Below are 55,523 nucleotides of genomic sequence, written 5' to 3'. Positions count from 1 at the left end.
AACGCCGCGCTGATCCGGGTCATGCATTGACCGGACGCGCGAGAGTCAGCTCACGGGTTGAGTCGCGGGGCGGATGCCGGCACCGGTGCCGATGCAGGGTCGACGGCCACCGCCGCAGCCGGCACCAAGGCCGCGGGTGGACCCGCCTTCGCCGCATCGGCCTTTCTCGCCCACTGCGCCAGCTCCGCCGACAGGCTCTGCATCGACAGCGCCGGCCTCACCTGCTCGAAGAACACCGCCACCAGCAGCGACAACATCGCGATCGCGACGGCGCCCTTCACCGGCTGCGCTAGGTTGTTGGGCTCGAGCTTCTCCGCCGTCTTCGACAGGATGCCGAAACCCAGGTCGATCAGCATCAGCACCAGCAGCGCCGGCGCGGCGATCTTGACCATCAGCTCCAGGTAGTGCCCCGTCTGCACGCGGACGAAGTCCTCCAGGATCGTGGACCACGCCGGCGACAGGCTGCCGATCGGCCACCAGTGGAAGGAGTCGAACAGGATGCCCGTGAGCATCAGCATCCCGCCCAGCAGGTAGAAGCCGCTGATCGCCAGCTGCGACAGCAGGTTACCCACCGGCGTGCTCTGCTCGCCGCTGAGCGGGTTGGTCTGTTGCACGTTGTTGTAGCCGGCCTGGTTGTCGATCAGCACGCCGACCCCCTCCGCCACCCAGAACACCGTCGACGCGGCGAAGCCCAGCACCACGCCGATCAGCGCCTCCTTGGCGATCGTGGCCACCAGCTGGACCATGTCCATGCCGTGCACCAGCCCCGCCGGCTGGCCCCAGGCGATGAACAGCGCCAGGCAGATGCACACGCCGTTGCGGATCGGCCCCTGCAGCACCTGGTCCGTGGTCGCCGGCAGCACCAGGAACACCGCGTAGACGCGCAGCAGGCACACCGCCAGCAGCATCACGCCGTCCTGCAGCGTCGTGCCGAAACCGATCACGCCCGCGAAGGTGTTGAACATCTCGTTCATGCGCCGGCCTCCGCCCTCTGCGCGGCGGCCGCCGCTTCGGCCGCGCGCCGCTGTGCGACGCGGCGCGCGACCGCGGCCTCCTCGCTCTCTTCGTCCTGCGTGTCCTCGGCTTCCTGGTCGATCTCGACGAGCCGCTTGCGGCGCCGTTCCTCGAGCTGCTCGATCTGCTGCTCGGCCCGCTGCAGCGCCTGTCTGGCGGCCACCAGCCTGGCCTCGGCCTGGGTCACCTGCGCCACGGCCGCCTGCACGCCCGCCTCGGCCTGCCGGACCAGTTCCTGCAACCCTTCGCGGACGTAGGTCAGCGTGACCGCATCCTGGGGATTGAAGGACACCGACGTGGCCAGCCCGTCGATCTTGGCCGCGCAGGCCTCCTCGTCGGCCACGCAGCCCTGATGGCGCGCCTGCGCCGCCTGGTGGGCCGCCAGCGCGGCGTCGCGCTGCGCGGACTCGGCCTTGACCTGCTGCTCCAGGGGTTCGAGCCGGCGGCGCTTGGCCCACAGCAGCAGCTTGAGCGAACGCAGGTCCTTCATCAGCCGTTCACCAGCGCCTGCAGCTCAGCCACCGTCTGCTCGATCGGCCGCAGGTCCGAGGTGGCCTGGTTCAGGAACTCGCGGATCGCGGCGTGCTTGCGCACCGCCTCGTCGGCGAAGGGATCGTTGCCGGGCTTGTACTCGCCCATCTGGATCAGCAGCTCCATCTCGTCGTACTTGGCCATCAGCTTGCGCAGCCCGCCGTTGGCGGCCTGATGATCCTTGGGCACGATCTGCGACATCACCCGGCTCAGGCTGCCCAGCACGTCGATCGCCGGGTACTGGTTGCGCGCCGCGATCTTGCGCGACAGGATCAAGTGGCCGTCCAGGATGCCTCGCACCTCCTCGGCGATCGGGTCGCTGCCGCTGTCGTCCTCGGCCAGCACCGTGTAGAGCGCGGTGATCGAGCCCTTCGCGCCCATGCCGGTGCGCTCCAGCAGCCGCGGGATCTCCGCAAACACCGACGGCGGATAACCGCGCCGCGCCGGCGACTCGCCCGCCGCCAGGCCGATCTCGCGCTGCGCGCGGGCGAAGCGGGTCAGCGAGTCCATCATCAGCAGCACCCGCAGCCCGCGGTCGCGGAAGTACTCGGCGACCGCCGTCGCGACATGCGCCGCCTTGGCGCGCTCGATCGAGGAGCGGTCCGAGGTCGCGCACACCACCACCGAGCGGGCCATCCCCTCCTTGCCCATGATGATCTCGATGAACTCGCGCACCTCGCGGCCGCGTTCGCCGATGAGCGCGATGACGCTGATGTCGCACTGCGTGCCGCGCGCGAGCATGCCCATCAAGGTACTCTTGCCGACGCCCGCCGGCGCGAAGATGCCCATCCGCTGGCCCTCGCCCAGCGTGATCATCCCGTCGATGATCTTCACGCCGGTCGGCAGCGGATGCTCGATCATCTCCCGGTCCATCGGACTGGGCGGCATCGCGAAGACCGGTCGCCGTTCCTCGCAGACGATGGGCGGACCGCCGTCCACCGGCTGCCCGAGGCTGTCGATCACGCGCCCCAGCAGCTCGTCGCCGACGGCGATGCTCTGGATCTCGCCGAGCCCGACGACCTGCGTCTGGCCCGCCGCCACGCCCAGGATGGAGCCGAACGGCGACAGGATGGTCTGGCCGTTGGAGAACCCGATCACCTCCGCCACCTGCAGCAGTCCGCCGTTGGCGTCGAGCAGGTGGCACATCTCGCCGAGCTTGGCCGACAGGCCGCTCGCGCGCACCAGCGTGCCGATCACCTCCACGACCTTGCCGGTGCGGTTCATCGTCTCGGCGCCGGCGAGCTCGAGCTCCATCCAGCGACCCAGATCGTCCAGGTTCAGCGGTGCGAGGCGGTCAGGAGCGTTCATCGCGGGGGCGGTCTCTGCAGGAAGCACGGGGGATGAACTCGGAATGAGCCGGGGGAATGAGCAGGGGGAATGCGCCGGGGATGAGCGACGATCAACGCCCGGTCAGCTCTCGGCGACCGCGCGCTTCACGGCGCGCGACATCGCGGACCGCAGCGCGTCGAGCTGCGTCTTCAGGCTGGCGTCGACGACCCCCATGTCGGATTCGAAGAGGCAGCTGCCGGCGGGCAGCGCCGGATCGACGATGACCTCGACGGACAGTCCGGCCGATTGAAGTTCGGGCACGGCGGCGATGCCGTCGCGCGCGGCGTCGAAGTCGGCGCTGCTGACCTTCAGCGTCAGCGCCGTCGCCGAGCGCGACAGCGCCTGCACGCTGCGCAGCGCGCGCTGGTACAGGGCGGCGCGGCCTTCGGTCTGCACGATGCGCTCCACGGCGCTCGTCACGACCTCGGCCATGCGTTCATGCAGACCGCGCACGGCATCGGCCTGGTCGACCGCGCGGCCGGCCTGACGCTCGTGCCACGCGAGCGCAGCCTGGCGTTCGCCCTCCGCGTGGCCCGCCTCGCAGGCGGCGTCGATCTGGGCCTGCGCGTCCCGCAGCAGCGCCTCGGCCCGCGCCTGCGCGTCGGCCACGATGCGTTCCGCTTCCGCCTGCGCCTGCGCGAGCAGCGCCTCGGCACGGGCGGTCGCCGTCTGGCGGATCTCGTCCTCGTGCCGCAGCAGCGTCACCTCGCCGGCGCGCAGGATGCCGTGCGGCGCGCCCGCGGCAACGCCGTCGTCGGCGTGCGTCGATGTCTTCCACCAGATCAGCATGGCCACTCCACCTCGGCTTCCGCCAGGGCCGCGATCGACACGGCCACGTTCCGTTCCGCCGCGACCGGCGTGGCGGCCAGCACCTCATCCACCGCCGCGCGCGGCAGCGACCAGCGCACCATCTGCCGCACCGGGCCATCGTCCGGGGTCAGCGCCGCGGACCAGTCCGAGAAGCCGACGCAGGCCCATTGCACCGGTGTCCATGCGGCCTGCTCGGCCTCGACCGGCCGGCCGCGCGCGCTCATCGCCACCAGCGGCGCGAAGTTGTCGCCGAGAGCGCGTTGCAAGGGCGCGCGCACGGCGCGGTCGATGCAGCAGCGCAGCACGCCGGGACGGCGCGCCAGCGCCAGCGTGCACAGCCGCTGCAGCAGTTCGCCGCGCGGCAGCAGGCCGAGCCGCGGCAGCGGGTCGGCGAAGCGCCCCAGCGCGGGCAGGCCGCCTTCCGGCGCCATGCGGTCGCGCCACAGCCGAGGCCACAGCGCCGCGGCGTTCTCGGGCGGCAGCGCCTCCAGGAAGCGCCACGGGCCGAGCAACTCGTCCTGCCAGCTCGCGTCCAGGTCGTCGACCAGCCCGCGCAGCTTGCCGTCGAAGCTGACGGCCCAGGCGGCGAGCTGATCGGGCGCGGCCATCGTCATGCGCCGGCTTCGGCCACCGGCACCGCGGCCGCCCCCGGCGCGAGCCGTCGGGACAGCGCCTGCGGCAGCAAACCGGGCTTCTTCCAGGCGATCACGCCGATCGCGCCGCCGGCCAGCAGCAGCACCGCCAGCAGCCCGCCGGCGACCCAGGCCCAGGTCGCGTCGGCCACCGCGTGCCGCGGCGAGGTCGGCAGCATCGCGCCCGGCACCAGCGTCACGGTCACGTTCTCGTAGGTGAGGCCTTCCACGCTGCGCGCCACCATGCTCTTGATGGACGGCGCCAGCTGCGGCACGTCGATCTCCGGCCGGTACTTGACGAACACCGAGGCGCTGGACGGCTTCACCGTCGTCGCCATCGGGTCGTTGTTGGGCAGCACGATGTGCACCTTGGCCACGATCACGCCGTCGATCTTGGACAGCGTGCTGGAGAGCTCCTGCGACACGCCGTGGATGAAGCGCACCCGCTCCTCCGTCGGCGTGGAGATCAGCCCTTCCTTCTTGAACATGTCGCCCAGCGACACGTACTTGTCCGACGGCAGGCCGTTGGCGCGCAGGATGTCCAGCGCGTTCACCACCTCCTGCTCGTCGACGGCCACGTTCCAGGTCTTGCCCCCGTCGCCGCTTTTCTTCTCCGCCTCCACGCCGCGCTGCAGCAGCGCCGCGACCATGTCGTTGGCCTCCGCCTCGGTGCGCTTGGTGTAGAGGTCGGTCTTGCATCCGGCCAGCAGCGTGATCAGCAGCACCAGTGCCAGCATGTACAGCACGTGCCAGGAGGCCCGCGACCGGCCGCCCGCATGCGCGCGCGGATCTGCAAGAGGATGGGCGCTCATGTCACTGGTTCTTCATCAGCGTCTGCAGGCCGTTCTTGCTGCTCTGCGCGACCGAGGTGCAAGCCGAGAACTGCAGGCCCTGCGTGGCCACCTGCAGGTTCAGCTCCATCGAGCGCGCGGTCAGCTCCTGCAGGTTCATGTGGGGGCGTCGGCGACGTAGCGCTGCATGTCCGAGGTCACCTGGCGCGACGCGTCGTCCAGCGTGTGCAGCGTCTTGGTCATCGTCGAGTCCGTATGGCCGATCGCGTTCGCATGTGCCGCCGCCGGATCGGGCTGCGGCTCGCGCGCCATCAGCTGCTCGAATTTCTGCGTCTGCGCCTGGAGGTCGGGCGTCGGCGTCGCCGCCTGCCGGATCATCTCGTGAGCGGAAATGGCTTGGATGGGATCGGTCATGGCTGCTCCTCAGGCCCGCATGTAGGCCATCTGCGAGAGGTCGATCGTCAGCGCCGGCGGCGTGGTCGAGCCGGACTCGTCGTCGGCGCCCTCCGAAGCCGCGGCGTCCTCTTCCGGATGCAGCAGCGAGCGCACCATGTCCAGCGCCTCGGTGTTGGTGGAGGTGTGCAGCACGTCCTCGGCGGTCGCGCGCCATCCGGCGTCGCCCGTGGCGAACTGGCAGTAGGCGAGGAAAGCCTTCGCCGTCGACCATTCCGGTGCGGTGGCGTCGAGGTTGCGCAGCGTGCGCATCGCGTCGGCCCAGTGACCGCGTTTCATCGCGATCCAGGCCTCGAAGAAGTCCAGCTGGGACACCTTGGGGCGCAGCAGGCGCACGGCGCCCAGCAGCGTCTCGGCGTCGTCCAGCAGCTCGCGGTCCACCGCCAGGCTCACCAGGCCGACCAGGCCGGAGACGAAATCTTTGCGTTGCAACGAGGAATCGATCATGTCTGCTCCATGGCTGTGTCCAGCACGGCCGGTCTCAGGAAAGCATTGGGGCTCGGAGTTGAAGGATGCTCAGCAACCCATGGCTGACGGGGCCCCGACTGGGGATGCGGCGCTAGGCGCAGACCGGAGCCATAGCAGCGCTATGGCGAGGATCTGCAACGACGCGCCGCGCCCCAGTCGGGGCCCCGGCGGCCGTGGGTTAGCCGCGCTTGAGGGTCTTTTCCAGGTCAGCCATGCTGTACTTGTTGTCGCCCTGCTGGTCGAACTTGCCTTGAGAGGTCTGCAGCGCGACGTCCGTGCCCTTGTTGAGCGCGGTGTCGTTCACGAACTTCTGGGCGGCCTGTTGCAGCTCGAACGACGGCAGGATGCCGTTGGGCATCTGCTTGCCCTGGGCGACGTCCTTCATCGTGTCCAGGTCGAAGGTCTTGCCGTCCTTGGACAGCGCGTCGAAGTTGTTCTTCAACGTCGAGATCGTCGAGTGCTGGTCGGCGTTCAGACCCTGCTTCTGGATGGAAGCGGTCAGGTCGCCGATGCCGATCTTGTCGTCACCGCCCTTGTGCTTCAGGGCCAGACCCATCTTGCCGAGCGCGTTGTCACGGTCCGCCGTGTCCAGCTCGCCCATCTTCTTCTCGCCGGCTTCGCTGCGCAGGAACTTCGCGGCCTGCTGGAACTCAGGCGTGAAGTCCTGGGGACGCATGCCCTTGGGGCAGATGCCGTTGGCGGCGTCGTCCAGTTCCTTGCCGCTGATCATCTTCATGCCGGAGTCCGACATGGCCTTGAACAGCGCGCGTTCCGCACGATTGCCGTCCATCGGACCGGTCTCGCCCTGCGGGCTGATCGATCCGCCCAGCGGGGCTGCGCCGCCGCCGGCACCGGCGCCGACCAGCGAGCCGGCCGCGCCCAGCGCATTGCCCAGGCCGCCGATGGCCTGGCTCAGGCCGCCCAGCAGCTGCTGGGCGCCAGCGCCCTGCCCACCCAGACCGCCCAGACCGTTCGCGGCCTGGCCCAGACCGCCGAGGGCCTGGTTCAGTCCGTTGAGGCCCTGCGACAGGCCGCCGAGTGCGCCCAGCGCGCCGGCGAGCGGGCCGCCCTGGCCGCCCTGCAGCGCGTTCAGGCCTTGCGTCAGGCCGCCGAGCGCCTGACCCAGGCCGCCCAGGCTCTGGCCGATGCCGCCCAGGGCTTGGCCCAGGCCGCCCAGCGGCGAATTCTGTGCTTGACCCAGTTGACCGATGGCCTGGCCGATGGCCTGCCCGGCGCCGCTCATCGCGGCCTGGATCGGGTTCTGCATCAGCTGCTCCAGCGGCCGCAGCAGCTGGGTCAGGCCTTGCAGACCTTGTTGAAGTCCTTGCAGCGCCTGCTGGATGCCGGCCAGGGGCTCTGTGCCCCTTGCAGCATGTTCAGCGGCGATTGCAGCAGTTGTTGAATGCTCATGTATGTCGCTCCGACAGAGGTTGGATGCGGTGACGCGTCGTGCGCGCAGCGCGGGTCACACCAGTCCCTTGACGCTATCGCCGCCGGCCTTGAACTTCTTGCCCAGCGCTTCCGACATGGCGGCCTGCTGGCTCATGCGGCCCATCTCCAGGTTGTTGGCGATGGTCTGCTTGCTTTGAGCCTTGAGCTCGTCCATGAACATCCGCGACGACGCGGAGGCTTCGGCCGACTGGGACTGAACCAGGGGCGCTCCCGGGAAGGTTGCGGACATGGGGTTCTCCTTGCGGGGCACGGAGCGGCCGCGACGGACCGGGACAGGCCCGAAGCGGCCGCCGCGGCGTCAGACCAGGCCTTTGACGCTGTCGCCGGAAGCCTTGAACTTCTTGCCCAGCGCTTCCGACATGGAAGCCTGTTGGCTCATGCGGCCCATTTCCAGGTTGTTCTTCATCTGCTCGGCGTTCTGGGCGCGCATTTCGCCCATCATCTGGTTCATGTCAGCCGACGAACCAGCGCCTTGGGTGCTCACGTTGTTTGCCATGGTTTCTCTCCTGTTGAATCCGGAAGCTCGCTTCCGGAATGAAAGTGCACGAGGCACCGTTTGCCCGTGGGACGAACCCTTCGTCCCATCGGATCCTGGGATCGACCGCCTCGCGTCCTGCGAGCCGGTCGACGTCAATGGGGATGTGTCACTGCAGCGTGGCGGCGTACTCGAGCACGCCGTTCGCGGCCTGTCGCACGTTGTGGTCGGCGCTCGTCGCCAGCACCTCGTCGAGCACGCCCTTCCAGCGCGCATCGCGCGCCAGCAGGAAGGCCGTGGCCAGCGCCACCTTCGCGCCCTCGTCCTGCGGGTGGTCCTCGACGTGCTGCACGAGCGTGGCCGACGCGTACTCGGCGTCGCCGCCGATGCTGTGCGCGATGGCACGGCAGATGCGGAACGGCGACGGATCGGCCATCGTCAGCTCCACCGCCGCGCTCACCACCGCGGCGTCGTCGCGGGCGCGGTACACCGCGCCCAGCAGCCCCACCGCCATGAGGTTGCGGTAGACCAGCGGGTAGCTGGCGGTCGCGCCGGCGGCGTCGGACGTCGAGGCATCAATGGGCAACGCGGACATACGGGAGCTCCTTGTGCGGTCAGGCCGGCAGCGACGCGGTGTGGATGGTTTCCCACACGTGACGCACGATGCGCTGCGAGGCGCGGAAGCCCTCGATCAGCTGCGAGCTCAGCTGGCGCTCGGCATCGGGCAGCGGGGTCTGCATGTGCGCCTCGGTGCTCTGCGCGACCTGGTCGAAGTAGCTCAGCATCGCGCGGGTGCGCTCACCGCTGAGGTCGTCGGTCAGGGTCTTCTCGATGTGCGCGAGATCCGCGAACACGGTCTGTTCCAAGGGGTTGTCCATCACGGTTCTCCGGTGGGGGATGAGGAAGACGGATCCCCGGCGGCGGCGGTGCCGTCGTCCACGGGAGTCCGGAGCGAAAGGTGCTTGGTGCCGTCGGCCGTCTGCACGTACTGCAGGCCGTCGTCGCCGGCCAGCATCGAGCCGACGCGCACGCGCGCGGTGGGGAGCGTCTGCTCGACGGCGACGTCGATGCGGCGCACCAGCGGGCCGATGTCGGCGGCGATGCGGCGGACCTCGTCCTGCAGTTCGGCGGGATCGAGCGCCTGGCCTTCGACGGCGAAGACGCCCTGCCCGCGGTGGACGACGCGCACGCCGGGCCGGTTCAGCGCGTCGCCGATCTGGCGGACGATGTCGCCGGCCGAGGCGTAGCGGTGCAGGAGCTGGCCCTCGCCGAACGGCTGCAGCGCGGCGCGCGCGCGGGCCATCTCGGCGCTGCCGGGCAGCAGGCCCTCGACGACGAGGCGGCGGTCGACGCGGCGCACCGTGAGGCCCTCGACGCCGGCCTGGCGCAGCGCCACGAGGACCTGCTCCATCGGGCTGACCGGCGGCGCGGTCGAGGCCGCGGTCTGCGTGCTGAGGACCGACGCGAGCCCCGCGATCAGGGCCGCGGCGGCGACCAGCGCGCTCAGCTTCAGGCCGAGTGCTGCCTTCGTCCGGGGCGCGGCGTCGGTCACCGCGGCGGCGGTGGCCTTGATCTTCGCGACGGGCCGCATCAACGCGTCCATCAGCGCCATGTCGCTGGGCCAGGCCGCGGCATCGGGACCGGCGCACAGCACGATGTCGCCGAAGCGCCGGGGCAGGAAGTCCTCCAGCAGGCCCTGCGGATTCGCGGGCGTTCCGTCGTCGGCGATGAGGTGGAGCGCGGGAGACACGTCGGAGCCTTCTTCCTCGAACGTCAAAATCAGCGGAGCGTGGGCCCAGTCGCTGATCTGGAGGTCGGCGTCCTCATCGCTGGCGATGCGGTACTGCCGACGGGTCAACCGTAGCTGGACCCCGGCATGCAAGCCTGTGAGGATGCGAAGCTGCTTCATGGTTTGCGAATCCCGAACTTCTTTGTCGCTTCGTGGTGGATCGACAGGGGCGTCGCGGCTCAGCCGCCGCCGCTGCCCTGCAGGAAGGAATCGGTCGGCGGCGACGGTGCGCGGGATGGCCCGTTCAACGCCGGTTGCGATGGCGCCTGCGCCGGCAATGGCGAACCCGGCGACGAGCCCGATGCCGACGGGGCTTGCGGCCCGCGGCCGTCCGCCGTCATCGCCACCGCGCCCGACGTCGCGGCGCCATACGGCCCCGCCGGGAAGGTCGGCTCGCGGATGATCCGCGGCGAGATCAGGAACAGACGTTCGGTCTGCCCGGCGCTCTCGTTGGTATGTCGGAACAGCCCGCCGAGCAGCGGCACGCGGCCGAGCACCGGCACCTCGTCGCGCTGCGAGGACTGGCTGGTCGTGGTGATGCCGCCGATGAGCAGGCTCTCGCCTTCGCCCACATGGGCCTCGGTCATGATCTCGGTGCGCTTGACGATGGGCACCGTGTCGACGACGCGGTCCTCGAAGCTGCCGTCCTCGATGTAGAGCGACAGCTTGATGCGGCGCGACACGCCGCCGTTGTCGGGCACCGAGGTGATCTGCGGCGTGACCTGCAGCAGCGTGCCGGCCTCGACCTGGAAGAGGTTGGCCTCGAGGTTGCCGGCGACCTTGACGGTGACGACGCGCTTCTCGCGCATGACCGCGGGCCGGTTGGCCACGCCCAGCACCTTCGGCTTGGCGATCACGCGGGCCTTGCCGCGCGCGCTGAGCGCGTCGATGCGCGCCATCAGCTCGCGGCCGGCGTTGGACCACAGCGTGCTCAGCGTGAAGGTGCCGGGATTGCTGCCCGGCGGCTGCGTGACGCCGAAGCTGCCCTTGCTGCCGCGCACGCTCCAGTCGATGCCCAGCGAGTCGATGCTGTCGCTGCTGACGTCGATGATGGTGGCCTCGAGCTCGACCAGCACCGGCTGCACGTCCAGGCGGCGGATCAGCTCGACGTACTCGTCCATGCGCTGCGGGCGGCCGTGGATGATCACGGTGTTGGTGCCCTCGTCGGCCTGGAAGATCGGCGGCGCGTCGTCGTCGACGGGGCTCTGCAGGCCGCGGGCGCTGCCTTGCGGCGCGGCCCCCGACCCGGGCTTGGCCGACTGGCCGGCCGTGACCTGCGACGGCTTGCGCGCGACGATGTCGGCGAGCCGCGTGTCGCGGCCCATCACGCCTTGCAGCGCGGTGAGCTTGCCCGGATGGATCTCGGCCGCCGACGCCGGCGTGTCCTCGTCCCCCTGCGCGCCGCTGGTGGTGCCGCTGTAGAGCGAGGTGAGCACCGAGGCGACGCCGCGGATGCGGGTCTGTCCGAAGACGCGGTCGCCGGCGGAAGCGAAGCGCAGCGGCACCACGCGCACCGACTTGCGGTTGCGTTCCATCGCGCCGACGTCGAGCGACTCGACCGCCGCGGCGATCAGTTCGACGTGACGCGGCGGGCCGTAGACCAGCAGCGTGCTTTCGGCCGCGTTGAAGCGCAGCGGGAAACGCGCGTCACCGAGCTGCAGCGAATCCAGCAGGTCGGTGACCTGCTCGCGACGGAAGCCCTTGAGCCGGAAGAGCCGGCTCTGCACGGCACCCGCCGGGTAGAAGTACAGCGCGGTGCCGTCGTGGTACCAGATGACGCCGTAGGCCCGGTTCATCGAGTCGAGGAACTTGTCGGGCGTGGTGTCGAAGTTGGCCTGCACCATGCCGTCGATGCCTTCGGCGAGCACCGCGGGCAGGCCCTGGCTTGCGGCGAAGTCGAGCAGCACCTCGTTCACGCGCTTGCCTTCGGCCTTGTAGACGAAACGCGGGCTGCGCCACTGGCGCGAGACGTTCTTCGTCGGCACCCGGTCCGACCTGACGACCTTCGCCGCCGGCGCGGCGGCCGGTGGCGTCGACGACGTCGGCGATGTCGCCGATCCGGTCGGCGTCGACGTCGACGTCGGTGTCGTCTGCGTCAAGGTCCTGGCCGGCGGCGCGGCCAGGGGCGCGGCGATCGGACTCACGCTGGATCCGGCGGCGGCACTGGCGCCCGATGTCGACGACGGCGACGGGGCGGATTCACCGACACGCGCCGACCAGCTGAGCGGCGCCGCGGCGCACAGCATCAGCGCGACCGGCAGGCGGCCGACCCGCATCGCGCGGCCCGGGGAACGAAGACGACGGGACATGAAGTTCACAGTGCGGGATGTCGATCGGCTTACTCGTCGTCCTGCATGGACGCCTTGATCTGGTCCGACACCTTGGTCATGGACTTGCTCATCGCCTGCTGACCCTGCTGCATGTTCATCATCATTCGCTGCGCCATCATCGATTCCATCTGCTGCATGTCCGTCGGCCCGGTGGCGGCGGCAGGCGTGGACGGGGCGTTGGCGGCAATGGGAGTGGTCATGGCAGGGCTCCGTGGATGAGATGGAGCGGAACATAGGGACCGGACGCCGGGCAGCAACGGGACCATGCGAAGGCGATGCGCGCCATGCGAAGGCGGGCGGCCAATGCCGCCTGCAGAAGCCCGGGCGTTGGCCGCCAGGGCGCGGGGTCTTGGCGTCAAGCGCCAAGACCCCGCGCCCTGCCGCCCCCAATCACCGTCTCACTGCCTCGGTCTTGATGCCGAGCCCGGCGTTGGATCAGGACAACTACCTCTGAAGAGTGGGATTCGTTCGGTCGTCGCGCGCTTCGCGTCGCGAGGCACTTCCCTTTCCATCAAGACCTAGCGTCGCGCCCTCGCAGTCATCGATGGAGCGCCACATGAACGATCGTTCGTTCGTTTCCTTCCTCCGCACGTTCGCCGTGACGACCCTCGTCGTCCACGCGGCGGGCGCGATGGCGCAATCGATCGGCGCAACCAGCGTGGCCAGCGCCGCCAGTTTCAGCACCGCGAACGAACGGCCCGTGGAACAGGTGAGCCGTTATCGCTGCACGCTGATCGACGGCAGCACGCGCCTGCTCATCGAAGATCCCCGCGAACGCCATCCCGGCCTCGCGGAAGACTGCACCGTGGTGCGCGTCGCCGTCGCACCGCTGCGCCCCGGCGCGGTGGACGACACGCCACCCTGGGTCGGCTTCGCCGCCCGTCTCATCCAGGGCCCGGGCGGCGCGGCGCCGGACCTGACGTCCTTCCTCCGCGAGGCCACACGGCCGATGCCGCCCGAGATGGCCGCGATGGTGCGCACCGCCAGCAATCGCCATCGGCTGGATCCGGCACTGGTGTCGGCGCTGATCTTCGTCGAGTCGCGTTATCGCGCCGACGCCCGCTCGCCCAAGGGCGCGATGGGCCTGATGCAGCTGATGCCGGCGACCGCCGCGCGTTACGGGGTGTACACGCGCGCCGACCTGCTCGATCCGCGCGTGAACGTCGACATCGGCGTGCGCCATCTGCGCGCGCTGCATGACCGCTACGACGGCCGCGTGGACCTGATCCTGGCCGCCTACAACGCCGGCGAAGGCGCCGTCCAGCGCTTCGGCCAGCGCGTCCCTCCCTTCCCCGAAACCGAAGACTACGTTCGTCGGATCACGACTTTGGCTGGCGTGCCTGAAACCGCTTTCACCCCCTGAACGAGGGGGCATAAATGAAAATGAATGTTCCGTAAAGGACATGAAATGCCGGCGTTGGCGACAGTGCGTCCGTCCCCCGGTTTTCAAGGTCCACGTGAAAGTCGCCACCCTCTGCCCTTCCCGTTCGCTGGAACACTTCGCCGCAGCCGCGCTGCGCGATGCCGGCTACGACCCCACCCCCACACCCACCTGAGCTCGTTGATCTCGGCGTTGCGCACGCCAGGCGCGGACGCGGTGCTGCTGGAGGACCACGACACCCACATCGACGGCTGGCTGGCCGCGTTGCGCCTGCATGCGGGACGCGGCGTGCCGATCGTCGTGCTCGGACTGGGCGACTCGGTGGGCATCTCACGCGCGCTGCAGCGGGGCGCCGATGACTACGCGGTCATCTCGGACGGTGCCGGCCCGCTGATCCATCGGCTGCGCGCGCGCATCCAGACGCGCATCGACGGCGTGCGCGCCACGTCGCTGCGCGCGGGACCGTATGCGCTGCACGCGCCGACGCAGAGCCTGTCCACCGGCGTGCGCGAGGTCAGCCTGACGGCGCGTGAATTCGCGCTGGCATGGACGCTGTTCGAGAACCTCGGCCGCGTGGTCAGCACGCACACGCTGTCGACCGAGATCTGGGGCCGCTCCAGCGACATCGGCAAGCGGACGCTGGAGCAGCACGTGTACAAGCTGCGGCTCAAGCTGAACCCCGGCGGCCCGCGGTCGCGCTCGCGCACCATGGACGGCATGCCGGTGCCGCGGATCCAGACGGTGTACGGCGTGGGTTACCGCCTCGACGTGTGAACCAAGGGGCGCCGCCGCGGACTGCCGTGGCCGCCGGCCCTCACCCTTCCCTCTCCCGCAAGCGGGAGAGGGAGAAAGAGGCGGAGCGAAGGCGCCGGCGATCAGGGCTGCGCGCGTTGCGCCGCGGTCCGCTGCGCGGCATTGCGGCTGCGCACCGTGTCGTTGAGCTGATACGACGCGACCGTCAGCGCGAGCAGCGTGCCGCCCACCAGACCGGCGACCAGCGCGTGCACGCCGGCCTGTGCGGCCTGCCGCTGGTCGGCGCTGACGCCGGGCTGTGTCAGCGTCGACTGCAAGGCCTGCACGACGCCCAGCGCGATGAGGCCCGGTACCATCGTGTTGAAGACGCGCGCATCGGCGCGTTCCGCCTGACGGCCCAGTTCATTGCGGGTGAACGGGTTGCGCAAGTCGACATGCAGATGGCGCACGTGGGACGGATCGGTCTGCTGCATCCGGCGCGCCGAGGCGGTGTCGACCAGGTGGTCCTCCACGGACGACGTCAGCATGTTGGCCGCGCCGGCGATGGCGCCGGCGCGCACGGCCAGGCCGCGCGCGGCCTGCCAGGCGGGCTGGCCGCCCAGCTGGTGCTGGATCAGCAGTTGCGCACCCATGTCGATGGCCGCCGCGGCGGCACCGAAGGTCCCGCGCATCATCCCCGTGACATCGGCGGGACGCAGGTTGCGCCCCTCGGGCGGCTGCGCGACGTTGCGGTCGCCGTTGCCGACGTGCACCGTGTTGATCGCGGGACGGAGCGCCTCCCGGAACTGCGCCTGCAGATGCGAGATCACCTGGATCGCGGCGGCGGACTGCGCCACGCCCGCCAGCGCCGGGTGGCTGCGCGAGGCGATCGTCAGCGCGAGCGCGGCGAAGTCGCCGCCGGCGATGCCAGCCGACTGCACGCCTTGCCACAGACGGCGCGGCAGGTGGTTGTCCCGCTGCGCCACGTCGCCGCTGAACGCCTGGTTGGCGACCTGCGCGCTGCTTTCGCTGTGGATCTGCGAGACGACGCGGCGACCCAGCGAGTAGGCCGTCAACGCGGTCTGCGCCGCCAGCGCCACGTCCGGGTGCGAGACCACGGCGCGCGCGAGCTCGGGCGCGATGACGCCCTGCACCACCGTCCGCACGGCCGCCACCGGCACCGCGTGGCGCACGTTCTGCGCCAGGAAGAACGACAAGGCGCCGGCCTCGCGCGGCGCGTGGCCATGACTGGTCGCCGCGGCGGTTGCCGGCCCCGTCGTGGTGGGGGCCACGGCCGTGGGTGCCACTGTGGTCGGCGCTACGGTCGTCGGCGCCACAGTCGTCGGCACCGCTGTGATCGTCGGCACTGTAACGGTCGGCACTGTAACGGTCGGAACCGTGACGGTTGGGACAGCGGTGGTTGGGACAGCGGTGGTTGGGACAGCGGTGGTCGGAACGGTGACAGCCGGCACCGTGGGCGTCGGGATTGGGGACGCCGGGCGCGTCGACGGCGTCGTGGTCGGCGTGGCGTCTCCGCTGGACGCCGCCGGACGGCGCAGTTGCTCGAGCGGCCGCCGCGGCGCGAGCGCCGCATCGGTGCTCCGCGAGGGTCCGGGGTCGGAGTTGCGCCGTGCGTTCAGGCCGCCGAGTTCGGACGACATCCGGCGCGGCGGCGTCGCGCCGCCCTGCGAAGCGCCCGGAGAGACCGGCGACGTGGGCGTCGTCGGCGCGCGCCGCAGCCGGTCGAGTTCGATGGCGCCGGCGTTGGTCGACAAGGCCGGCAAGCCGGCGGGCGGCGTCGTGATCGTCATGGGAGCGGTCCTGCAATGAGCTGCCGCCACTCTCGACAGCCCGCATGACCCAACCGTGACGACGGGACCCGTGCAGGCATGGTCCTTCAAGACCGCTTCGCGCGGTCGCGAGCCGCTTCGCCCGCCTCGGTGGCGCCGACCCGTGCGCAGCGGCTCCAGCAGCCTCAGCGCTTCAGCAGCTTCAACGCTTCAGCGGCTTCAGTGCTTCAGCAGCCCCGGCCGCCGAACGACGCCGCGATCCCCGCCGTCCGCGCCAGCGCGGCGACCATCGCGCGCGGCTCGTCCCAGCGGTTGCCTTCGTCCTGCAGCCGCGCCATCGAGAAGCCGTCCAGCCGCGCGCGCATCCGCTGCACCAGGCTGCCCCACGGCGGCAGGGGATCCGCGCGGATCGGCGAGTACGCCTGCCCCGCATACCCGGTCAGGCGCGCCGCGTCCTGATCGCGCCCCTCCTCGAACGCCAGCCAGGCGAAGACCGGCAGCAGCCGGTCGAACGCGTCGCTCTGGCTCTCGCCCTGCGCGTCGGCCTGGCCCTCGCTCCGGCTGTCGTGCCGGCTGTCGCTCCGGCTATCGCGATAGACGCCGCGCGACGGCTTCGGCGTGACGATCCCGGTCAGCACGTCCCGTGCTTCCTCGGTGCGCCCTTCGGCCAGCAGCACCGCGGCCAGGCAGCCCAGCACGCGCTGCAGGAACTCGCCGTTGGCGGTGTTGATGCCGCTGGCGCGGCTGGCACCGTCTTCCCACTGGCGCACCAGCGCCGCGGATCGCAGCGGCTGGCCGTGCCCGACCTGAAGCTCCATCAGCCGATGCAGGTCGTCGAGCACCCACCGGGACGCGCCGACCTCCTGCGCCAATTGCAGCGAGGCGCACATCGCCTCGTCGGCCTCGGCCGCCTGACCCTCGACGCGCCACACATGCGCGCGCGCCGCGAGTCCCCACAGCTTCAGACGCGCCGCATGCGCGCCTTCGCAGCGGCCCGCCAGCGCGACGAGCTCGCCCATCGCGTAGCGCATCGCGGCCTGGCTCAGCTCGCGGTCCTCGACGACCTGACGGCACAGCGCCAGGTAACGCAGCGCCGGATCCTCCGCCGTCCGCGAGACCGTCACGCCGCGCCGGTACCAGATCGCGGCGCGCTTGGGATCGTGCGGCGCGAGCAGACCCGCGTGATCGATGCAGTAGCGCGCCAGCACCGCCGGGGGCAGCTCCGCCGGCAGCTCGGCCTCGTAGGCGGCGTGCCGCCACGCGGTCTCCTGGGCCAGCTGCAGCAACTCGAACAAGGCCCTCGAATGTGCGAGCAGACCCAGCCCGCGTACCGGCTCGTGCTCCAGGCACCAGTCCAGCGCGGCCCGCACGTTGCCGAGCTCGGGCGAGAACTCCGCGATCCAGCGCGCGTCGGGCATCATCTGCAGCGCCCGTTCCGCGCGGTCGAACAGCTGGCTCATCGCGCGGGCATGCTGGCACCGCGCGATCTCGATCTCGCCGGTTTCCTCGAGCAGCAGCAACCCGTAGGCGCGGATGCCGTCGAAGAGCCGGTAGCGCGGGCGATCCTCCGCGTCGACCTGGACCAGCGAATGGTCCACCAGTCCTTCGAGCGCTTCCGCCACGGTCCACGCATCAAGCTGCCGGTCGGACAGCGCGGCCGTCGCCATCTCCAGCGTGAAGCCGCCCTCGAACGGCTCGAGCCGCCGCAGCACCAGCTGCTCCACGTCGTCGAGCAACGCGAGGCTCGCATCCATGCAGGCCCGCAGCGACTGATGCCGGCGCGGCCCCGCCTGCGTGCCGCGGGTCAGCAGCCGATAGCGGTCGCTGAGGCGCTCGCAGAGCTGATCGATGCCGAACATCGCGAGCCGGCCCGCCGCCAGCTGCAGCGCCAGCGGAATGCCGTCCAGCCGGCGGCACAGCGCCGTCACCTGGGCCACGTTGTGCAGACCGAGCGCGAAGGGCTGACCCAACGCCCGCACCTGGTCGACGAACAGCGCCACGCTGCCGTGCATCAGCGACTCGTCCACGCCCGCGCCGGCCGGCGGCACCGACAGCGGCGGCGTGCGCAGCACGCGCTCGCCCGGCACGCGCAGCACCTTGCGGCTGGTCACCATCAGCGCCACGTCCTCGGTGTTCTCCAGCACCGCGTGACAGAAGGTCGCCGCGCGCGCGCCGGCGATCTCCGCGTTGTCCAGCACCAGCAGCAGCGACATCGGCCGCAGCAACGCCAGCAGGGTCTGCAGGTCCGTGCCCGGGTCCAGCCCGAGCGCGCTCGCGACCGCGGGCAACGGGTCCGACGGATCGTCCCCGCTCAACAGGTCCACCCACACCGCGCCGTCACGGGCCGCCTGGCGGCGTTCATGCGCGCAGGCCAGCGCGAGCGTCGACTTGCCGACGCCGGGCGCGCCGACGACGGTCACCAGCCGATGCCGCACCAGACGGCTCAGCAGCGCCTGCAGGTCGGCACCGCGGCCATGCATCGCGACCGGGGCCGACGGCAACGCCCGCGGACGGACGATGGGGGATATCGGCTCGACCGGCCGGTCGGTCGAGTCATGGGACGTGTCCTCGTCCTGCCGCAACGGCAGTGCGAACCGGTACCCCTGCCCGGCGACCGTGGCGATGGCTTCGCGACCCAGCGCGCGCCGCAACGCCGACACATGCACGGCGGCGTTGTTCTCTTCCACGGCCTGCCCGGGCCAGACCCGGTTCAACAGCTCGTTCTTGGACACCACCGCGCCGCGATGCGCGACCAGCACGCCGAGCAGATCCAGCTGCCGGCCGCTGAGCGGCACGGGCACGCCCTCCGACAGGAGGACGCGCGAGGCCATGTCAAGCACGAACCCTTCGAAGCGAAAACGACTCGTCACTTCAGCTTGCCCTTCATGGCTGTCACCGACGGCAGGACCCTGCACGCCGTACGCCATCGCACCCCTTGGAATCCTCGCCATCTGCGAGGAAGGGGTCACGAAAGTGGGCGCGAGTTTAAGGGTGCGTCATGACAACGTCCAGGGAACTCGGGACGTTCCCGAAGGGGGTCAGGCCTTGACAGCGCTGACTGTCGCGCACATGTCCGCGGCGTGACGATCGAAGCCGTGAAAGGCGTGCGGATTCCCGCACAGCTGTCAGGAGGATGTCAGAGCGCTGCCACGCAGAACGGCCAGGATCTGCGTGTTCATGGGGCATCCGGGCGATCGTATGCGCAGACATGGTGCGACTTTGGTCATGTCAGCGGCTGCCGCCCAGGTCGTAGTTCCAGCGCAACTCACGGCCTGCGGGAATGTCCTCCGACGCGCGGAACGCGTGGATGCGCGCGGTCCAGCCATGATGCAGCCGGACGGGGAAGGACTCGCCGCGCACGTTGTAGCCAGTGGCCGGATGACCGCCCGGCCGGCCTTGTGCATCGAAGAGAAACAAGGTGTTCATCAGCGACAGCAGGTTCTCGCCGTTGACGGCCACCTGGCCGATCGGATCGGAGGCCGACATCAGGTAGCGGTCGTCGTCCAGCAGGAACAGGTCGACCTCGTCCAGCAGCTGGCCGCCGTAGACGCCGAGACAGGTGCCCGCCGCGATGTCGTGACGCGCGAAGAGCCCGCGCTGGCCGATGAGCGCGGCCTCCTGCGGCGAACGCAGGTCCGCGGCCTCGATGCGACGGGGCTCCAGCAGCCGCAGCGCATGCGCGGCCCGGGTGCGTCGACCGACGCGGGCGTCGGTATAGGGTGCCACGTCCGCGAACGCCTCCGCGCGATCCAGCACGTCCACCACATGGACGGCGCCATGATCGGCATCGCGGAACGGCGGATCGCCGGCGGACTCGGCCGAGTACTCGCGACGCGCCACGCGCTCGCGATGGCGCAGCCGCACCTGTGCGAGCAGCGCCAGCCAGCGCTCGGTGCCGTAGGACATCAGCGCGAGCTGACGCTCGCGCTCATCGGTCGGCGTGGCCGCCTCGTCCGTGGGCATCAACGCCAGCACGCGCTCCTGGCAGTCGAGCACATGGGTCATGTGCGCGCGACGCCGCTGCGGCGAATCCGGCATCGTATCGATGCGACGGTAGCCGTCCCACAGCCAGCGGTCCACGTCCGCGCGGTCGTGCGGCCGTACCGTATCGATGAGCACCTGGTCCATGGGGCCTCCGGAGGATGGAGGACCGAGTCTGTTCCTCCCTCCGCCGAAGACCCCGTCGCAGGCGAAGCGAACACCTCGCCCGCGAAGCGCGCTTACTGCGTCTTCGCCGCCGAGACCAGCCGGTCCATCGCCTGCGCCGGCGTGATCGCGTCGCTGTTCCAGAACTGGCTGACCACGTCCTTCATCGCGCCTTCCGCCGACGCCCGGACCGCCATGCCATGGGCGATCGACGGCAGCAGGGTATTGGCCTTGCCGGCTTCCGCGAAGTCCGCGGCCGAGGCCTTGGCGCAGTCGTCGTACTTGGCGAGGCTGACGCCCTTGCGCACCGGGATCGAGCCCTTCTCGAGGTTGAAGGATTCCTGCACCGCCGGCGACAGGATGGCCGAGGCCATGTCGCGCTGGGCCTGCTGGTTCGCGTCGCCCTTGACCTTGAACATCGCGAACGAGTCGACGTTGAAGGTATAGGACTTGGCCGTGCCCGGCGCGGGCACGCACAGGAAGTCCTTGCCCGCGGTCTTGCCGGCGGCGAGGAACTCGCCCTTGGCCCAGTCGCCCATGATCTGCATGGCGGCCTCGCCCTTCATGACCATCGCGGTCGCGAGGTTCCAGTCGCGGCCCGGCGCGTTGCGGTCGGTGTAGGCCTTCAGGCGGCGGAAGGTCGTCAGCGACTTCTCCATCGTCGGGCTCTTCAGGCTGGCGGGGTCGAGCTGGATCAGCGCCTTGCGGTAGAACTCCGGCCCGCCGGTGCCCAGCACCACGGTCTCGAAGGTGGTGAAGTCCTGCCAAGACTGCCCGCCGTGCGCCAGCGGCGTGACGCCGGCCTTCTTCAGCGCGTCGGCCGCGACGAAGAACTCGTCCCAGGTGGTCGGCGGCTTGACGCCGGCCTTGCGCATCACCTCGGGGTTGATCCAGAGCCAGTTGACCCGGTGCACGTTGACCGGCACCGCGATGTAGTGGCCCTTGTACTTCACGATGTTGCTGATCACCGGCAGCAGCAGGTCGTCCCAGTGCTCGGCCTTGGCGACGTCGTCGATGTTGGCCAGCATGCCCTCGGCGGCCCAGTCCTGCAGCAGCGGACCCTTGATCTGCGCGGCGGTGGGCGCGTTGCCCGAGATCGCGCGCGACTTCAGCACCGTCATCGCCGCGTCGCCGGCGCCGCCGGCCACGGCGAAGTCCTTCCACTTGTGGCCCTTGGCCTGCAGCTGGTCCTTCAGGCCGGAGATGGCCTTGGCCTCGCCGCCGCTGGTCCACCAGTGCAGGACTTCCAGATCGCCCGCGCGGGCCGGTCCGGCCGCGACCGCCATCGTCGCCATCGCGGCGGCGGCCAGCAGGCCTCGGCGGGTCCACGGGGTGGTCGTTGTCTTCTTGATCGATGTCTTCATCGTTGTCTCCTCTTGTCTCCGGGGATGGAGTGGTTGTCGTTGATCGACGGGATGGAAGGTCAGGCAGCCCCTTCCGCTTGAAGCTGGTCGTACAGACGCGAGACGGTCGCCGCCTCCGGCGGCGTGGCGCCCCGCTGCAGGCAGGCGGCGGACCCGGCCGCCAGCGCCGCATGCAGATGCGCGCGCAGCGGACGGTCCGGGTGCCGGTGCAGGCTGTGCAGCAGGCCCGCGACCGCCGCGTCGCCCGCGCCGACGGTGTCGGCCACGGTGACCGCCGGCGCGCGTGCCATGCAGGCCGCGTCGTCGCGGGACAGGTAGGCCACGCCGCCGCCACGCGTCAGCAGATAGAGCGCGTCGGGATTGAAGGCGCGCAGCCGCGTCATCGCATCGTCGAGCCCGAGTCCGGGGAACAGGCCGCGCAGGTCGTCGTCAGACACCTTGATCACGTCGGCCAGCGCGCACATGCGGCGCAGCGTCGGCTCGTAGCCGTGCGCCATCAGGTTGCGGAAGTTGGGGTCGTAGCTGATGGCCACGCCCTGCCCCTTCAAGCGCTCGGCCAGCGCGACCAATCGCGAGGCCAGCGGCTCGCGCGCCAGGCTGATGCCGCCGAAGTGCGCGCGGCGCGCTTCACCGGCCCAGCCCTCGGGCAGCGCGTCCGGATCGAAGTGCAGGTCGGCGCTGTCGCCGCCGACGAAGAAGTAGCGCGGCGGTTCGCCCTGCTCGACGATCGCCAGCAGCGGTGCCCGGTCGACCTGCTGCAGCAGCCGTGTATCGAGGCCCACCGCTTCGCTGGCCCGCACCAGTTCATCGCCGAACAGGTCGCGGCTCACCGCGCCGGCGAAGGCCGTGCGCGCGCCCAGCGCCGCCAGCGCGCGCGCCACGTTCCAGGTCGAGCCGCCGACGCGGCTGATCCATTGGTCGGGCGCCTGCTGCAGCATATCGGTGAGGGCCTCGCCGACGCACAGCAGTTCGGGGGCGTCACGCATGGTCGGCCCCCGCATGCCGATGCCGTCCAGCACATCCACGATGTCGTAACACGCACCCATCGTGTGGTAGTCGACCTTGCCCGCCGGACTCTTCTCGTCGCTGTACTTCCGGTTCTCGCCGTCGAGGATCCGATACCACGCGCCATGCGCGTGATCGACGAAATGCGTCCAGCTGTAGCCCCACAGGCGCTGGTACCAGTCCCAGTAGACGCCGTCCCCGGTCCGCGCGGCCAGACGCGCCGCGGCGGCGGCGCTCTCGGCCTGCACCCAGAAGTACTTGTCCGGATCGCACACGCTCAAGTCCGGCGCCAGCGAGTAGCAGAGCCCGCCGTGCTCGGCATCCCAGCCGCGCCGCACGGCCACGAGGAACAGCTTGCTCGCGGTGGGCAGCACCCAGTCCAGGTCCTGGTCGAGGTACTCCGCACGCGCTTCCAGCTGGAGCAGCAGCTTGGTCCACTCGGTGAAGTGGCCCGGCTGGTAACCCCACGGGCGGAAGAGATTGGCCGGATCGTCGCGGTTGAACAGCCAGTCCGGCTGCCAGTGCGCGTCGTAGTGCTCCCAGACCAGGCCGCCGCAGCGCTCGGCCTGGCGGCGGGTGATGTTCTGCGCCAGCAGCGCGGCGCGGGTCAGGTAGCGCGACTCGCCGGTGGCGTCGAAGGCCGCCAGCAGCGCCTCGCACGCATGCATGTTGGCGTTCTGGCCGCGGTACGGCGACAGCACGTGCCACTGTGGGCTCGCTTCGTCGGCGTAGAGGCCGCCAGCCTCGTCCCAGAAGTGTTCCTCCAGCTGCGCGAAGGTCTCGGCAATCCACGGCCGCGCCTCCTCCACGCCGGCCATGACCGCATGCGCGTAGGCCAGCAGCACGAAGGCCAGACCGTAGGCGTGGCGCGTGGCGTCGAGCACCTGCGCCTGGCCGTCACGCCAGTCCAGCAGCCACGCGTAACCGCGCAGCGCGTCGTCGTAGTGCGCCTCGCGCAGGAAGCGCACGCCGTGCCTCACGCCGTCCAGGTAGGCCGGATCGCCGAAGCGACGGTAGGCCATCGCATAGGTGAACACGTAACGCGTGCTGCTCACCAGGTGGCGCTGATGCGTGTCGTAGACGGTGCCGTCGTCCTTGAAGAAGTGGAAGAAGCCGCCGCTCGGGTCGATGCAACGCGGGTGGTAGAAATCCATCGTGTGCCGCGCATGCGCGAGCAGCACGTCGCGGGAACGGAAATCGGGCAGGTCGCCGGTCACGGAGGAAGTTGTCTGTGTCATGCAATGAAGGGATGGGGTCAGTCGTTGCTGCTGGTGCTGTCGCGCACGACCAGTTCCACCGGCAGGGTCAGTTCTTGAGGCTCGTCCGCCGATGTGCCGAGCAGCAGCGCCACGCCCTTGGCGCCGAGCGACTCCTTGTCGACGCGCACCGTGCTCAGCGGCGGATGGGCGACGGAAGCGCCGCCGATGTCGTCGAAGCCGACCACGGCGATGTCCTCGGGAATGCGCAGCCCCTCGTTCAGGCACTGGCGCATGGCGACCAGCGCCGCGCTGTCGTTGAAGCAGACGACCGCGTCGGGGCGCTTGCGGCGCCCGAGCAGCTGGCGCATGGCCTCGATCACGCCGGCCTCGCCGTCGCCGAGCTGCGGCGCGATGACCTCGAGGTCGGGATCGGCCTGCACCTGGGCCTCGAACAACGCGCGGCGGTAGCCGCGGGCGCGCTGCTCCAGGCTGTAGTGCGCCGGCGATCCGGAGATCAGCCCGATCGTGCGCCGCCCGCTGCGCAGCAGGTGGCTGGTCGCGAGGAAGCTGCCGTGCTGATGGTCCGGATTCACCGAGGTCATCCCGCGCCGGTGCATGTCGACCAGCACCGTCGGCTTGCCGCTGCGCCTGAGGGCCTCGAGGACCTCGGGCTCGAAGTAGCCGACGCACAGGAAGGCGTCCAGCTGGTGCCCGCGGGTCTGCTCCACGATGGGCTGGCCCGGGCCCGCGACGATGAAGGACAGCGACAAGCCCTCGCGCCGGCAGACCTGTTCGGCGCCGTGCAGCACGGCGGAAAAGAACGGGCTGGACGCGAGCGTGTTGTGCTGGCTGTGCAGCAGGAAGCCGATGCGCCGGATCTTGTTCTTGCGCAGCTGCGTGAAGTCGTAACCCAGGCGCAAGGCGGTGTCGCGGACGACCTGGCGGGTCTCCTCCGACAGGCCGGACTGGTTGCGGAGACCGCGCGACACGGTGCCGATGGACAGGCCGGCGGCCTTGGCGATATCGCGGATGGTGGTGCTGCTCATGGGTGGGGACGATTCTTGAAGTGCCCTTTTCAGGGGTCAACAAAGTCCCGCGAGTTTCCCAAGTGTTTAGGCCGCCGCGCTAAACACCCCTTCCCGACCTCGACATCCGTGTTCAGCGCCCCTGCCCTGGCGCCTCCGGCAGATAGGGCCACGCCACCACGATGGCGATCATCATGGGCGCGGCGACCAGCGCGGCCGCCAGCGGCGGCTCAAAGCCGACCGCCAGCAGTCCCGTGGTCACGAGCGCGCCGCCCGCGCCCGCGAAGCCATAGACCGCCCGGAGCGCCGGCGTGCAGCCCTGGCGGATCGACACGGCGAGCGCCTCGGCCGACGCCTGCATCGCCACGTCCAGCGCGCCGGCGACGACACCGGCGGTGAACAGGCCGGCGGCCAGCAGCGCCGGAGATCCCGCGAACGCCAGCGTGGGCGGCAGCAGCGCCGACCCCAGGCCTGCGATGAGCACCTGCCGCCGCGCACCGATCCGGGACCATCCGGCGCCGAGGCTCCGGGTGCCGAGCCACGCGCCCGCCATCAGCGAGAGCACGGCTGTGACGAGTTCCGCCGCGTCGAGTGCCAGGTGATGCGCCAGGCAGGGCAGGAGCGCCAGGACACAGGCGATCCCGCAGCCGGCGACGATGAAGGCCAGGCGCACGGCCAGGCGCGCCTCCGGCCGGTCCGCGGCGGGATCGAGGGACCAGCCGTCGTCCAAGGCGCTCACTCCGCCGGGTCGACCGGGATGACCTCGGACCCGGTCTGGCGCAGTGCCTTCAGGACACTCGCGCCGACATCGCGTTCGATGACAACGGTGTGCAGCGCCTCGAGGCCGGCGACGCGGTGAGCCGCGGCGGCCTGCAGCTTGTCGCGGGTCACGAGTCCGACGACATGGCGGCTGCGCTCGATGAGGGTGCGCTTGAACGCGGCCTCGCGGAAATGCGTCGTGAGGATGCCATCGCTCATCGACAGCGCGCAGACGCCGACGAACCCGCGATCGATGCGCAGGCGCGAGAGGCTGTCCACCGCGGCCGCGTCGACGCAGCCGCCCAGGTGCGGATCGACCTCGCCGCCGATCATCAGCAGGCGCAGGTCCTGGCGCCGCAGCACCGCGGCGGCGACGTCGACGGCGTTGGTGGCCACCGTCAGGTCCGCGTCCTCGGGCAGGAACTCGACCAGCGCGAGGTTGGTGCTGCCGGTGTCCAGGAACAGCAGCTCGCCCGGCCGGACCGTGGCCGCGCCGGTGCGCGCCAGGGCGGACTTGCGATCGGGCGCCTCCTTCATCCGCGCCGCGAGCGGGCGGTCGTTGGCCGCGATCGGCACCGCACCGCCGTAGACGCGCCGGCACAGGCCGTCCGCGGCCAGCGCGCGGAGGTCACGCCGGATGGCGTCCTCGGACAGGTTGAACTCGGTGGCGAGGTCGGCCGCGACCACCGCCTGGCCGGCGGCGAGCCGGTCCGCAATGACGTGCCGGCGGGCGTGAGGAAGATCGGACTGCGACATGACACCTCAGGGAGCGAGTCGCGATTGTGCACGTTATTTCATGTTCATGCACGATCATGCGCAGTCCGACCGATGATCGACGGGCCGGTCGCCCTCACTCGATCTGCACGTTCGCCTCCTTCACGAGCTTGGCGAACTTGCCGGTCTCATTGCGGATCTGCGACGCCAGCTGCTCGCTGGTGCCGCCGGTCGTCTCGGCGCCGATTTCCTCCATGCGCTTGCGGAACTCCGGCGCCTGGAGGACCTTGACCATCTCCGTGTTCAGCCTCGCGACGATGTCCTTGGGCGTGGCCACCGGCGCCAGCACGCCGAACCAGGTGCCGATGTCGAAGCCCTTCAGGCCGGACTCCTCGAGCGTGGGCACGTCGGGCAACGCGCTGGAGCGCCGGGCCGTCGTCACCGCCAGGGCGCGCAGCTTGCCGGCCTTGATGTGTGGCAGCACCGGCGTGACGGTGTCGAAGGACATCTGGATCTGCCCGCCGAGCAGGTCCGTCGCCAGCGGCCCGCTGCCCTTGTAGGGCACGTGCAGCAGGGTCGTGCCGGTGAGGTTCTGGAACTGCGTGCCGATCAGGTGCTGCGCCGTGCCGTTGCCGTTGGAGCCGTAGGTCCACTGGCCGGGCTTGGCCTTGAGTTGCGCGACCAGTTCCTGCACCGTTTTCGCGGAGGTCTGGCTGGCGTTGACGACCAGCACGTTGGGGACCAGCGCGATGCTGGTGATGGGGACGAAGTCCTTCTGGAAGTCGTAGGGCAGCTTCTTGTAGACGCTGCTCGCGATGGTATGGTGGACCGCGCCGATCAGCAGCGTGTAGCCGTCGGGCTTGGCCTTGGAGACGTAGTCGGCGCCCAGCGTCGCGCCGGCGCCGGGCCGGCTCTCGACGATCACCGGCTGGCCCAGGCTCTGCTGAAGCTTCTCGGCCAGCGCGCGGGCCAGCACGTCAGTCGTGCCGCCGGCGGGGAACGGGACGATCAGGGTGATCGGCTTGGCGGGCCAGGGTTGGGCGAAGGCCGGTGTTGCGATGCCGAGGGCGGCGATGCCCACTGAGATCGCCGACACCGCGATCAATGACCGGCGGCCCGAAGAGGTCGGAACTTGGCTCATGGTTTGTCTCCTGGTCGATGGCTCTGACGGCCATTCGAAGGGTGGTACTGCGGGAGACCGCAGCCCTCACCCCCACCCTCTCCCGCTTGCGGGAGAGGGTCAGGGGTGAGGGCCAGCGGCGGTGGAAGCAAGGAGCGTCAGGCGGGCCGGCGCAATGCGGCGATGACAGCGGCGGTAACGTCGGTCGTCTTCGCCTTCCCGCCGAGGTCGCCGGTGTGCAGCGACGGATTCGCCGTCACGGCTTCGATCGCGCGCATCAGGCGCTGCGCGGCCTCGGGCTCGCCGAGATGTTCCAGCAGCATCACCGCGGACCAGAAGGTGCCGACGGGATTCGCCAGCCCCTGGCCCATGATGTCGAAGGCCGAGCCGTGGATCGGCTCGAACATCGACGGATAACGGCGCTCCGGATCGATGTTGCCGGTGGGCGCGATGCCCAGGCTGCCGGCGAGCGCGGCCGCCAGATCACTGAGGATGTCCGCGTGCAGGTTGGTCGCGACGATGGTGTCCAGCGTCGCCGGCTTGTTGACCATGCGGGCGGTCGCGGCGTCGACGAGTTCCTTGCCCCAGGTGACGTCGGGGAAGTCCTGGGCCACCTGCGCGGCGATCTCGTCCCACATCACCATCGCGTGGCGTTGCGCGTTGCTCTTGGTGATCACCGTCAGCAGCTTGCGGGGCCGCGACTGCGCCAGCTTGAACGCGTAGCGCATGATGCGTTCGACGCCGGTGCGCGTCATGATGGACACGTCGGTCGCGGCCTCGATCGGATGGCCCTGGTGGACGCGGCCGCCGACACCGGCGTATTCGCCTTCCGAGTTCTCGCGCACGATGACCCAGTCGAGGTCCTTCGGCCCGCAACGCTTGAGCGGCGCGTCGATGCCGGGCAGCACGCGGGTCGGGCGCACGTTGGCGTACTGGTCGAAGCCCTGGCAGATCTTCAGCCGCAAGCCCCACAGCGTGATGTGGTCGGGGATGTCGGGATCGCCGGCGGAGCCGAACAGGATCGCGTCCTTGTCGCGCAGCGCGGCCAGGCCGTCGGCCGGCATCATCTCGCCGTGCGTGCGATACCAGTCGCCGCCCCAGCCGAAGTCCTCGAACTCGAAGCGGAAGCGGTCGGTCGTCGCGGCCAGCGCCTCGAGGACCTCGCGGCCCGCGGGGATCACTTCCTTGCCGATGCCGTCACCGGGGATGGTGGCGATGCGATAGGTCTTCATGGGGGTCTGTCTCCAGGTGATGTCGGGAATGGCCTGATCCGACTCTAGGAGCGCTCTGCCCTGCGGATCGCGGCTAAAGTCAATCCGTCTTCAACTTGGATTCAACAATTGGCAGGGTTTCTCCATGGCTTCAAAGACCTCGCAGCGCGCTTCAGCCGCTGGCGCAATGGACAAGACCGTCACCGCGAAGGTGGCCAAGGCGTCGACCAGCACGGCGGCGATCGCACCGGCCGACCTGGGTTTCTTCTCGGCGCTGTGCAGTGCCGGCAGCCTGAGCGCCGCGGCGCGCGAGCTCGGCATCACGACGGCGGCGGTCAGCAAGCACCTGACGCAGATGGAGAGCCGGCTGGGCACGGCGCTGCTGAGCCGGACCACGCGCCGGATGAGCCTGACGCAGGAAGGCGAGCTCTACCTGGAGCACGCGCGGCGGATCCTTGCGGCTATCGATGACCTGCGGGAGGTGATGAGCGCCAGCGGCGGCACCGCGAGCGGCCTGCTGCGCGTGAACGCGACGCTGGGATTCGGGCGGACGCACATCGCGCCGCTGATCTCGGGTTTCGTGCGCCAGCACCCGAAGCTGCAGGTGCAGTTGCAGCTGTCGGTCAATCCGCCGCCGTTGAACGAGGACGCCTTCGACGTCTGCATCCGTTTCGGCCCGCCGCCGGACGCGCGGGTCATCGCGCGGCGCATCGCCGCGAACCGCCGATTGCTCTGCGCTTCACCCGCCTATCTGCGCTCGCACGGCATGCCGAAGACGCCGGCGGAGCTGGTGCGGCACGATTGCATCGGCATCCGTCAGGGCGAGGAAGCGTACGGTCTGTGGCGGCTCTCTTCGAAGCGAGGCCGCAAGACGGTCACCGAAGCGGTGAAGACGCGCGGCGCACTGACGACCAATGACGGCGAGATCGCGGTGAACTGGGCGCTCGACGGGCACGGGATCCTGATGCGCGCGGAATGGGACATCGCGCGCTATCTGGCGACGGGTCGACTGGTCCAGGTCTTGCCGGAGTGGGAGACGCCCGATGCGGACATCTATGCGGTGTACCCGCAGCGGGTCCAAGGCACCGCGCGGGTCAGGCAGTTCGTGGCGCATCTGGCCAAGGTGCTGGGGAAGACGAGTTGATCGGTCTCATGCCGATCCATCGAAGCCGCTGATTGGCCCCCACCGTCGTCAGTGCGACTTGATGAAGGGGGACACGGCGGCGAAGACCGTGGCCGCCAGTCCGATCAGACCGAACACGAAACCGACGGACCACTTGATCGCGCCGAAGATCACGCCCTGCGTCGCCAGATGATGATCGCTGGTCGTCTTGTGCATCTCCGCCCGTCCCGCGCCAAACCCTTCCTTCATTTCCGCGCGCAGCGCGCCGATCGTCACGTTCATGGCCGCAGTGCCATCCTTCATTTCCGCGCGCAGCGCACCGATCGTCACGTTCATGGCCGCAGTGCCATCCTTCATTTCCGCACGCAGCGCGCCGATCGTCTCGTTCACGGCCGCAGTGCCATCCTTCATTTCCGCACGCAGCGCGCCGATCGTCTCGTTCACGGCCGCAGTGCCATCCTTCATTTCCGCACGCAGCGCGCCGATCGTCTCGTTGACGGCGGCAAAGCCGTCCTTCATCTCGGCGCGCAGAGTTCCGGCCTCTTCCTTCAGCTCCACACGGACCGCACCGAGACCTTCCTTCATCTCTCCGCGGAGCTGCTCCAGTTGGGCGCGCGTGGCGAGCGTCGGCAGGACCGTCTCGATCGCTTGCACCCGGGCGATCAGCTCCGGATCGGACCGCGCGGCGCGCTCGGCCGTGCTGCTCTCATAGGGGTTCACTGGCATCGTCTGTTCCTCGATAACGGCGGGCCCCTGCCCGCCATGGAGAGCAACTCTGCCACCGCTGACACGGCCCAAAATCGAATTCGGCCACCGCTCCCCCATCGGTCGGTCTCAATCTCGGCGCTCATTGCGGCGCGTCAAAGAGAAGCGAGAAAACGCCGTCCCATAGGGGTGTGGATCGACCGCATATACAGCCCCATTGGGGGATGGACACAGAGCGTCAAGCGGCCATCCCTGATGCGTGCATCCTGTAGACCCCACGATGCAGTCTGTCGCCTGACTGGCGCATCGCCCCGCCACCCGCGCTAAGGTATCGATGTGCCGTGATCGATCGCGGCCTCACCAAGGAGTGCGTCATGGGCATCGTCGGCCTGCTGTTCTGGTTGGTCCTGTTCGTGCTGTGCTGGCCGCTGGCCCTGCTGGCCCTGGTCCTGTGGCCGATCGCCTGGCTGTTGACGCTGCCGTTCCGGTTGATCGGACTGAGCGTGGAAGCAGTCTTCGCGCTGCTCAAGGCCATCCTGTTCCTCCCGGCCCGGGTGCTGGGCTGGAAAGAGTCGCGCTGACCGGGCGCCTGGCGCTGGTCGCTCCGGGCCCGTCGTCGCTCGGTCTTGCCGGGCGCGAGAATGCGTCGATGGACCTGCTCAAGACCTTCCTGCTTTTCGCCTTGACCGCACTGGCCGAGATCGTCGGCTGCTACCTGCCCTACCTCTGGCTGAAGCAGGACAAGCCGGTCTGGCTGCTCGTGCCGGCGGCCGGCAGCCTGGCGCTCTTCGCCTGGCTGCTGTCGCTGCACCCCACCGCCGCCGGTCGCGTCTACGCCGCCTATGGCGGGGTGTACATCGGCGTGGCGATGGTCTGGCTGATGCTGGTGGACAAGGTGAAGCCGTCCACCACCGATTGGATCGGCGTCGCCGTCAGCCTGGTCGGCATGGCCATCATCATGCTGGGGCGGAAAACGCCGGGCTGAGCCGGGCCAGGCCCGGCCGAGCCGGCGCCTCCGCCAGCCGCCGCATCCCGCGGCGGCCTCCGGCTCAGTAGTGCACCACCGAGCGAATCGACTTGCCCTCGTGCATCAGGTCGAAGGCCTCGTTGATGCCAGTCAGCGGCATCGTGTGGGTCACGAACGGCGCGAGCTGGATGTCGCCGCGCATCGCCTCCTCGACCATGCCCGGCAGCTGCGAGCGGCCCTTGACGCCGCCGAAGGCCGTACCTTTCCAGGTCCGGCCCGTCACCAGCTGGAACGGCCGCGTCGAGATCTCCTGACCCGAGCCCGCGACGCCGATCACGATGGACTGGCCCCAGCCACGGTGCGCGCACTCGAGCGCCGCGCGCATCACATGGATGTTGCCGATGCACTCGAACGAATGGTCGACGCCCCAGCCGGTCATCTCGACGATCACCTGCTGGACGGGCTTGTCGAAGTCCTTCGGGTTCACGAAGTCGGTGGCGCCGAAGACCTTGGCCAGCTCGAACTTCGACGGGTTGGTGTCGATCGCGATGATGCGGCCGGCCTGCGCCAGCTTCGCGCCCTGGATCACCGCCAGGCCGATGCCGCCGAGACCGAACACCGCCACCGAGTCGCCCGGCTGCACCTTGGCCGTGTTCTTCACCGCGCCCAGGCCGGTGGTCACGCCGCAGCCCAGCAGGCAGACCTGCTCCGGGTTGGCGTCCGGACTGATCTTGGCCAGCGACACCTCGGCCACCACGGTGTACTCGCTGAAGGTCGAGCAGCCCATGTAGTGGTAGATGGGCTTGCCCTGGTAGGAGAAGCGCGTCGTGCCGTCGGGCATCACGCCCTTGCCCTGCGTCGCGCGCACGGCCACGCACAGGTTGGTCTTGCCGGACTTGCAGAACAGGCACTCGCCGCATTCGGCGGTGTAGAGCGGGATCACGTGGTCGCCGGGCTTGACGCTGGTGACGCCCTCGCCCACCTCGACCACGATGCCCGCGCCTTCATGGCCGAGCACGGCGGGGAACAGGCCTTCCGGATCGTCGCCGCTGAGCGTGAACGCGTCGGTGTGGCACACGCCGGTGTGGGTGATCTTCACCAGCACCTCGCCCTTGCGGGGCGGCTCGACGTCGATCTCGACGATCTGCAGCGGCTGGCCAGCTTCGAACGCGACGGCGGCACGGGATTTCATGGGAGGGCCTTTCGGAAGAATGGAAACGGGGAGCGCGGTCACGGGAACACAGGAACCCGGCGGCGGCGATGCGGGCGTGCGGACGCGCCCGGAGAGGCGCGTCGTTCCGGCCCAGTCTATCCCGGTAGGCCGGGCGCTTGCGCGCTCTTCAACCGGTGCGGTCGCCACGCCCGGCATCGCCGTGGCGGCTCGCGAGCAGTGCCGCCTCGACGCGGCTGCGGACCTGCAGCTTCTGCAGGATGTTGGTCACGTGGTGCTTGATCGTCTTCTCGGACAGGAACAAGGCGTCGCCGATCTCGCGGTTGGTCCTGCCCGCGCCGATCAGCGACAGGATGCTGCGTTCCCGGTCGGTCAGCTCCTGCAACGGATCCGGCGCCTTGCGCTGTGTCAGCGACACCAGCATCTCCGCGGCGATCGACGGCGACACGTACACCTCGCCGGCCACGGCCGCGCGCAGCACGCCGGCCAGTTCCTTGCCCGACACGCCCTTGAGCACGTAGCCGCGCGCGCCGGCCTTGAGCGCCGCGAGCAGCTTGTCCTTGTCTTCCGACATCGTCAGCATCACGATCGCCGTCGCCGGGCAGGCCATCGCGATGCGCTCGGCCGTCGTTATGCCGTTCCAGCCCGGCATGCTGATGTCCAGCAGCACGGCGTCCGGCAGCAGCGCCTGCGCCAGCGCCAGGGCCTCCTCGCCGGACGCGGTCTCCCCGACGACCCGGAAGCCCGGATCCAGCGCCAGCGAATGCACCACGCCCTGGCGGAACAGCGGGTGGTCGTCGACCACCAGCACCTCGATCGCGTCAGCGCTCATCATCCGTCCTCGTCACGTTCAAGTCCTCGTCCGCACGGGCCTGCACCGTCGCCGGCAGGGTCACGCGGATGCGCGTCCCCTGTCCCGGCGCGCTGGTCACGGCGAAGGTCCCGCCCTGCGACTCCACGCGCTGGCGCATCCCGCTCAGGCCGAGCCGCCGACGGGCGCGCGCCTGCGCGGGATCGAAGCCCGGGCCGTCGTCATCCACGGCCAGCCGGATGCCGGACGCGTCGCTGCGCAACTCGACGCGGCATCGGCTGCCGCGCGCATGGCGGAACACGTTGGCCAGCGACTCCTGCAGCAGCCGGTACAGCGTCGTCTTGATCCGCAGCGGCGAAGGCAGCGCCGGATCGACGACGGTCTCCAGCGTCACCGGCACGGCGCCCTGGGTCTTCGCCTCGAAGTCGCGGACCACGCGAGCCGCGACGGCGTCGAGCGCCAGCGGCTCCAGTTCAGGCAGCTCGAGGTCCGCGGAGATCGCCCGCAGGTCGCGCATGGCGGCCTGCACGGCGTCGCTGATGCGGTCCAGGTCGCTGGCCAGCATCACGCCAGCGGTCGTCGCTGCCGTCGCGCCGGCCATCGCATCGGATGCTGCATCGGATGCGCGGGCCGCCTGACCATCACGCAGGTTCTTGATCTGCATCAGCGCGAAACCGAGGTCCTGGCTCGGACCATCGTGCACGTCGGCGGACACGCGCTGCAGCAGCGCCTCGTTGATCGAGATCGCATCCTCCGCCGCGCGTCGCACACGGGCGTTCAGGGCGTCGTTCTGCGCATGCATCGCGGTCAACTGCATCAGCCGCTCGCGCAGTTCGTTGCGCTGGGTGACGATGGTGAGGCTGCCCCGGCGCACGAGCAGGAACAGCAGCAGGTAGGTCGCCAGCATCGTGCCCGCGACGATCAGCCAGCCGCGCCGCTGCGCGCTGCCCGCCTCGCGGTCGATCTCGTCGGGCATCTGGTAGAACTCGGCGATCGCGCCGATGTGCCCGCGCCCAGCGGTGTGGATCGGCGTGTAGGTCTCGATCATCCGCTCCAGCGGCTGGCCGTGATCGGTCTGCCGGCGACCGCGCCGCACGCTGATCTCCGAGTAGACGCTGCCGGCCGCGGCGACCTCCAGGCCCTCGTCGATCTCGAGCTTCTGGTCGACGCCTTCGCCGTCGCTGCTGAACAGCACGACGCCGTCCGGACGCCAGATCCGCAGCGACACGATGCGCCTGGCCCAGTCCGCATCGACGACCAGCGCCTCCAGCGCGCGGCGATCCGCCTCATCGATCCGGCCCGTCCGGTTCAGGCCGTCGAGATGCGGCGCGATGAAACCATCGACGTACAGCGCGGTGTCACCGCCGATGCGGTGCACGACGCTTTCCTCGACCTGCTTGCCGACCCACCAGCCGATGACCAGCGTGGAGGCGAGCAGGACCGGGAAACTGACCAGCAGGAACTGCTGGGACAGCGACAGCGAGAGGGATCGCAACAGGAATCGCGACGGGGGCCGTGGCGTTGGCGGCGGGGCCGTGGAACTCATTCGGCGGCACTGTAACAGCGTGCTTCCGGTCCGCCCATGGACCAAGGTCCCGACCGGTCGCGACCTTCGTCCCGGTGCGATCCCGCCCTTGTGCCCTGGGCGCGGCGGCGGCGGATTCCTAGCATCGCGCTGTCTTCAGACACCCCTTCGCACAACCTCCCGGGAGCACCCCATGACCTCGACCCGTTCCTCCTCTTCCCTGCGCCGCGGCCGCGCGCTGCTGACAGCCCTGGCGCTGACCGCCGCGAGCGGCCTGGCGATGGCCGCTTCCTCCAAGGGCTGCGACGGCGGCGGCTTCCGCGTGCTCGGCCTGAGCGGCAAGGCCAACCAGACCGTGGCCGCGGGCAGCGTGCCGGCGCGCTTCCTCGTGCAGGGCAAGTATGTTCAGTTCGAGGTCGACGCGGCCAGCTTCGGCATCCGCGACTACGTCCTGACCGGCGCGGCCAATCCGCTGGACATGACCGGCGGCGTGCCCACGCCGGTGTTCGCCTCGAAGCTGCCCGACCACCGCGGCGCCGCGCTGACCGGCGGGGTCGACGTGGAACTCGACACCACCGACATCGTGCTGATGCGCGAAGGCCCGCAGGTCGCGATGAAGATCCAGGCCAAGGACTGCGCCAACGGCGGCGTGTTCCAGATGGAAGTCGCGCGCACCGACGGCACGTCGACGGTGTTCACGCACGTGCTGGCCACGCACCCGTCGAATCCGAGCCTGAACGCCTTCTACTTCGACAACCGCAACTTCCGCAACCTGGAGGGCGACGCCCTGCCCTACAAGGACACGACCGTCGTCGTGACGCCGCGGGTGAACTTCGGCAACGACTACTCGTCGCGCTTCGTCGGCCGCGACAGCCCGCAGGTGGCGACGCGCATCAGCGATGCGGCCTGCGTGAACCCGATCGTCAAGCGCGACGGCACGATCGCCAAGGTCAGCCATTGCGGACTGACCTCGCGCTGGGACGTCAGCAGCGGCGGCCGCATGGGCATGGTCTTCGGCGAGGACGCCACCGAGGTCGCCCCGCCCGCGACCATCTGTACCCACAAGTGCCAGGCGCAGAACCAGGTCAAGGGCCAGGCCCGCTCGCTGGGGTCGCCGTTCCCCGTCGCGCCCGCCGACCGGTTGCTGCCGCGTCAGTGAGGCCTCGGCCGTGATGCCTCATCAGTGAGGCTTCGTCCGTGAGGTTTCGTCCGTGAGGACGTCTTGAAGCGACATCGGCGATCCGCCTCGCGCGGTCGCCGATGTCAGTGCGTCAGCAGATAACGCGCCATCAGCCGCGCCTGCGTCTCGCTGACGCCGAGCGTCGGCATTGCGTTGTGCGCATCGATCGCCTGCGGATCACGGATCCACGCGGTCAATCCTTCCTCGGTCGGTGCCGCCTTGCCGCCGATGCGGTCACGTCCCGCAAGGCCGCTCAGGCGCGGACCGTTGGACGTGTCCGGCCCGACCACGCCGGGGATCGTGTGGCAGGCCGTGCAGCCGTGCTGGCGGAATGCGCGCTGGGCGAGCTCGACGGTCGGCAGCGGCGGTACCAGCGGCGCGGGCGCGTCGACGAGACCGTCGCATCGCGCCGCCGTCGTCGAGGTCGCGGCGCGCTTCGCCCCTTCCGTCGCTGCCCCTCCCGTTTTCCCGACCTCGACCGGAGACTTTTCCGTCGATGCGGTCAACACCCGGTACTGATCCGGCGTCATCAGCGGCAGCGCGTCGAGGAAGGCGACGATGCCCCAGAGTTCGCCCTCCTCCAGCCGGTATTCCCAGGCCGGCATGCCGCTCATCTTGATGCCGTTGCGGGTGATCCAGTAGAGGTCCTGCGGGCGCCAGTGGCGGGTCGCCTCCACGAGCGAGCTCGGCACCGGCTGCATGCCGAGCGCGAACGCCTGCGGCGCCACGCCCGGCGCGCCGTGGCAGGCGACGCAGCGGTCGCGGAAACAGGCGGCGCCCTGCATCACGCGATCCCGGGTGAGCAGATCACGCGGCGGCGGATGCGCGTCCGCGCGCCGCTGGACCGCGCGCTGCAGCGCGATTTCCAGCAAGGAATGCACCGGCTGCAGATGCGGCCCGGTCGCCGACACGTCGTAGACGCCGAACCAGACGAAGGCCACCGCACCCGCCGCCCCGAGCACGCCGGCCGCGGCGCCGGCGGCCAGGACGGCTTTCACGGGGGAGAAGCGACGCGGCGGTTCGGTCATGGCCGCAGCAAGGCAAGCGCGATGCCGGGGCGGCGGCATGCCGGCGACGTTCCGGTCGTCGGCCCGCGGTGGCCGGCCCCGGTACCCGATGCCGACTGCGGGGCGGGCACTTCGTGTGCCGGGGAGCGCGCATGACCCGCCCCTGCCTCCTGTCGATCGCCCTCGGCCTGCTGCTCTCGGCCTGCGGCCCCGCCCCGGACGAGCCGCTGCGGCGCTGGCAGGTCGACGCCGCCGACCTCGAGCGGGGGCGCCACCTGATGGCGCAGTTCCAATGCGGCAGCTGCCATGCCGTGCCGGGCGTGCCCGGCGGCGGCCAGCGGGCGCCCGCGCTGGAGCGCTTCGGCCGGCGCGCCTACATCGCCGGACAGCTGCCCAACTCGCCCGAGATCCTCCAGCGCTGGCTGCTGGATCCGCCGGCGCTCCTGCCCGGCACGACGATGCCGCGACTCGGTCTGTCGGAGCGCGACGCGCGCGACATCGCCGGTTACCTGCTGTCGCTGCGATGAGCGCGGGCGGCATGCTCCGGCCCGCCGGTCCGCAAGCGGAGGCACTGGCCGGCGTCATGAACACGACGCTGATCGTCTGCGCCTTCGCCTTCGTCTTCGCGATGGCCTGCCTGGCCGGGGCGCTGTGGTGGCGAGGCCGTCGGCCGGTATCGACCGCGCTCTGGCTCTGGGGCGGCGGCCTGGTGCTGCCGGTCCTCGTCTTCGGCGGCCTGCTCCTCCACGGCGAACGGAGCGCCTACGGCCTGGACGATCCGTCGCCGCCGGGCGCACTGCGCGTGGCCGTCACCGGCCATCTCTGGTGGTGGTCGATGCGCTACGAGTCCGAGCCGGACGCTCCCGCGTTCGCGACGGCCAACGAGTTGCGCGTGCCGGTGGGCCGGCCGGTGACCCTGACGCTGGCGTCGGACGACGTGATCCACAGCTACTGGGTGCCGGCGCTGGGCGGCAAGGTCGACATGGTGCCGGGGCGGCTCAACCGGTTGACCTTCACCGCCTCCCAGCCGGGCGTGTTCCGCGGGCCGTGCTCGGAGTACTGCGGCACCCAGCATGCGGCGATGGTGCTGCAGGTCGTCGCGATGCCGCCCGAGGACTTCGCGCAATGGCGGCGCGCGCAGGCCGGCGCCGCGCCGGAACCGGTCTCGCGCCAGGCGCTGCGGGGCGCCGCGCTCTTCCGTGAGAACGGCTGCGCGACCTGTCACGCGGTGCGAGGTTCGGCGCGGCACGACGTGGCGGACGCACCGCCGCTCGGGCCCGACCTGACCCACGTGGCGAGCCGCCTGTGGCTGGGTGCCGGCGCGCTGCGCAACCGCGATCCGCTCGGCGATCCGCGCACGGCCCTGCGGCAATGGATCACCGACGTGCAGCAGGTCAAGCCCGGCGCGCGCATGCCGTCGTACAAGCATCTGCGCGCCGACGAGATCGATGCGATGGTGGAATTCCTCGCCGGACCGCCGGTGGCGGGCGGCGGGTCCGATCGCCCGCTGGTCGCCGCCACCTCACTCGCGCCATGAGTGACATGACCGACGCGATCGACGACGGCCACGCGGGCGCAGCGGACACCGCGCCGTCGCCCGACAGACCCCGCCCCTCCAACCGGCTGCCGAGGCCCGACGGTGAACTCGATCGCCTGCGCGCCGCGTGGGAGCCGCCCAAGGGCTGGCGCGTGATCGGCAGCGTCAACAACGTCTTCATCGGCAAGCTCTACATCGCGACGGCCTTCGTGTTCCTGCTGCTGGGAGGCGTGCTGGCGCTGCTGATGCGCGCGCAGCTGGCCGCGCCGGACCAGACGCTGTTCAGCGCGCCGGTCTTCCAGCAGCTGTTCACCATGCATGGCACGGTGATGATGTTCCTCTTCGCCGTGCCGATGGTCGAGGCGATCGCCGTCTTCCTGCTGCCCAACATGCTGGGCGCGCGCGACCTGCCCTTCCCGCGCCTGTCCGCCTACTCGTTCTGGATGTATGCCATCGGCGGGCTGGCCTTCTATGCCACGCTGTTCTGGCAGCTCGCGCCCGACTCGGGCTGGTTCATGTACCCGCCGCTGAGCAGCGCGAAGTACTCGCCGGGACTCAACGCGGACTTCTGGCTGCTGGGCATCGGCTTCATCGAGATCTCCGCGATCGCGGGCGCGATCGAGCTGATCACCGGCGTCCTGATGACGCGAGCGCCGGGCATGACGCTGAGCCGCATGCCGGTCTACGCGTGGTCCATGCTGGTCGTCGGCCTCATGATCGTGCTCGCGTTCCCGGCGGTGATCGCGGGCACGGCGCTGCTCGAGATCGAACGCGCCTTCGACTGGCCGATCTTCGACGCCACGCGCGGCGGCGATCCGCTGCTGTGGCAGCACCTGTTCTGGTTCTTCGGCCACCCGGAGGTCTACATCATCTTCCTGCCGGCGGCGGGGCTGGTCTCGACGATGGTGCCGGCGCTGGCGCGCACCACGTTGATCGGCCGCCACGCGGTCAGCACGGCGCTGGTCGCCATCGGCGCGGCGAGTTTCCTGCTGTGGCTGCATCACATGTTCACCGCGGGTCTCGGCGGACTGGGGCTGAGCCTGGTCTCGATCTTCAGCGTCGCCATCGCGATCCCGGGCGCGCTGCAGGTCTTCGCCTGGATCGGCACGCTGTGGCGCGGACGCCTGCAATGGACCACGGCGACCTGGTTCCTCATCGGCTTCCTGGTCACCTTTGTCGTCGGCGGCCTGACCGGCGTGATGCTCGCGCTGCTGCCGATCGACTGGCAGGTGCACGACACCTACTTCGTCGTCGCGCACTTCCACTACGTGCTCATCGGCGGCATGGTGCTGCCGATGTTCGCGGCGCTCTACCACTGGATCCCGTTGTGGAAAGGCCGCGCGATGTCGGAGCGCGCGGGCCGATGGGTATTCGGGCTGATCTTCGGCGGCTTCCACCTGACCTTCTTCCCGATGCACATCGCCGGGATGCTCGGCATGCCGCGCCGCGTCCACACCTATCCCGCAGGGCTGGGCCTGGAACTGCCCAACCTGCTCTCCTCCGCCGGTGCCTTCATCATCGCCGCGGGGGTGCTGCTCTTCGTCATCGACCTCATCCGGAGCCAGCGCGGCCCGGAGCAGGACCACAACGATCCGTGGCGCTCGTCGACGCTGGAGTGGCTGCCGAGCGAGACCTACGGCACGCGCAGCATTCCGCAGGTCGAGCACCACGAGCCGCTGTGGCATCGCCCCGCCTTGCATGCGGAGGTCGAGGCCGGCGCGCACTGGCTGCCCGGCACGATCACCGGCGATCGTGAGACGCTGCTGACCAGTCCGGTCCAGGCGCGCCCGCTGCGGGTGGTGCTGATGGCGGGGGACAGCCTGTGGCCCGTACTGGCGGCGATCGGCACGGCGGCCTTCTTCCTGTTGATGACGGTGAAGCACGTCAGCGGCACGGTGGCGGGCGGTGTCCTCGCGATCGTCGCGATCTGGGCATGGCTGTGGCAGACCGACCGGGCGCCGCCGTTCGAGGAGGCCGAGGCGGCCGACGGCGTGATCCTGCCGATGGGGGTCACGGGTCGCCAGGCGCCGTCGTTCTGGGGCGTCGTGATCCTGATCGTGGTCGAGGCGACGATCTTCGCGTCGATGGCCTTCGCGCACCTGCACGTGGCGATGACGCTGGACGTCTGCCCGCCCCCGGGCGTGGGCCTGGCGAGCCACGCGACGCTGCTGATGCAGACCCTCGGCTACGCGCTGAGCCTGGTCTTCGTCGTGTGGGCGGGCCTTGGCGCCTGGCGTGCGCCAGTGTCGACCTGGCGTGCCGTGCTGCTCGTGCCGGCTTTCGGATCGGCCGTGCTCGCGTTCTACAGCGGCTTGCAGACGGCGTGGCCAGCGGAGCGTCCGCCGACCCTGGATGCATGGACGGGCACCTTGGCTGCGCTGCACAGCCTGCAGGGCTTGCAGATCGCCGTGGCGCTGATGCTGGCGCTGTACTACGCGGCCCGGATCGGATCGGGGCTGATCCGTCCCCGACAGCACGCCACGCGCGAGGCGGTGGTGCTGCTATGGGGATGGATCTGCCTGCAGGGGATGATCACCGTGTGGTGGCCCTGGCTGGTGGCCTGAGGCTGGATGGCTCGGTTGGCGCGACGAGCGGAGCGAGCAAGCCTGTAGAGAGAGGCGGTGCGAGGACTCCGGTGGTGACCGTTTGAGGGCATCGTCCGAGGAGTCTCGCGAGCGGAGCGTGAGAGCGACGACGGCCCCACAGCGAGCGCATATGAGCGTCGTCAGAGCCGTTTTGGTTCCTTTGTCGGCGGACAAAGGAACTCGCCCGCCGGGGCGAGACCCGGCGGGCTGGAGGGAGGTGTGCTCAAACCCCGAGCAGCGACACGGCCTTGGTATTGAGGTAAGCCTCCAACGCCTCCGGCCCCCCTTCCGACCCATACCCCGAGTCCTTCACCCCGCCGAACGGCATCTCGGCGGACGGCGTGGCGGGCTGGTTCACCCACAGCATCCCGACCTCCATGCGCTGCGCCAGCAGATGCGCGTTCTTGATGGACTTCGTGAACGCATACCCCGCGAGCCCGAACGGCAGCCGGTTCGCTTCCGCGATGGCTTCCTCGAGGGTATCGAACCCACGGATGGCCGCGATCGGCCCGAACGGTTCGTCGTTGAACACCGAGGCGTCGAGCGGCACGTCGGCCAGCACCGTGGGCGCAAAGAAGTTGCCGGCGCTGCCGACGCGTTCCCCGCCGGTGGCGATCTTGGCGCCACGCTCGCGGGCTTCGGCGACGATCTTGGACATGGCGACGACGCGTCGCTCGTTGGCGAGGGGGCCGAGGGTGGTGCCTTCCGCGAGGCCGTCGCCGAGCTTGAGTCCCTGGGCATGCTTGACCATCGCCGCCGTGAACTCGTCCTTCAGGCTGTTGTGCACGAGGAAGCGGGTCGGCGAGATGCAGACCTGCCCGGCGTTGCGGAACTTCGCGGCGCCGGCGGCTTTGACCGCGAGGGCGACGTCGGCGTCCTCGGCGACGATGACCGGCGCATGGCCGCCGAGCTCCATGGTGACGCGCTTCATGTGCGCGCCGGCCAGCGATGCGAGCTGCTTGCCGACCGGCGTGGAGCCGGTGAACGTGACCTTGCGGATGACCGGATGGGGGATCAGGTAGCTGGAGATCTCATGCGGGTCGCCGAAGACCAGGCCGACGGTGCCGGGAGGCACGCCGGCGTCGACGAAGGTCTGCAGCAGGGCGGCGGGCGAGGCTGGCGTCTCCTCCGGCGCCTTGACCAGGAACGAGCATCCGGTGGCGAGCGCCGCGCCGAGCTTGCGCACGATCTGGTTGACCGGGAAGTTCCACGGCGTGAAGGCTGCGATGGGGCCGACGGGTTCCTTGAGCACGAGCTGCTGCGCGGCCAGGTTGCGCGACGGCACGATGCGGCCGTAGACGCGCCGGCCTTCGTCGGCGAACCATTCGATGATGTCGGCGCCGGCGAGGATCTCGCCCTTCGCTTCCGCGACGGGCTTGCCCTGCTCCTGCGTCAGCAGCTTCGCGATCTCCGGCGCGCGCTCGCGCAACAGCGCGGCGGCGCGGCGCATCGTCGCGGCGCGTTCATGCGCGGACACGTTGCGCCAGGCCTCGAAGCCCTTCTGCGCCGCGTCGAGGGCGCGGTCCAGGTCGGCCTTGCTCGCGTGCGCGACCTTGCCGATCACGGTGCCGGTCGCGGGGTTGCGCACGTCGATGGTCTTGCCGCCGGTGGCGTCGACCCATTCGTTGGCGATCAGCAGGCGGGTGTCGGGATAGGAAGCGGTGGTGGTCATCGTGGGGTCCTCGAAGACGTGAGAAGACGTGAGAAAGCGTGATGGGTCACTCTACCCGCTCGATGCCGGCGGACGCATCACGCAGCGGCATATCCGACATCACCGGACGCCATACCTGGCGCAGGGCGTCCGGAGGGGTCGCAGAGCGCCCCGATGACCCGGGACCGCCGCTTGCCGCCCAGGCGGCACCCTGGTTTCCCCGATGAATGGATGACTGTTCTCCCGACTCCCCTGGCCTGCCGGTCCTCCCGCCGCGCGCCGCGCCTGCTGACGTGGCTGTCGTGGGCGCTGCTGGTCTGCGCCGTCACGCTGTCGGCGCCGGCCTTCGCGCAAGACCCGGCGCCCGAGCCGACCGACCCGGCGAAGCTGCTGGACATTTCCCGCACCGAACTCAAGGCGATCCAGCCCAAGCCGGGCAAGGAACTGACGGCGGAGGACCTGGGCGACATCAAGGACAAGGTCGGGCGCGTGCAGTCGCGCATCGAGCAGGCGGTGTCCGCCCTGCAGCCGAGGCTGAACGACGCGAAGTCGCGCCTGGAGCAGCTCGGCGCGCCGCAGGCGGACGTCAAGGAGACGCCCGAAGTCGCCCAGTTGCGCGCGCAGCTGGGTCGCGAAGTCGCCACCATCGATGGTCAGATCAAGGTCGCGAACGACTTGGCCGGCCAGGCCGAGGGCACGCTGCGCAGCGCGACCGCCGCCCAGCGGCTGCAGTTGAGCGCCCGGCTCGGCGAGCGCGTGCCGTCATTCCTGCAATCGGGGTTCTGGCGCTCGCTGAGCGCCGACCGCGCCGCGGACCTGGAACGCGCGCGGGTGTTCGGGGCCGAACTCGGCGCCTTGTGGGCCACTGTCCCGGCCACGGCGTGGCTGACCTTCTGCGGCGCGGCCGCGGTCTGGCTGGTGCTCTGCCTGGGCGCCCGGCGATTGACCGCGCGCCTGTGCGCCACCCGCCTGCCGCAGGGCCGGCTGCGCCGCTCGCTGTTCGCGGTCAGCGAGGTCCTCCTGCGCACGCTGCGGCCCGGCCTGATCGCGCACGGGCTAGTCCTGACCCTGACGGCCAGCCTGGTCGACGGCGCCCCGCAAGGTCCGGACTCGCTGGCGCAATGGCTGGACACGGCCGAGATGATCGTCTGGTTCGGCGGATTCATCGCCGGTCTCGGCGCCGCGCTGCTGATGGCGCGCAAGCCGTCGTGGCGTCTGCTGCCGGTGCCCGACGCGGCCGCCTTGCGGCTGGCCTGGCTGCCGCGCACGCTCGCGGCGGCCGTGGTGCTGGGCTGGTTGTCGTCGCGCACCGCGGCGACGCTGGATCTGAGCGTGGCCGCGAGCGGCGCCGTGCAGACGCTGGCGTCGCTGACCTTCGTCGCGGTGCTGGGCCTGGCCATTGCGCAACTCCGGCGACACACCGGCGTGTCGCCGGACGCGCCAGATGCCGCCGATGCGGGCACCGGCGCCGCGCCTGAACTCGTCATCCGCCCGCTCTGGCTGTCGGTCCTGCGCGCCGCGGCATGGCTGACGCTGGTGGGCGCCTCGCTGGCGCTGCTGACGGGCTTCGTGTCGCTGGCGATGTTCGTCCTCAACCAGGTCGTGTGGGGGCTGATCGTGCTCGGCGGCGCCTACCTGCTGACGGTGCTGGTCGACGACCTCTTCATGACGCTGCTGGCGCCCTCGCCCGCCGCCGCGTCGGGCGAGGGCAAGGGCGACGGCAAGGCCGGCGACAAGGCGAACGGCAAGGCCGCCGCAACCGCCGACGGCCCCGCGCCGCCGCGCACGCGCGAGCAGACCGCCCTGCTGTTGTCCGCCGTCTGCCGCGTGTCCATCGCCTTCTTCGCGCTCCTGCTGCTGCTCGCCCCCTACGGCGAAGGGCCGATGGACCTGGTGCGCCGCTCCGGCAGCCTGCAGGACGGCCTCACCATCGGCACGCTGGAGCTCAATCCGCTCAAGCTGCTGCAGGCGCTGGCCGTGCTCTTCGTCGGCCTGGCCGCGGTGCGCCTGCTCAAGGGCTGGCTGTCCGAGCGTTACATGCCGACGACGCGCATGGACGTCGGCATGCGCTCGTCCACGACGACGCTGTTCGGCTACGTCGGCACCGTCGCCGCGATCGCCGCGGCGCTGACCGCTGTCGGCTTCAGCCTGCAGAGCGTGGCCTGGGTCGCCAGCGCGCTGTCGGTGGGCATCGGCTTCGGCCTGCAGTCCATCGTGCAGAACTTCGTCTCCGGCCTGATCCTGCTGGCCGAGCGGCCGGTGAAGGTCGGCGACTGGGTCTCGCTGTCCGGCGTCGAGGGCGACATCCGCCGCATCAGCGTGCGGGCGACCGAGATCCAGATGGGCGACCGCTCCACGGTGATCGTGCCGAACTCCGAGTTCATCACCAAGATCGTCCGCAACGTCACCTACGGCGAGTCGCTGGGCATGGTGCAGTTCAAGCTGCCGATGCCGCTGGCGACCGACACCGACCGCGTGAAGGCGCTGGTGCTGGCGGCGTTCCAGGCGCATGGCGGCGTGTTGTCGACGCCGGCGCCGAACGTGCAGCTCGACGGCGTGGACGGGACCAACCTGGTGCTCAACGCCTCGGGTTTCGTGAACTCGCCGCGCGCGGCGTACGGGATCAAGAGCGAACTGCTTTTCGACGTGCTGTCACGGCTGCGGGCCGAGGGACTGCTGCCCGGCCAGACCTCGCCGCCGGCGCCGGTCTGAACTCCACCTTGAAGCAGGATCCGGCGACCGCCGTCACAATGGTCGCCGCCATGAAGACGCCCCTGAACGAACGCCTGAACCCGCACGTCGCGCCGGTCCCGCTGAACAAGGCCTACCGGTTGCTCAACCACGGACCGACCGTGCTGGTGTCCGCCTCGCACGGCGGCGTGCGCAACGCGATGGCTGCGGCCTGGTCCTGCGCGCTGGACTTCCAGCCGCCCAAGGTGACGGTGGTGCTCGACAAGGCCACGCGCACCCGCGAGCTGGTCGAGGCCAGCGGCTTCTTCGTGCTGCAGGTGCCGACGGCGGCGCAGGCCGTGCTGACGCACCGGCTGGGCAACCGCAGCCTGCATCAGGATCCGGAGAAGCTCAGCCATGCGGGGGCGAAGCTCGTCGACATCGACCTGCCAGCCGATGCGGGAACGATGGCGGAAGCGGGACCGGATGCGGGACCGGATGTCGGCCCGGGCGACGCCATCGCGCGTGCCGTCCCGCTGGTGGACGGCTGCGCCGCGTGGCTGGTGTGCCGGGTCTTGCCCGAGCCGCGCAACCAGTGGATCTACGACCTCTTCATCGGCGAGGTCGTCGCGGCCTGGGCCGATGCCCGCGTGTTCAGCGACGGGCATTGGCACTTCGAGTCCGCGCCGCCGGAACTGCGCACGCTGCACTACATCGCGGGCGGCCAGTTCTACGCGATCGGCGAATCGATCGTCGTGCCGGACACGCCCGCGGCGGGGTGAGGGGCCGAGCCGGTCAGAACCGGTGCTGGATCCCCAGGCCGACGCTGGACTGCGCATCGGCGAAGCCGTTGTCGTCGCGCGAGACGCTGACCACGCCGCCGTCGCCCGACTTCGCCGTCGAGGCGACCGCGTACAGGCTGGTGCGCTTGGACAGCTCGTACTTCGCGCGCAGCGCGTAGAGCTTGGGATCGTCGGTGCCGCTGGCGCCGCTGGAGATGTTCTGGAAGTAGACGGCCGGCGTGATGCTCAGCGCGGGCGTCGCCTGCCAGGTCGCGCCCAGCCAGGTCATCGTGCTCTTCGCGTCGGCGCCGCCGACGGCGAATTCCTTCTTGTAGACGCGCTGCGCCAGGAACAGCTTGACCGGCTTCCAGTCGTAGGACGCGGCCCAGTGCAGCGCCTTTTCCTTGTCGTAGCGGCCGTTGGCGGCGATCGTCGCGCCGTTGCGCTGGTCGACGACCAGCGTCGCCGAGAACGGTCCCGCCGTGTACGCGCCGGCCAGCGCGAAGAAGCGGCCCGCCGAGGCGGAGCCCGTCACCTCGCCCAGCGCGTAGGTCGCGCCGACCTTCACCGGGCCGAAGGTCCCCTGGTACTTGATCAGGTTGGACATGCCCGTGATCATCCCGTCCTTGCGAGGCTGGGTCGCGATCTGGCCGCCGGACGTGGCCCACGAGTAGAACGGCGCGTAGCCCATCGGATCGAAGGGCAGCAGGAAGTCGTAGGTGGTCGTGTACGAGCGGCCGGCCACGACGCGGCCGAACTCGCCTTCCAGGCCGACATTGGCCTGACGCCCCCAGTACGACGAGCCGGCCATGCCGGTGTCGAAGGCGACCTCGGCCTCGAGCTGGAACACGGCCTTCAGGCCGCCACCGAGGTCCTCGGCGCCGCGCAGGCCCCAGCGGGACGTGTTCATGCCGCCCGAGGTGACGCCGAAGCGGTGGTCGCCGGCGGCGTTCATGTGGTCGCGGTATTCCAGCAGCACGTCGGCAATGCCGTAGACGGTGACGCTGCTCTGCGCGAAGGCGGAGGTCGCGCTCAGGGCCAGCAGGCCGGCGGCGCACAGGGAGTTCAGTCGGACCGGGGTCGTGGTCGTGCGGAAGGATGTCAAGGGAGTCTCCTTGTTGTCGTTGGAAAATCAGGACGCAGGGGCGCCCGCGGTTCTCACTCGGTGAAGACCGGTTCTGGGGGATCGGGAAAAGGGAAGCGGGACCGGTGCCTGGACGCGCTCAGCGCCTGAGGCCGAAACGGGTGGCGAGCTCGACGTACTCGCGGTTCTGGCGATCGATGACGGTGCGCAGCGCCGGCCCGGTGAGCGCGAGCGGGAACAGGCCGTGGCGCACGCGGACCTCGTCGAAGGCCGGCGCGGCCATCAGGCGGTCGAAGGCAGCGGTCCACGCGGCGACGTCGCCGTCTGAGACCTTCGGACCGACATAGAAGCCGCGGATCGCCGGCCAGACGATGTCGACGCCCTGCTCACGCGCGGTGGGAACGCCGGCCAGCGGCCCGGGCAGGCGCCGCTCGGCGAGCACCGCCAATGCGCGGAACGGGCTCGCGGGACCGAGCTTGTCGAAGACCTCCGACGCGTCGCCCATGTAGACCTGGACGTGGCCGCCCTTGAGCGCGGCGATGGCCTCGCCGCCGCCCTCGAAGGCGACGAAACGCATCGACTTGTGATCGACGCCACCGGCCCCGGCGACCAGGGCCGACTTGACCCAGTCCTGGCTGCCGATCGTGCCGCCGGCGGCGAAGCTGATGCGGCCCGGATCGGCCTTCAAGGCAACGAGCAGCTCGGGCAGCGTCTTCCATGGCGACTGGCGGCCGACCAGGACCACGCCGTAGTCGACACCGACGGCGGCGATCCAGCGCACGTCGTCGACGCTGCGCTTGCCGAAGCGGCCGTGCGAGAGGTTCAGCAGGGAGCCGCTGGAGAAGGCCACCAGCGTCTGCGGCTCGGCGGGGCGTCTCGTGACGATCTGGTCGAAGGCGATGGCGCCGACGCCACCCGGCATGTAGCTGATGCGCATCGGCGTCCGCGTGAGCCCGGCCTGCTGGAACGCGGCCTGTGCGAGCTTGCAGCTCTGGTCGAAGCCGCCGCCGGGCTTGGCCGGGGCGATGCATTCGGGCGCGGCATCGCCGCCCGGCAGGGCTGACGCCGCGGGCGCCGAGGCGCCACGGCCCGGCTGCGCCGCGGCGCCGGAGGGCGCGGCCAGCCAGAGGACGGCGGCGAACGCGGCCACCCAGTGCCGCGCGGCTCGAAGCCGCACGGTCGTGCAGCGGCCCGCCCGGGAGGTCGGGATCGATTCCATGTCTTGTCTCCTCGCGGTGATCTGTATCGCCGCCGTCCGCCGTCGATCGCGACCGATCGCGATTCGTCGACAGGACCGCGCGGTCGCCCGCCACCTGCTTGCGGCGGACTCTAGGGACACCGCGCTTTCAGCCGGCTTTCAGCGTGAAAGGAATTTCCGTCGGTTCGCGCAGCGCCAGCCGAAGCGGAAGTCGAAGCGTCACGGTGGTGCCACGCTCCAGACCGCCGGCATCGACTCGCGCCGCGGTGATCGCCATGTCGCCGAGGTGGCGGCGCACGATCGCACGGACGATGGCGAGACCCAGCCCCGAGCCAGGCAGATCGACGTTGCTGCCGCGGAAGAAGCGCTCGCCCGCGCGTGGCCGCTCGTCGGCGGGAATGCCGGGGCCGTCGTCGACGACGCGGATCACCGCGACCTGCCCGTCGCGGTCATTCGCTGCATCGGCCTCATCAGCCTCGGCGGCCTTGCCGGCTTCTCCCGACACGCCGGCCTCGCGGCGCTCCATGCCGACCTGCAGCGTCACCACGCCGCCGCGCGGCGTGTAGCGCAACGCGTTGTGCAGCAGGTTCAGCAAGGCCTCGCGCAGTTGGCCCTCGTGGCCGAGCACGACGATGTCCCCGTCCGCGCACTCGAAGCCGAGGTCGATGCCCTGCTCCCGCGCGAGCGGCCAGGATTCGCGCGCGCAGCGGTCGGCCAGGCGCTCCAGCGCGAGCGGCGCCATCGCGACCTGCGCGGTGTCGGCGCGGGCCAGCGCCAGCATCTGGTTGGTGCGCCGCACGGTGTCGTCGATCTGGCCCTTGAGCGCGGTCAGCGCCTCGGCGAGCCGTTCCGGATCGCGCTCCCGGCGTGCGTAACCCACCATCGTCGCCAGGGTGGCCAGCGGCGTGCGCAGCTGGTGCGAGGCGTCGTCGACGAAGCGCCGGCGGCCATCGATCAGTTCGCGCTGCCGCGCGAGGTGGTGGTTGATCGCGCGCACCAGCGGCGCGGCGTCGGCCGGTACCCCGGTCTCATCGACCGGCGAGAGGTCGTCGTCGGCGCGCGCCTCGACCTCGCGCCGCAGCCGGTCCAGCGGCCGCAGGGCCCAGCCGATCACCAGCGCCAGCGTGCCCGCGACGATGGACACGGTCAGCAGGTCGCGCCACACCGCCTGCAGCAGCAGCGCGCGTGAGAACGCGTTGCGCGAGTTGGTACTCTCGGCCACCTGGATGATCATCCGCCGCCCCGGACGCTCGGGCTCGAGCTCACGGGCCCAGGCGCCCACGCGCACCGGCGCGCCGAAGTACTCGGCATCGATGAAGCGCGGCACGCCGGTCTTCAGCGCTTGACCGGGCAGCGGCAGGCCGGCGTTGCCGATCTCGACGAGACCGTCCTCGGTGCTGACGCGGAAGAACACCTGGCCGCTGGCCGTCAGTTCGAAGAACTCCAGCAGCCGGTATGGCATCTCGACGGACAGTCCGCCGGTCTCGGTCGAGACGTTGCTGTCGATCGCCTTGATCGCGCCGAGCAGCGAGCGGTCATAGGCGGAGTTGGCCGCCTGCAGGGCGGTGCCCCAGGTCAGCGCGAGCTCCAGGCCGACGGCCGCCAGCATCACCGGCAGCACCAGCGCCAGCAGCGTCCGGCGGACGCTGAACCGGTGCCACCGGGTCGGCAGCGAGGGCCAGCGCAGGCCGAGGCGCTTCGCCCCCGGCGTCTGCGCCCGGGCCGGACTCATGCCGCTTCCAGCACGTAGCCCAGGCCGCGCAGCGTGGTGATGCGGACCTTGCCGGACTCGATGCGGCGGCGCAGCCGGTGGACGAGCACCTCGACGGCCTCGGGCCGCACGTCCTGCTCGTCGGAGAACAGGCGCTCGAGGATCTCCTGCTTGGACATCGGCTCGCCGCTGTGCTGGATCAGCGTGCGCAGCACCGCGTGCTCGCGCGGCGACAAGGCCAGCGGCTCCCGGTCCAGCGTGAAAAGCTTGGAGGCCGCGTCGTACACCAGCGGGCCGCAGGCGAAACGCGGTTGGTCGCGACCGCGCGAGCGGCGGATCAGCGCGATCAGCCGGGCTTCGAGTTCCTGCAGCTCGAACGGCTTGGCGAGGAAATCATCGGCGCCTTCGTGCAGCGTGCTCACGCGCTCCATCAGCGAATCGCGCGCCGTCAGCACCAGCACCGGGACGCGGGAATCGGCATCCCGCAAGCGGGCCAGCACCTCGTGACCGCCGAGGCCGGGCAAGCCCAGGTCCAGGATCATTGCGTCGTAGCGCGTGGCGGCCAACTGGCTCAGCACCAGCCGCCCGTCATCGATCCAGTCGACGACGAAGTCGTTCTGGCCAAGTGCCTTCACCAGCCAGTCGGCCAGGGGCTTTTCGTCTTCGACGAGGAGGATCCGCATGGCGCGCGATGCTAGCGCCGCGGTGGACGGTGTCGGCTAGTGTCTTTCCACATCCCACCTCCATTCCTGCCGTGGACTGGGCTGTCAGTGACCTGGGGTTTCGCTGGACTCGTCCTCTTTCACATTTGGGTTGTCGAAGACACCGTTCTTGTAGGCGACGTAATAGGTTCCTCCAATCATGATTAGAAAGAACACATACGCCGCTGCGCAATTGAGCAGAAATTCAATCCACATGGAATCCCCTGATGAACAAGAAATAGTGGCCAAACACATTCATGACGACCAAGGACCACACGAATACCGCTCCCGCCACACTGCGTACGGAGGGTCGGTGGCAATTCGCCCCTGTTTCGAGCATCGGCTCAAACCAGCGGACGATGACGATCCAGATCGACAAGGACACAAAAACGAGGGAGGGGGCCAACGAGGGCAGGAACGCCCTGACGCCCTCGTTGGGAACATTGCAGAGGATGTCCGGCCACGTGATTGCCATCGCGCCGTCGAAGACCAGCAGGAGTAGCGACCAATCTGCCCCGGAGGTTTTCAGGGACGTCGGACCTCGCATTGCCAGATTCAGGATCCAGCTGGTGGTTGGTGGCAGTATTCCCGCCAACCAGAATGCCAACATTTCCGGACTCATCGCGTCCTCCAAATACTGCTGAGGAAGACGATCCTAGAACTGCCAGGAGGACTGAAAAGCAAGGCAGCCCGCGTTTTGCGAGGTTCGTGCCATCAAAACAGTGCAAACAAGTAGTCCGGCCTTGCAGCGGGACAAAACGGGGCTAGCGAACCGCCCGCAACGCGCCGGGGACCGATAGAGAAATACCCCTGATCAGCCGTGTCGCAGGCAGAAGCGCCGTGCGCCCGGGCCCTGATCGGCACCGTCTCCCGACGGCACGAGTTCCCGCCGCACCGCAGCCGCGAAACTCGCCAGGCTGGCGCTGCGCAGCGCCAGGAACGGCACCTGGTGCCGCTCGCTGAGGCGCTTGAGGTTGAGCGCCGAATCGTGATCGATGCAGTCGACCGGGAACACCACCAGATCCGCACGCGGCAGCAGCGCCGCCAGCAGGCCCTTGCGCGTCTCGAGGCCGCCGTCGTGGTGCAGGAATTCCCCGTCGCGGCTCTCGACGAAATCGCGAATCGCCGGCGTCGAGCTCGGCCGGCCGCCAACGTAGAGGATGCGACGACCGACCAGCAGCGCCGCGCCATCGCTGCCCGCATCCGGGACGCCGGCGCTGAGCCGCTGCAACTCGGCCTCGGCGGCGGCCAGCTCCTCGGCCTGCGCGCGGACATGCGCCTGCGTGCGCTCCAGCTGCTCCTTCAAGCGCTCCAGTTGCCGCACGGCGTCTTCGGCCACGCGCTCCGCGCGCTCGCGACGCTCGGTCTGCACGGCCACCTGCGCGAGGAGATCCTGCGCCGACGCCGCCGATTCCGACCGCGTGACGCTGGCACGGACCTCCGCCATCAGCCGCTCGGCATCGACGGCCTGCCGGCGCATCTGTTCAGCCATGCGGTCGCGCTCCTGCAGCGCATCGTGCCGGCGCGCCTGCTCGCGCTCCAGCCGCTCCTCCAGTTCCGCATGGCCCTTCTCCAGCTCGACGAAGCGCTGCAGGTCATGCCGGTTCGCCGACGCCATCAGGTGCGACAGCATGTGGACCTCGCCGAACACGGTCTGCCGCAGCGTGACCGTCACGGCCTTGTGCGTCAGCACGGCCCAGTAGGCCCCCTGGATGTCGCCACGCCGCCAGGCCTCGCGCCATGCGGTCTCGAGCGCCGCCTCGTCCGTCGCGGCCGCCAGGGCCCGGACGGCGCCCGCGTGTCGCTGGTCGAGCGCCTTGTGCAGCGCCTTCGCCACGTCGCCGCCCTGCGGCGCGAGGGAGACCGCGGTGTGATGGACGTCCAGGTCGCTCATCCCCGCCACGTCGACGTGGCGGCTCATCAGCCGGCGCAGCTCCGCCGTGCCCAGGCAGTTGCCGATCACCGAGCAATGCAGATGGGGATCGAGTTGATGGAGTCGCGACCGGTTCGCGACCGGCGTGTCAGATGTGGCCGTCGAATCGTCCGGCGTCCCGACGGAGGTCGGCCCCGTCGGCGCCTGCCCGACGATGGACGCGTCTTCGTCGCAGCAGCCGATCGGCGCCAGGCGCCCCGGCATCGCCACCTCGGTGCGCGGGGTGTCCGCGCCGGCGAGCGCGGCCAATCCACGGGGACGGAGCTTGAAGGGAGGCTTGTGCATGGCGGGCGACGGCTGACGACGCTTCGCAATATACCGTCGAATATTACGAAGCGCCTTCCGTCACCCGTTACCCGTTACCCGTTACCCGTCACCCGCCGACGGCGGGCGGCCGGCGCGTCCCGCCGGCTCGCCGCCGATCAGGCCGGCGCGCCGCGCGCCGCGTCGATCGTCGCGATCGCCTCGACGGTGTCGCCGTGGCGGACCAGCCAGCTGACCTTCTCGAGCTGGCGCAGATCGCGGGAGTTGTCCGGGTCGCGCTGCGCCATCAGCTGGCGACGGACATCACGCAACAGATGCATCGCGTTGTCCTGGTGATCGCAGTAGAGCTCGACCTGGACCGCGCGCAGCTGCTGCTGGATCGTCGCGCGGCGCTCCGACCGGCGCGCCATGTCGTCGGGATCCGTCGAGGCCTGGGCCGACGCCGCGGCGAACGCGGCGACCATGGCGAGGATCGGGGTGGACTTGCTCATGTGCTTCTCCTTCGACTCGGCGGGCTCCGCGCCGGTGGCGTCTTGTGCAGGCGTCGCCGTGGGCCGCGGGGCCGGTCGGGCCGATTGCGTCAAACATCGTGTTGCCCTGGGCGTAAGGTGCGCCCACCGAATTAGGGCCTGCTTAAGAAACCGCGCGATCGGGCGTCGGGCGCGTCGTCGCGGCGCTGGACGCACCGGGTTTTACGCGGCCGCAACGTCGCCGTCACGGACCGTCACACGAGGGGTCGCTCCATGACGGCGCGTGACCTTGCCCCGCGCTCAAGTGCAAAGGGCCACCAGGATCGCCAGGGTCACCTTTGGCGGATGGTCCGCCTTTGTATGCCAGTGTGTCCGCCGCCCGCCTCGACACGCGCCGCGCCAATTCGCCAGGGCCCTCACACACCGTCGATACATCGGACCGATGAAATGCGGGCCATGCAGCAAGTGACGCTGTCCTACCGGAGCCCGCCATGTCCTCGATCACCGACCACGTTCAAGTCCTCTACACCGCCAACACCCGCACCACGGGTGGACGCGACGGCCGCGGGCAGTCCGACGACCAGCGTCTGGACGTCCAGCTCGGTTCGCCCGGCACCGCCCGCCCCGGCACGAATCCGGAACAGCTGTTCGCGGTCGGCTGGTCGGCCTGCTTCATCGGCGCGATGGGTCTGGCCGCCCACGCGATCGGCGTCCGCCTGCCCGCCGACGTGGCCGTCGACGCGGCGGTCGACCTCAACAAGGGCGCCGACGGCTACTTCCTGAGCGCCAAGCTGCGCGTCAGCCTGCCCGGCCTGCCCCGCGACACCGCCTACGAGCTGATCAAGCGCGCCCACGACACCTGCCCCTATTCGAAGATGACGCGCGGCAACATCAACGTCGGGCTGGAGCTGGTCTGACGCCGCGGCCGCCCGGGAGTTCCGCCGTGACGCGATGGCTGTTCGCCCTCCTCTTCCTCCTGGGCGGCGCGGCGCACGAGGTGCGCCACCCGTTGCAATGCACCGCGATCACGGGCGGCGCAGGTCCTCGAGGCTCAGGACGCCGGGATCGCGATGCCCTGTAGCCGGAGGGCCTCGCGCAGGACCTCGCGCGACACCGGCGCGGCGATCTGCCCGCCGTAGTAGCCCCCGTCGGTCGACTCGTCGATCAAGGTGGCCACGATCAGCCGCGGCCGGCTGATCGGCGCCATGCCGACGAACAGCGAGCGGTACTTGCCGATGACATAGGCCCGGCCTTCCAGCTTGCGCACGGTGCCGGACTTCCCGCCGATGGCATCGTCCGCATCGAAGGACGCGTTCCTCGCGCCACCCGCGGCCAGCCAGAGCATGCGGCGGATCTGCGCCGCCGTCCTCGCCGAGTACACCGGGACCGGCGCACGCACCGGCGTCGACACGCGCAGACGCAGCGCCAGCACCGCGCCGTCGTCGGCGAAGGCGGTGTAGGCGCGCGCGATGCCCAGCAGGCTGGTCGAGAAGCCGTAGCCGTAGGACATCGTCGCCTGCTCGATCGGCTTCCACCGGGCCCACGGCCGCACCCGGCCGACGGCCACGCCGGGCACCTCGTCGAGCGCCCGTTCGCCGAATCCGAGCCCCCGGAAGCGTTGCCACATCTCCTCGGCGGACAGCGACCGGGAGAGCATCGTCATGCCGACGTTGCTCGATTTCTCGATCACGCCTTCCGCCGTCAGGATGCCGAAGCGGCCCACATCCGAGATGGTCGCCCCTTCGAAGCGGAGGTGGCCCGGGCCCGTGTCGAAGACGGTCTCCGGCCTCACACGACCCAGGTCCAGCGCCGTGGCCATCGTAATCGGCTTCGCAACCGATCCCGGCTCGAAGGCGTCCGACGCGGCGCGGTTCCTGAGCTGGTCCTGCCGCCAATGGCGCCGTTCGTTCGGATCGAAGCTCGGGTAG

Annotated in this window: 55 protein-coding genes and 1 pseudogene (2 of these 56 only partly in view); 14 read left to right on the top strand and 42 right to left on the bottom strand. The window is 70.2% G+C overall.

Annotation, left to right across the window (positions count from 1 at the left end):
- Positions 1–30, top strand: the end of a protein-coding gene (locus ACQ859_RS17925; protein ID WP_431262056.1) for a YeiH family protein. Its footprint begins 1,020 nt before the window's first position; only the last 30 of its 1,050 coding nucleotides appear in the window; its start codon lies off the left edge, out of view; it ends in the stop codon at positions 28–30.
- Positions 31–50: 20 nt separating this feature from the next.
- Here the strand turns inward: ACQ859_RS17925 and sctT are convergent, their stop codons facing one another.
- The 17 genes from sctT to ACQ859_RS17840 all read right to left on the bottom strand — a co-directional run bounded on the left by sctT (position 51) and on the right by ACQ859_RS17840 (position 12,274).
- A complete protein-coding gene (gene sctT, locus ACQ859_RS17920; RefSeq protein ID WP_431262055.1) occupies positions 51–974 on the bottom strand; it encodes a type III secretion system export apparatus subunit SctT in 924 nt (307 codons plus the stop codon).
- A complete protein-coding gene (locus ACQ859_RS17915) occupies positions 971–1,504 on the bottom strand; it encodes a hypothetical protein (protein WP_431262054.1) in 534 nt (177 codons plus the stop codon). Before ACQ859_RS17915 ends, sctT begins: the two co-directional genes overlap by 4 nt.
- Complete coding sequence (sctN, locus tag ACQ859_RS17910; protein ID WP_431262053.1) at positions 1,504–2,853, bottom strand: type III secretion system ATPase SctN; 1,350 nt, start codon at positions 2,851–2,853, stop codon at positions 1,504–1,506. Before sctN ends, ACQ859_RS17915 begins: the two co-directional genes overlap by 1 nt.
- A gap of 102 nt (positions 2,854–2,955) precedes the next feature.
- Positions 2,956–3,663: a type III secretion system stator protein SctL gene (gene sctL / locus ACQ859_RS17905; protein WP_431262052.1), complete on the bottom strand. Its 708-nt coding sequence runs from the start codon at positions 3,661–3,663 to the stop codon at positions 2,956–2,958.
- On the bottom strand, positions 3,657–4,298 hold the full coding sequence (locus ACQ859_RS17900) for a type III secretion protein HrpB4 (RefSeq protein ID WP_431262051.1): 642 nt from the start codon (positions 4,296–4,298) through the stop codon (positions 3,657–3,659). Before ACQ859_RS17900 ends, sctL begins: the two co-directional genes overlap by 7 nt.
- The gene (gene sctJ, locus ACQ859_RS17895) at positions 4,295–5,128 is read right to left on the bottom strand and encodes a type III secretion system inner membrane ring lipoprotein SctJ (protein WP_431257364.1); all 834 of its coding nucleotides are present in this window, start codon (positions 5,126–5,128) and stop codon (positions 4,295–4,297) included. The genes ACQ859_RS17900 and sctJ overlap by 4 nt, the downstream gene beginning before the upstream one ends.
- A gap of 1 nt (position 5,129) precedes the next feature.
- The gene (locus tag ACQ859_RS17890; RefSeq protein WP_431262050.1) at positions 5,130–5,267 is read right to left on the bottom strand and encodes a hypothetical protein; all 138 of its coding nucleotides are present in this window, start codon (positions 5,265–5,267) and stop codon (positions 5,130–5,132) included.
- Complete coding sequence (locus ACQ859_RS17885) at positions 5,264–5,521, bottom strand: hypothetical protein (protein WP_431262049.1); 258 nt, start codon at positions 5,519–5,521, stop codon at positions 5,264–5,266. Before ACQ859_RS17885 ends, ACQ859_RS17890 begins: the two co-directional genes overlap by 4 nt.
- A gap of 9 nt (positions 5,522–5,530) precedes the next feature.
- Positions 5,531–6,007 (bottom strand): HrpB1 family type III secretion system apparatus protein, encoded by a 477-nt coding sequence (locus ACQ859_RS17880; protein WP_431262048.1) that lies wholly within the window; start codon positions 6,005–6,007, stop codon positions 5,531–5,533.
- A gap of 199 nt (positions 6,008–6,206) precedes the next feature.
- A complete protein-coding gene (locus tag ACQ859_RS17875; protein ID WP_431262047.1) occupies positions 6,207–7,295 on the bottom strand; it encodes a hypothetical protein in 1,089 nt (362 codons plus the stop codon).
- Between the two features lie 198 nt (positions 7,296–7,493).
- Positions 7,494–7,709, bottom strand: a complete 216-nt coding sequence (locus tag ACQ859_RS17870; RefSeq protein WP_088404090.1) for a hypothetical protein — start codon at positions 7,707–7,709, stop codon at positions 7,494–7,496.
- A gap of 69 nt (positions 7,710–7,778) precedes the next feature.
- Positions 7,779–7,976: a hypothetical protein gene (locus ACQ859_RS17865; protein ID WP_331613472.1), complete on the bottom strand. Its 198-nt coding sequence runs from the start codon at positions 7,974–7,976 to the stop codon at positions 7,779–7,781.
- A gap of 148 nt (positions 7,977–8,124) precedes the next feature.
- Positions 8,125–8,550, bottom strand: coding sequence for a hypothetical protein (locus ACQ859_RS17860; protein ID WP_331613473.1), 426 nt, complete (start codon positions 8,548–8,550; stop codon positions 8,125–8,127).
- Between the two features lie 19 nt (positions 8,551–8,569).
- Positions 8,570–8,833: a hypothetical protein gene (locus ACQ859_RS17855; protein WP_431257368.1), complete on the bottom strand. Its 264-nt coding sequence runs from the start codon at positions 8,831–8,833 to the stop codon at positions 8,570–8,572.
- Entirely contained in the window at positions 8,833–9,864 is a 1,032-nt protein-coding gene (locus ACQ859_RS17850; protein WP_431262046.1) for a hypothetical protein, read from the bottom strand. Before ACQ859_RS17850 ends, ACQ859_RS17855 begins: the two co-directional genes overlap by 1 nt.
- A 59-nt stretch (positions 9,865–9,923) precedes the next feature.
- A complete protein-coding gene (gene sctC, locus ACQ859_RS17845) occupies positions 9,924–12,053 on the bottom strand; it encodes a type III secretion system outer membrane ring subunit SctC (RefSeq protein WP_431262045.1) in 2,130 nt (709 codons plus the stop codon).
- 29 nt (positions 12,054–12,082) lie between these two features.
- Positions 12,083–12,274: a hypothetical protein gene (locus ACQ859_RS17840; protein WP_431257371.1), complete on the bottom strand. Its 192-nt coding sequence runs from the start codon at positions 12,272–12,274 to the stop codon at positions 12,083–12,085.
- 356 nt (positions 12,275–12,630) lie between these two features.
- Here ACQ859_RS17840 and ACQ859_RS17835 point away from each other — a divergent pair, with 356 nt between their 5' ends.
- Together ACQ859_RS17835 and ACQ859_RS17830 are read left to right on the top strand one after the other, a co-directional pair.
- Positions 12,631–13,437: a lytic transglycosylase domain-containing protein gene (locus ACQ859_RS17835; protein ID WP_431262044.1), complete on the top strand. Its 807-nt coding sequence runs from the start codon at positions 12,631–12,633 to the stop codon at positions 13,435–13,437.
- Positions 13,438–13,635: 198 nt separating this feature from the next.
- The gene (locus tag ACQ859_RS17830; protein ID WP_431262043.1) at positions 13,636–14,229 is read left to right on the top strand and encodes a winged helix-turn-helix domain-containing protein; all 594 of its coding nucleotides are present in this window, start codon (positions 13,636–13,638) and stop codon (positions 14,227–14,229) included.
- Positions 14,230–14,330: 101 nt separating this feature from the next.
- On the opposite strand, the gene ACQ859_RS17825 is transcribed toward ACQ859_RS17830, so the two are convergent.
- Complete coding sequence (locus ACQ859_RS17825) at positions 14,331–15,479, bottom strand: hypothetical protein (protein ID WP_431262042.1); 1,149 nt, start codon at positions 15,477–15,479, stop codon at positions 14,331–14,333.
- A 166-nt stretch (positions 15,480–15,645) separates the two neighbouring features.
- Between ACQ859_RS17825 and ACQ859_RS17820 the strand changes: the two genes are divergently transcribed.
- Positions 15,646–16,017, top strand: coding sequence for a hypothetical protein (locus ACQ859_RS17820; protein WP_431262041.1), 372 nt, complete (start codon positions 15,646–15,648; stop codon positions 16,015–16,017).
- A 187-nt stretch (positions 16,018–16,204) separates the two neighbouring features.
- On the opposite strand, the gene ACQ859_RS17815 is transcribed toward ACQ859_RS17820, so the two are convergent.
- The 10 genes and pseudogenes from ACQ859_RS17815 to ACQ859_RS17770 form a co-directional block, all read right to left on the bottom strand.
- The gene (locus ACQ859_RS17815) at positions 16,205–18,808 is read right to left on the bottom strand and encodes an ATP-binding protein (RefSeq protein WP_431262040.1); all 2,604 of its coding nucleotides are present in this window, start codon (positions 18,806–18,808) and stop codon (positions 16,205–16,207) included.
- 397 nt (positions 18,809–19,205) lie between these two features.
- Positions 19,206–20,105, bottom strand: coding sequence for a hypothetical protein (locus ACQ859_RS17810; protein ID WP_431262039.1), 900 nt, complete (start codon positions 20,103–20,105; stop codon positions 19,206–19,208).
- A gap of 92 nt (positions 20,106–20,197) precedes the next feature.
- Positions 20,198–21,487 carry an ABC transporter substrate-binding protein gene (locus ACQ859_RS17805; RefSeq protein ID WP_431262038.1) on the bottom strand — a complete coding sequence of 430 codons (1,290 nt, stop codon included), beginning with the start codon at positions 21,485–21,487 and terminating at the stop codon, positions 20,198–20,200.
- 59 nt (positions 21,488–21,546) lie between these two features.
- Positions 21,547–22,425: a PfkB family carbohydrate kinase gene (locus tag ACQ859_RS17800; RefSeq protein WP_431266585.1), complete on the bottom strand. Its 879-nt coding sequence runs from the start codon at positions 22,423–22,425 to the stop codon at positions 21,547–21,549.
- A gap of 75 nt (positions 22,426–22,500) precedes the next feature.
- A pseudogene (locus tag ACQ859_RS17795) lies at positions 22,501–23,730 on the bottom strand (AGE family epimerase/isomerase); the annotation flags it as partial.
- A 17-nt stretch (positions 23,731–23,747) separates the two neighbouring features.
- Positions 23,748–24,737: a LacI family DNA-binding transcriptional regulator gene (locus ACQ859_RS17790; RefSeq protein ID WP_431262037.1), complete on the bottom strand. Its 990-nt coding sequence runs from the start codon at positions 24,735–24,737 to the stop codon at positions 23,748–23,750.
- A 112-nt stretch (positions 24,738–24,849) separates the two neighbouring features.
- Positions 24,850–25,455: a hypothetical protein gene (locus ACQ859_RS17785; protein ID WP_431262036.1), complete on the bottom strand. Its 606-nt coding sequence runs from the start codon at positions 25,453–25,455 to the stop codon at positions 24,850–24,852.
- Positions 25,452–26,231 (bottom strand): DeoR/GlpR family DNA-binding transcription regulator, encoded by a 780-nt coding sequence (locus tag ACQ859_RS17780; protein WP_431262035.1) that lies wholly within the window; start codon positions 26,229–26,231, stop codon positions 25,452–25,454. Before ACQ859_RS17780 ends, ACQ859_RS17785 begins: the two co-directional genes overlap by 4 nt.
- Before the next feature lie 94 nt (positions 26,232–26,325).
- Entirely contained in the window at positions 26,326–27,330 is a 1,005-nt protein-coding gene (locus ACQ859_RS17775; protein ID WP_431262034.1) for a Bug family tripartite tricarboxylate transporter substrate binding protein, read from the bottom strand.
- A 137-nt stretch (positions 27,331–27,467) separates the two neighbouring features.
- Positions 27,468–28,541, bottom strand: coding sequence for a tartrate dehydrogenase (locus ACQ859_RS17770; RefSeq protein WP_431262033.1), 1,074 nt, complete (start codon positions 28,539–28,541; stop codon positions 27,468–27,470).
- Between the two features lie 166 nt (positions 28,542–28,707).
- Here ACQ859_RS17770 and ACQ859_RS17765 point away from each other — a divergent pair, with 166 nt between their 5' ends.
- Positions 28,708–29,664 carry a LysR substrate-binding domain-containing protein gene (locus tag ACQ859_RS17765; RefSeq protein ID WP_431262032.1) on the top strand — a complete coding sequence of 319 codons (957 nt, stop codon included), beginning with the start codon at positions 28,708–28,710 and terminating at the stop codon, positions 29,662–29,664.
- A gap of 48 nt (positions 29,665–29,712) precedes the next feature.
- On the opposite strand, the gene ACQ859_RS17760 is transcribed toward ACQ859_RS17765, so the two are convergent.
- Positions 29,713–30,468, bottom strand: coding sequence for a hypothetical protein (locus ACQ859_RS17760; RefSeq protein WP_431262031.1), 756 nt, complete (start codon positions 30,466–30,468; stop codon positions 29,713–29,715).
- A 221-nt stretch (positions 30,469–30,689) separates the two neighbouring features.
- On the opposite strand from ACQ859_RS17760, the gene ACQ859_RS17755 reads away from it, so the two are divergent.
- Both ACQ859_RS17755 and ACQ859_RS17750 read left to right on the top strand, forming a co-directional pair.
- Positions 30,690–30,929, top strand: coding sequence for a hypothetical protein (locus tag ACQ859_RS17755; protein ID WP_431262030.1), 240 nt, complete (start codon positions 30,690–30,692; stop codon positions 30,927–30,929).
- Positions 30,930–30,997: 68 nt separating this feature from the next.
- On the top strand, positions 30,998–31,333 hold the full coding sequence (locus tag ACQ859_RS17750; protein ID WP_431262029.1) for a YnfA family protein: 336 nt from the start codon (positions 30,998–31,000) through the stop codon (positions 31,331–31,333).
- Between the two features lie 64 nt (positions 31,334–31,397).
- Here the strand turns inward: ACQ859_RS17750 and ACQ859_RS17745 are convergent, their stop codons facing one another.
- The 3 genes from ACQ859_RS17745 to ACQ859_RS17735 form a co-directional block, all read right to left on the bottom strand.
- Positions 31,398–32,507: an S-(hydroxymethyl)glutathione dehydrogenase/class III alcohol dehydrogenase gene (locus tag ACQ859_RS17745; protein WP_431262028.1), complete on the bottom strand. Its 1,110-nt coding sequence runs from the start codon at positions 32,505–32,507 to the stop codon at positions 31,398–31,400.
- A gap of 148 nt (positions 32,508–32,655) precedes the next feature.
- On the bottom strand, positions 32,656–33,318 hold the full coding sequence (locus tag ACQ859_RS17740) for a response regulator (protein WP_431262027.1): 663 nt from the start codon (positions 33,316–33,318) through the stop codon (positions 32,656–32,658).
- Complete coding sequence (locus ACQ859_RS17735; RefSeq protein ID WP_431262026.1) at positions 33,308–34,843, bottom strand: sensor histidine kinase; 1,536 nt, start codon at positions 34,841–34,843, stop codon at positions 33,308–33,310. Before ACQ859_RS17735 ends, ACQ859_RS17740 begins: the two co-directional genes overlap by 11 nt.
- A 172-nt stretch (positions 34,844–35,015) precedes the next feature.
- Between ACQ859_RS17735 and ACQ859_RS17730 the strand changes: the two genes are divergently transcribed.
- The gene (locus tag ACQ859_RS17730) at positions 35,016–35,981 is read left to right on the top strand and encodes a hypothetical protein (RefSeq protein ID WP_431257394.1); all 966 of its coding nucleotides are present in this window, start codon (positions 35,016–35,018) and stop codon (positions 35,979–35,981) included.
- A 104-nt stretch (positions 35,982–36,085) separates the two neighbouring features.
- Here the strand turns inward: ACQ859_RS17730 and ACQ859_RS17725 are convergent, their stop codons facing one another.
- Complete coding sequence (locus ACQ859_RS17725) at positions 36,086–37,000, bottom strand: c-type cytochrome (protein ID WP_431262025.1); 915 nt, start codon at positions 36,998–37,000, stop codon at positions 36,086–36,088.
- Between the two features lie 161 nt (positions 37,001–37,161).
- Between ACQ859_RS17725 and ACQ859_RS17720 the strand changes: the two genes are divergently transcribed.
- Genes ACQ859_RS17720 through ACQ859_RS17710 form a run of 3 tightly spaced genes read left to right on the top strand, consistent with a single transcriptional unit; the run spans position 37,162 to position 41,110 of the window.
- Positions 37,162–37,536, top strand: a complete 375-nt coding sequence (locus tag ACQ859_RS17720; protein WP_431262024.1) for a c-type cytochrome — start codon at positions 37,162–37,164, stop codon at positions 37,534–37,536.
- Positions 37,533–38,546 (top strand): cytochrome c oxidase subunit II, encoded by a 1,014-nt coding sequence (coxB, locus tag ACQ859_RS17715; protein WP_431262023.1) that lies wholly within the window; start codon positions 37,533–37,535, stop codon positions 38,544–38,546. The genes ACQ859_RS17720 and coxB overlap by 4 nt, the downstream gene beginning before the upstream one ends.
- Positions 38,543–41,110 carry a cbb3-type cytochrome c oxidase subunit I gene (locus tag ACQ859_RS17710; RefSeq protein WP_431262022.1) on the top strand — a complete coding sequence of 856 codons (2,568 nt, stop codon included), beginning with the start codon at positions 38,543–38,545 and terminating at the stop codon, positions 41,108–41,110. Before coxB ends, ACQ859_RS17710 begins: the two co-directional genes overlap by 4 nt.
- 244 nt (positions 41,111–41,354) lie before the next feature.
- Here the strand turns inward: ACQ859_RS17710 and ACQ859_RS17705 are convergent, their stop codons facing one another.
- Positions 41,355–42,803, bottom strand: coding sequence for an NAD-dependent succinate-semialdehyde dehydrogenase (locus tag ACQ859_RS17705; RefSeq protein WP_431257400.1), 1,449 nt, complete (start codon positions 42,801–42,803; stop codon positions 41,355–41,357).
- A gap of 210 nt (positions 42,804–43,013) precedes the next feature.
- On the opposite strand from ACQ859_RS17705, the gene ACQ859_RS17700 reads away from it, so the two are divergent.
- Positions 43,014–45,494: a mechanosensitive ion channel domain-containing protein gene (locus ACQ859_RS17700; RefSeq protein ID WP_431262021.1), complete on the top strand. Its 2,481-nt coding sequence runs from the start codon at positions 43,014–43,016 to the stop codon at positions 45,492–45,494.
- A 74-nt stretch (positions 45,495–45,568) separates the two neighbouring features.
- On the top strand, positions 45,569–46,234 hold the full coding sequence (locus ACQ859_RS17695) for a flavin reductase family protein (protein WP_431266584.1): 666 nt from the start codon (positions 45,569–45,571) through the stop codon (positions 46,232–46,234).
- Positions 46,235–46,247: 13 nt separating this feature from the next.
- Here ACQ859_RS17695 and ACQ859_RS17690 read toward each other — a convergent pair whose 3' ends face one another.
- The 7 genes from ACQ859_RS17690 to ACQ859_RS17660 form a co-directional block, all read right to left on the bottom strand.
- On the bottom strand, positions 46,248–47,339 hold the full coding sequence (locus ACQ859_RS17690; RefSeq protein WP_431262020.1) for a porin: 1,092 nt from the start codon (positions 47,337–47,339) through the stop codon (positions 46,248–46,250).
- A 118-nt stretch (positions 47,340–47,457) separates the two neighbouring features.
- Entirely contained in the window at positions 47,458–48,537 is a 1,080-nt protein-coding gene (locus ACQ859_RS17685) for a Bug family tripartite tricarboxylate transporter substrate binding protein (protein WP_431262019.1), read from the bottom strand.
- A gap of 127 nt (positions 48,538–48,664) precedes the next feature.
- A complete protein-coding gene (locus tag ACQ859_RS17680) occupies positions 48,665–50,248 on the bottom strand; it encodes a sensor histidine kinase N-terminal domain-containing protein (protein ID WP_431262018.1) in 1,584 nt (527 codons plus the stop codon).
- Complete coding sequence (locus tag ACQ859_RS17675; RefSeq protein WP_431262017.1) at positions 50,245–50,910, bottom strand: response regulator; 666 nt, start codon at positions 50,908–50,910, stop codon at positions 50,245–50,247. Before ACQ859_RS17675 ends, ACQ859_RS17680 begins: the two co-directional genes overlap by 4 nt.
- Positions 50,911–51,133: 223 nt before the next feature.
- Positions 51,134–51,550 carry a hypothetical protein gene (locus ACQ859_RS17670; protein ID WP_431262016.1) on the bottom strand — a complete coding sequence of 139 codons (417 nt, stop codon included), beginning with the start codon at positions 51,548–51,550 and terminating at the stop codon, positions 51,134–51,136.
- A 192-nt stretch (positions 51,551–51,742) separates the two neighbouring features.
- Positions 51,743–53,146, bottom strand: coding sequence for a DUF2325 domain-containing protein (locus tag ACQ859_RS17665; RefSeq protein ID WP_431262015.1), 1,404 nt, complete (start codon positions 53,144–53,146; stop codon positions 51,743–51,745).
- 137 nt (positions 53,147–53,283) lie between these two features.
- The gene (locus ACQ859_RS17660) at positions 53,284–53,616 is read right to left on the bottom strand and encodes a hypothetical protein (RefSeq protein WP_431262014.1); all 333 of its coding nucleotides are present in this window, start codon (positions 53,614–53,616) and stop codon (positions 53,284–53,286) included.
- Between the two features lie 479 nt (positions 53,617–54,095).
- Between ACQ859_RS17660 and ACQ859_RS17655 the strand changes: the two genes are divergently transcribed.
- Entirely contained in the window at positions 54,096–54,512 is a 417-nt protein-coding gene (locus tag ACQ859_RS17655) for an Ohr family peroxiredoxin (RefSeq protein WP_431266583.1), read from the top strand.
- A 134-nt stretch (positions 54,513–54,646) separates the two neighbouring features.
- Here the strand turns inward: ACQ859_RS17655 and ACQ859_RS17650 are convergent, their stop codons facing one another.
- Positions 54,647–55,523, bottom strand: the 3' portion of a protein-coding gene (locus ACQ859_RS17650; protein WP_431262013.1) for a peptidoglycan D,D-transpeptidase FtsI family protein. It continues 656 nt past the right edge of the window; 877 of the gene's 1,533 nt are visible here — the last part of the coding sequence; its start codon lies off the right edge, out of view; the stop codon is at positions 54,647–54,649.

The sequence above is a fragment of the Roseateles chitinivorans genome, assembly GCF_050632235.1.
Lineage (GTDB): Bacteria > Pseudomonadota > Gammaproteobacteria > Burkholderiales > Burkholderiaceae_C > Roseateles > Roseateles chitinivorans_A.
The sequence above is the reverse complement of the archived record's forward strand: the minus strand, read 5'-3'. Positions and strand labels throughout refer to the sequence as shown.

Bases quoted from the DNA above. Each gene is read 5' to 3' on its own strand.
- ACQ859_RS17780 (WP_431262035.1), bottom strand. From the start codon at position 26,231: ATGTCGCAGTCCGATCTTCCTCACGCCCGCCGGCACGTCATTGCGGAC.
- ACQ859_RS17720 (WP_431262024.1), top strand. From the start codon at position 37,162: ATGACCCGCCCCTGCCTCCTGTCGATCGCCCTCGGCCTGCTGCTCTCG.
- ACQ859_RS17875 (WP_431262047.1), bottom strand. From the start codon at position 7,295: ATGCAGAACCCGATCCAGGCCGCGATGAGCGGCGCCGGGCAGGCCATC.
- ACQ859_RS17745 (WP_431262028.1), bottom strand. From the start codon at position 32,507: ATGAAATCCCGTGCCGCCGTCGCGTTCGAAGCTGGCCAGCCGCTGCAG.
- ACQ859_RS17670 (WP_431262016.1), bottom strand. From the start codon at position 51,550: ATGAGTCCGGAAATGTTGGCATTCTGGTTGGCGGGAATACTGCCACCA.
- ACQ859_RS17870 (WP_088404090.1), bottom strand. From the start codon at position 7,709: ATGTCCGCAACCTTCCCGGGAGCGCCCCTGGTTCAGTCCCAGTCGGCC.
- ACQ859_RS17840 (WP_431257371.1), bottom strand. From the start codon at position 12,274: ATGACCACTCCCATTGCCGCCAACGCCCCGTCCACGCCTGCCGCCGCC.
- ACQ859_RS17740 (WP_431262027.1), bottom strand. From the start codon at position 33,318: ATGAGCGCTGACGCGATCGAGGTGCTGGTGGTCGACGACCACCCGCTG.
- ACQ859_RS17735 (WP_431262026.1), bottom strand. From the start codon at position 34,843: ATGAGTTCCACGGCCCCGCCGCCAACGCCACGGCCCCCGTCGCGATTC.
- sctT (WP_431262055.1), bottom strand. From the start codon at position 974: ATGAACGAGATGTTCAACACCTTCGCGGGCGTGATCGGTTTCGGCACG.
- sctC (WP_431262045.1), bottom strand. From the start codon at position 12,053: ATGTCCCGTCGTCTTCGTTCCCCGGGCCGCGCGATGCGGGTCGGCCGC.
- ACQ859_RS17770 (WP_431262033.1), bottom strand. From the start codon at position 28,541: ATGAAGACCTATCGCATCGCCACCATCCCCGGTGACGGCATCGGCAAG.
- ACQ859_RS17730 (WP_431257394.1), top strand. From the start codon at position 35,016: ATGACCTCGACCCGTTCCTCCTCTTCCCTGCGCCGCGGCCGCGCGCTG.
- ACQ859_RS17805 (WP_431262038.1), bottom strand. From the start codon at position 21,487: ATGAAGACATCGATCAAGAAGACAACGACCACCCCGTGGACCCGCCGA.
- ACQ859_RS17890 (WP_431262050.1), bottom strand. From the start codon at position 5,267: ATGAACCTGCAGGAGCTGACCGCGCGCTCGATGGAGCTGAACCTGCAG.
- ACQ859_RS17675 (WP_431262017.1), bottom strand. From the start codon at position 50,910: ATGCGGATCCTCCTCGTCGAAGACGAAAAGCCCCTGGCCGACTGGCTG.
- coxB (WP_431262023.1), top strand. From the start codon at position 37,533: ATGAGCGCGGGCGGCATGCTCCGGCCCGCCGGTCCGCAAGCGGAGGCA.
- ACQ859_RS17665 (WP_431262015.1), bottom strand. From the start codon at position 53,146: ATGCACAAGCCTCCCTTCAAGCTCCGTCCCCGTGGATTGGCCGCGCTC.
- ACQ859_RS17835 (WP_431262044.1), top strand. From the start codon at position 12,631: ATGAACGATCGTTCGTTCGTTTCCTTCCTCCGCACGTTCGCCGTGACG.
- ACQ859_RS17880 (WP_431262048.1), bottom strand. From the start codon at position 6,007: ATGATCGATTCCTCGTTGCAACGCAAAGATTTCGTCTCCGGCCTGGTC.
- ACQ859_RS17850 (WP_431262046.1), bottom strand. From the start codon at position 9,864: ATGAAGCAGCTTCGCATCCTCACAGGCTTGCATGCCGGGGTCCAGCTA.
- sctN (WP_431262053.1), bottom strand. From the start codon at position 2,853: ATGAACGCTCCTGACCGCCTCGCACCGCTGAACCTGGACGATCTGGGT.
- ACQ859_RS17815 (WP_431262040.1), bottom strand. From the start codon at position 18,808: ATGGCCTCGCGCGTCCTCCTGTCGGAGGGCGTGCCCGTGCCGCTCAGC.
- ACQ859_RS17685 (WP_431262019.1), bottom strand. From the start codon at position 48,537: ATGGAATCGATCCCGACCTCCCGGGCGGGCCGCTGCACGACCGTGCGG.
- ACQ859_RS17860 (WP_331613473.1), bottom strand. From the start codon at position 8,550: ATGTCCGCGTTGCCCATTGATGCCTCGACGTCCGACGCCGCCGGCGCG.
- ACQ859_RS17800 (WP_431266585.1), bottom strand. From the start codon at position 22,425: ATGCTGCAGCAGGCGCCCGACCAATGGATCAGCCGCGTCGGCGGCTCG.
- ACQ859_RS17680 (WP_431262018.1), bottom strand. From the start codon at position 50,248: ATGAGTCCGGCCCGGGCGCAGACGCCGGGGGCGAAGCGCCTCGGCCTG.
- ACQ859_RS17710 (WP_431262022.1), top strand. From the start codon at position 38,543: ATGAGTGACATGACCGACGCGATCGACGACGGCCACGCGGGCGCAGCG.
- ACQ859_RS17775 (WP_431262034.1), bottom strand. From the start codon at position 27,330: ATGAGCCAAGTTCCGACCTCTTCGGGCCGCCGGTCATTGATCGCGGTG.
- ACQ859_RS17810 (WP_431262039.1), bottom strand. From the start codon at position 20,105: ATGGACCAGGTGCTCATCGATACGGTACGGCCGCACGACCGCGCGGAC.
- ACQ859_RS17855 (WP_431257368.1), bottom strand. From the start codon at position 8,833: ATGGACAACCCCTTGGAACAGACCGTGTTCGCGGATCTCGCGCACATC.
- sctL (WP_431262052.1), bottom strand. From the start codon at position 3,663: ATGCTGATCTGGTGGAAGACATCGACGCACGCCGACGACGGCGTTGCC.
- ACQ859_RS17660 (WP_431262014.1), bottom strand. From the start codon at position 53,616: ATGAGCAAGTCCACCCCGATCCTCGCCATGGTCGCCGCGTTCGCCGCG.
- ACQ859_RS17760 (WP_431262031.1), bottom strand. From the start codon at position 30,468: ATGGGGGAGCGGTGGCCGAATTCGATTTTGGGCCGTGTCAGCGGTGGC.
- ACQ859_RS17705 (WP_431257400.1), bottom strand. From the start codon at position 42,803: ATGACCACCACCGCTTCCTATCCCGACACCCGCCTGCTGATCGCCAAC.
- ACQ859_RS17700 (WP_431262021.1), top strand. From the start codon at position 43,014: ATGACTGTTCTCCCGACTCCCCTGGCCTGCCGGTCCTCCCGCCGCGCG.
- ACQ859_RS17900 (WP_431262051.1), bottom strand. From the start codon at position 4,298: ATGACGATGGCCGCGCCCGATCAGCTCGCCGCCTGGGCCGTCAGCTTC.
- ACQ859_RS17885 (WP_431262049.1), bottom strand. From the start codon at position 5,521: ATGACCGATCCCATCCAAGCCATTTCCGCTCACGAGATGATCCGGCAG.
- ACQ859_RS17765 (WP_431262032.1), top strand. From the start codon at position 28,708: ATGGACAAGACCGTCACCGCGAAGGTGGCCAAGGCGTCGACCAGCACG.
- ACQ859_RS17865 (WP_331613472.1), bottom strand. From the start codon at position 7,976: ATGGCAAACAACGTGAGCACCCAAGGCGCTGGTTCGTCGGCTGACATG.
- ACQ859_RS17750 (WP_431262029.1), top strand. From the start codon at position 30,998: ATGGACCTGCTCAAGACCTTCCTGCTTTTCGCCTTGACCGCACTGGCC.
- sctJ (WP_431257364.1), bottom strand. From the start codon at position 5,128: ATGAGCGCCCATCCTCTTGCAGATCCGCGCGCGCATGCGGGCGGCCGG.
- ACQ859_RS17790 (WP_431262037.1), bottom strand. From the start codon at position 24,737: ATGAGCAGCACCACCATCCGCGATATCGCCAAGGCCGCCGGCCTGTCC.
- ACQ859_RS17915 (WP_431262054.1), bottom strand. From the start codon at position 1,504: ATGAAGGACCTGCGTTCGCTCAAGCTGCTGCTGTGGGCCAAGCGCCGC.